Annotated in this window: 31 protein-coding genes and 1 pseudogene; 13 read left to right on the forward strand and 19 right to left on the reverse strand. The window is 70.2% G+C overall.

All coding sequences use genetic code 11. From position 1 onward, the window contains the following. Positions 1–56: 56 nt before the first annotated feature. The 10 genes and pseudogenes from ACFXI4_RS12390 to ACFXI4_RS12435 all read right to left on the reverse strand — a co-directional run bounded on the left by ACFXI4_RS12390 (position 57) and on the right by ACFXI4_RS12435 (position 17,885). The gene (locus ACFXI4_RS12390; protein ID WP_384989806.1) at positions 57–3,329 is read right to left on the reverse strand and encodes a GH92 family glycosyl hydrolase; all 3,273 of its coding nucleotides are present in this window, start codon (positions 3,327–3,329) and stop codon (positions 57–59) included. Positions 3,330–3,905: 576 nt separating this feature from the next. Further along, positions 3,906–6,839 (reverse strand): hypothetical protein, encoded by a 2,934-nt coding sequence (locus ACFXI4_RS12395; protein WP_384989807.1) that lies wholly within the window; start codon positions 6,837–6,839, stop codon positions 3,906–3,908. Positions 6,840–6,841: 2 nt separating this feature from the next. Continuing rightward, positions 6,842–8,692, reverse strand: coding sequence for an HSP90 family protein (locus ACFXI4_RS12400; protein ID WP_384989809.1), 1,851 nt, complete (start codon positions 8,690–8,692; stop codon positions 6,842–6,844). Positions 8,693–8,735: 43 nt separating this feature from the next. Continuing rightward, on the reverse strand, positions 8,736–9,722 hold the full coding sequence (locus ACFXI4_RS12405) for a hypothetical protein (protein ID WP_384989811.1): 987 nt from the start codon (positions 9,720–9,722) through the stop codon (positions 8,736–8,738). Between the two features lie 89 nt (positions 9,723–9,811). Then, positions 9,812–10,435 carry a class I SAM-dependent methyltransferase gene (locus tag ACFXI4_RS12410; RefSeq protein ID WP_384989813.1) on the reverse strand — a complete coding sequence of 208 codons (624 nt, stop codon included), beginning with the start codon at positions 10,433–10,435 and terminating at the stop codon, positions 9,812–9,814. 32 nt (positions 10,436–10,467) lie between these two features. After that, positions 10,468–10,945: pseudogene (locus ACFXI4_RS12415) on the reverse strand (discoidin domain-containing protein); the annotation flags it as partial. Between the two features lie 65 nt (positions 10,946–11,010). Beyond that, positions 11,011–14,571, reverse strand: coding sequence for a choice-of-anchor D domain-containing protein (locus tag ACFXI4_RS12420; RefSeq protein WP_384989814.1), 3,561 nt, complete (start codon positions 14,569–14,571; stop codon positions 11,011–11,013). 475 nt (positions 14,572–15,046) lie between these two features. Continuing rightward, entirely contained in the window at positions 15,047–15,916 is an 870-nt protein-coding gene (locus ACFXI4_RS12425) for a hypothetical protein (protein ID WP_384989815.1), read from the reverse strand. An 80-nt stretch (positions 15,917–15,996) separates the two neighbouring features. After that, positions 15,997–17,379, reverse strand: coding sequence for an MFS transporter (locus tag ACFXI4_RS12430; RefSeq protein ID WP_384989817.1), 1,383 nt, complete (start codon positions 17,377–17,379; stop codon positions 15,997–15,999). Positions 17,380–17,486: 107 nt separating this feature from the next. Further along, a complete protein-coding gene (locus ACFXI4_RS12435) occupies positions 17,487–17,885 on the reverse strand; it encodes a VOC family protein (RefSeq protein WP_362724177.1) in 399 nt (132 codons plus the stop codon). 94 nt (positions 17,886–17,979) lie between these two features. On the opposite strand from ACFXI4_RS12435, the gene ACFXI4_RS12440 reads away from it, so the two are divergent. Further along, the gene (locus ACFXI4_RS12440; protein ID WP_384989819.1) at positions 17,980–18,969 is read left to right on the forward strand and encodes a helix-turn-helix transcriptional regulator; all 990 of its coding nucleotides are present in this window, start codon (positions 17,980–17,982) and stop codon (positions 18,967–18,969) included. On the opposite strand, the gene ACFXI4_RS12445 is transcribed toward ACFXI4_RS12440, so the two are convergent. The 3 genes from ACFXI4_RS12445 to ACFXI4_RS12455 all read right to left on the reverse strand — a co-directional run bounded on the left by ACFXI4_RS12445 (position 18,951) and on the right by ACFXI4_RS12455 (position 21,280). Further along, positions 18,951–19,532, reverse strand: coding sequence for a TIGR03086 family metal-binding protein (locus ACFXI4_RS12445; RefSeq protein ID WP_384989820.1), 582 nt, complete (start codon positions 19,530–19,532; stop codon positions 18,951–18,953). The two genes, ACFXI4_RS12440 and ACFXI4_RS12445, sit on opposite strands and share 19 nt — an antisense overlap. 10 nt (positions 19,533–19,542) lie before the next feature. Then, positions 19,543–19,995: a RidA family protein gene (locus tag ACFXI4_RS12450; protein ID WP_384989822.1), complete on the reverse strand. Its 453-nt coding sequence runs from the start codon at positions 19,993–19,995 to the stop codon at positions 19,543–19,545. Positions 19,996–20,644: 649 nt separating this feature from the next. Further along, a complete protein-coding gene (locus ACFXI4_RS12455; protein WP_362724166.1) occupies positions 20,645–21,280 on the reverse strand; it encodes a ParA family protein in 636 nt (211 codons plus the stop codon). Between the two features lie 483 nt (positions 21,281–21,763). Here ACFXI4_RS12455 and ACFXI4_RS12460 point away from each other — a divergent pair, with 483 nt between their 5' ends. Both ACFXI4_RS12460 and ACFXI4_RS12465 read left to right on the forward strand, forming a co-directional pair. Continuing rightward, positions 21,764–22,372, forward strand: a complete 609-nt coding sequence (locus ACFXI4_RS12460; protein ID WP_384989824.1) for a hypothetical protein — start codon at positions 21,764–21,766, stop codon at positions 22,370–22,372. A 96-nt stretch (positions 22,373–22,468) separates the two neighbouring features. Further along, positions 22,469–22,759 carry a hypothetical protein gene (locus ACFXI4_RS12465; RefSeq protein ID WP_384989826.1) on the forward strand — a complete coding sequence of 97 codons (291 nt, stop codon included), beginning with the start codon at positions 22,469–22,471 and terminating at the stop codon, positions 22,757–22,759. Between the two features lie 419 nt (positions 22,760–23,178). Here the strand turns inward: ACFXI4_RS12465 and ACFXI4_RS12470 are convergent, their stop codons facing one another. Genes ACFXI4_RS12470 through ACFXI4_RS12485 form a run of 4 tightly spaced genes read right to left on the reverse strand, consistent with a single transcriptional unit; the run spans position 23,179 to position 32,388 of the window. Then, on the reverse strand, positions 23,179–24,270 hold the full coding sequence (locus tag ACFXI4_RS12470) for a DNA helicase (RefSeq protein WP_384989827.1): 1,092 nt from the start codon (positions 24,268–24,270) through the stop codon (positions 23,179–23,181). Then, complete coding sequence (gene drmB / locus ACFXI4_RS12475; protein WP_384989828.1) at positions 24,267–26,117, reverse strand: DrmB family protein; 1,851 nt, start codon at positions 26,115–26,117, stop codon at positions 24,267–24,269. Before drmB ends, ACFXI4_RS12470 begins: the two co-directional genes overlap by 4 nt. Next, on the reverse strand, positions 26,114–29,239 hold the full coding sequence (locus ACFXI4_RS12480) for a helicase-related protein (protein WP_384989829.1): 3,126 nt from the start codon (positions 29,237–29,239) through the stop codon (positions 26,114–26,116). The genes drmB and ACFXI4_RS12480 overlap by 4 nt, the downstream gene beginning before the upstream one ends. Before the next feature lie 44 nt (positions 29,240–29,283). Beyond that, positions 29,284–32,388 (reverse strand): sigma-70 family RNA polymerase sigma factor, encoded by a 3,105-nt coding sequence (locus ACFXI4_RS12485; RefSeq protein ID WP_384989830.1) that lies wholly within the window; start codon positions 32,386–32,388, stop codon positions 29,284–29,286. 111 nt (positions 32,389–32,499) lie between these two features. Here ACFXI4_RS12485 and ACFXI4_RS12490 point away from each other — a divergent pair, with 111 nt between their 5' ends. The 9 genes from ACFXI4_RS12490 (at position 32,500) to ACFXI4_RS12530 (ending at position 55,462) form a co-directional block, all read left to right on the forward strand. Further along, the gene (locus ACFXI4_RS12490) at positions 32,500–32,799 is read left to right on the forward strand and encodes a hypothetical protein (protein ID WP_384989831.1); all 300 of its coding nucleotides are present in this window, start codon (positions 32,500–32,502) and stop codon (positions 32,797–32,799) included. Positions 32,800–32,907: 108 nt separating this feature from the next. Continuing rightward, positions 32,908–39,204, forward strand: a complete 6,297-nt coding sequence (locus tag ACFXI4_RS12495; RefSeq protein ID WP_384989832.1) for a protein kinase — start codon at positions 32,908–32,910, stop codon at positions 39,202–39,204. A gap of 29 nt (positions 39,205–39,233) precedes the next feature. Further along, a complete protein-coding gene (locus ACFXI4_RS12500) occupies positions 39,234–42,212 on the forward strand; it encodes a helicase-related protein (RefSeq protein WP_384989834.1) in 2,979 nt (992 codons plus the stop codon). Continuing rightward, on the forward strand, positions 42,212–46,282 hold the full coding sequence (locus tag ACFXI4_RS12505; RefSeq protein ID WP_384989836.1) for an Eco57I restriction-modification methylase domain-containing protein: 4,071 nt from the start codon (positions 42,212–42,214) through the stop codon (positions 46,280–46,282). Before ACFXI4_RS12500 ends, ACFXI4_RS12505 begins: the two co-directional genes overlap by 1 nt. After that, positions 46,279–47,937 carry a hypothetical protein gene (locus ACFXI4_RS12510; protein WP_384989838.1) on the forward strand — a complete coding sequence of 553 codons (1,659 nt, stop codon included), beginning with the start codon at positions 46,279–46,281 and terminating at the stop codon, positions 47,935–47,937. Before ACFXI4_RS12505 ends, ACFXI4_RS12510 begins: the two co-directional genes overlap by 4 nt. A 5-nt stretch (positions 47,938–47,942) precedes the next feature. Next, complete coding sequence (locus tag ACFXI4_RS12515) at positions 47,943–48,617, forward strand: hypothetical protein (protein WP_384989840.1); 675 nt, start codon at positions 47,943–47,945, stop codon at positions 48,615–48,617. Further along, positions 48,614–50,728 (forward strand): Hsp70 family protein, encoded by a 2,115-nt coding sequence (locus tag ACFXI4_RS12520; protein WP_384989842.1) that lies wholly within the window; start codon positions 48,614–48,616, stop codon positions 50,726–50,728. The genes ACFXI4_RS12515 and ACFXI4_RS12520 overlap by 4 nt, the downstream gene beginning before the upstream one ends. Positions 50,729–50,730: 2 nt before the next feature. After that, complete coding sequence (locus ACFXI4_RS12525; RefSeq protein WP_384989844.1) at positions 50,731–53,727, forward strand: GTPase; 2,997 nt, start codon at positions 50,731–50,733, stop codon at positions 53,725–53,727. Next, entirely contained in the window at positions 53,720–55,462 is a 1,743-nt protein-coding gene (locus ACFXI4_RS12530; protein ID WP_384989845.1) for a GTPase, read from the forward strand. The genes ACFXI4_RS12525 and ACFXI4_RS12530 overlap by 8 nt, the downstream gene beginning before the upstream one ends. A gap of 60 nt (positions 55,463–55,522) precedes the next feature. Here ACFXI4_RS12530 and ACFXI4_RS12535 read toward each other — a convergent pair whose 3' ends face one another. Next, positions 55,523–55,708: a DUF397 domain-containing protein gene (locus tag ACFXI4_RS12535; RefSeq protein ID WP_384989846.1), complete on the reverse strand. Its 186-nt coding sequence runs from the start codon at positions 55,706–55,708 to the stop codon at positions 55,523–55,525. Beyond that, a complete protein-coding gene (locus tag ACFXI4_RS12540) occupies positions 55,705–56,589 on the reverse strand; it encodes a helix-turn-helix domain-containing protein (RefSeq protein WP_384989848.1) in 885 nt (294 codons plus the stop codon). Before ACFXI4_RS12540 ends, ACFXI4_RS12535 begins: the two co-directional genes overlap by 4 nt. A 274-nt stretch (positions 56,590–56,863) precedes the next feature. Between ACFXI4_RS12540 and ACFXI4_RS12545 the strand changes: the two genes are divergently transcribed. Beyond that, positions 56,864–57,517: a class I SAM-dependent DNA methyltransferase gene (locus ACFXI4_RS12545; RefSeq protein ID WP_384989850.1), complete on the forward strand. Its 654-nt coding sequence runs from the start codon at positions 56,864–56,866 to the stop codon at positions 57,515–57,517. Positions 57,518–57,671 lie beyond the last annotated feature (154 nt).

Genomic DNA, 57,671 nt, shown 5'->3' on the forward strand with positions numbered 1-57,671 from the left:
GTTCCCCTGGGCGCGCGCCCAGGGGAACCGGCCCCCTCGTCCGTGCTGGGTCAGGCCTACTGGCCGAAGCCGTAGGCGAACAGGTGGTCGGTGCCGGTCGAGCCGGTCACCGGCAGCGTCACCGACGCCACCTGCTTGCTCGCGTCCAGCAGTACCTTCGTGGCGAAGACGAACGTCTTCACGTTGTCCCGGCCGCCGCTCCCGGTGTTCCGGTAGCCCGTGCTGACGGCCGTCGTGTCACCCGGCAGCGGTTTGCTCGGCCCGCCGTTCAGCGTCCAGTCGGAGAAGCCGACCGTCGCCTGCGAGGTGGTGCCGTCGGTGTAGGTGACGGTCAGTGTGCCGGAGACCCCGCTGCCGTCGGTGGGCGCGTTGGTCGCCGAGCCCAGCAGACCCAGCGAGGCGCCCGAGGTGCCGGCCGGCATGGGGATGGTCTGGCCGGCCATCTCCAGGTTGTCGGGCTGCCCGGACTTCACCGTCGGCCAGGTGTAGGAGACACCGTCCACGGTGAGGGTGGAGCCGCTGGTGACACCGGCCGCCGACAGCGCGTTCTGCGAGTAGGCCCAGCCGCCGCCGTCGAAGCCGCCCGAGTAGCCGGTGCCGTCGGGGTAGATGCCCTCGTTGGTGTCGTACGGCCACAGGGCACCGGCCTTGGCCACGGCGACCCGGAGCGCCGCCCCGGACAGCGCCGCACCGGTGTCGTGGTCGGTCAGGGCGAACGTGACCGGGAACGTGCCTTCGTCCGGACCCGCCGTCACGTGGACCTTCGCCTCGGCACTGCCCGAGGCGGGCACGGTCAGCGAGCCGGACGCGCTGCCCAGGGTGACGCCGGCGGGCGCCGCCGCCGTCCAGTCGACCGTGACGGCCTTGTCCCCGAGGTTGGTCAGGTCCAGGGTGCTGTCGTCGCTCGCGCCCGGCTGGAGGACCAGGCCGTTGCCGGGACCGGTCGCCGCCAGCACCCGGCCGCCGCCCGTGGTGTCCGACGGCGGCACCGCCGACGGGCCGGACGCCCAGGAGGTGTTCGGCCGGGTGCCGAGCGTGTAGTCGAGCGTGCCCGCGCCCTTGAACTGCTGGTACGTGAGCCAGGAGGCGTTCCACGCCTTGCCCTTGACGTTCAGCGACTGAACGTACGGCGCGTCGGTCGCGGCCTGCGGTGCGTTGATCCGCACCGTCTTTCCGCCGCCCAGGGTCACCTGGGCCACCGGGAACACCGGGCTGCCGAGCACCAGGGTGTCCGCGCCCGGGGTCTCCGGGTACATGCCCAGCTCGGACCAGACGTACCAGGAGCTCATGGCACCGAGGTCGTCGTTGCCGAAGGAGCCGACCGGGGCGTTGAAGTACAGGTCCTGCTGGGCGTCACGGACGGCCGCCTGGGTCTTCCAGGGCTCGCCGGTGTAGTTGTACTCCCAGGGGATCTCCACGCTGGGCTCGTTGCTCAGGTCGGCGTCGGTGCTGCCGGGACGGGTGATGTCGTCGAGCAGGCTGTCCAGGTAGGACGAGTACGCCTTGGTGCCGCCCCGGGCCTGGATGAGCTGCTTCAGGTTGAAGGGGACCATGGGTGTGTACTGGGCCGAGGTGCCCTCCACGAAGCCGTTGGAGGTGCCGGGGGTGAAACCGCTCGCGAACTGGCCGTCCTTGTTCTTGGCCTGGAGGTAGCCGGACTGCGGGTTGAAGACGTTCATCCAGTCCTGGGCGCGGGTGGCGAACTTCTCGTAGACCGACGTCTTGCCGAGCGACTTGGCGAAGGCGGCGAGGGCGTAGTCGGCGGAGTCGTACTCCAGCTGGGTGGAGACCGGGCCGTAGAAGTTGCAGCAGCCGTAGCTCTCGTCGAGCGGGAGGTAGCCCTCGGCGTCCCGCACCGACTCGCCGGGGCGGTCGTTGTTCGGGACGGTGGCCTCGTGCTGGAGGGCCGCGAGGGCCTTGTCCGTGTCGAAGCCGGTCGCGCCGAAGGCGTACGCGTCGGCGATGATGCCGGCGGCCGGGTCACCGACCATCACGTAGCTCTCGCCGTTGTTCGAGGCCCACTTGGGCAGCAGGCCGGTCTGGTCGTAGCCGTTGAGCATCGAGGTGACGACGTCGCTCGCCACCTTGGGCTCGACCAGCGCCATCAGCTGGGTCTGGGAGCGGTAGGTGTCCCAGCCCGAGTAGTTGGCGTACTGGGCCTGCTGCCCCTTGGCCAGCTTGTGGACCTGGTTGTCCATGCCCATGTACTGGCCGTTGGTGTCGGAGTAGACGTTCGGGTGCAGCAGGGCGTGGTAGAGCGCGGTGTAGAACTGCGTCTGCTGGTCGGTGGATCCGCCGCCGACCTGGATGTTCTTCAGCACCGTGTTCCAGGCGTCGTGGTTGGCCTTCTCGACGGCGCCGACGTTCCAGCTGCCGATCTCGGCGCCGAGGTTGGCCGCCGCGTTCGCGTCACTCGTGTACGAGACACCGACCTTCGCGGTCACCTTGGGGTTCGCGGAGGTGTCGAAGGTGAGGTACATGCCGTTCGCGCCGGTCGTGGGCGGCTGGGCGGACGCGGCGGCGGTCTTGCCGCCGTTCTTGTGGACCGTCGGGGCCGGCTTCGCCGGGACGGTGAAGTGCTTCTCCTTCAGCGGTGCCGACGTGGACTTCTTCGGGGTCTGCACCACCTTGCCGGCCTTCAGCGACGTGGCGTCGGGGGTGATGGTGCTGCCGACCCAGGTGCCGCTCGCGGTGAACGGGCGGTCGAACTTGACGTCGAAGTGCAGCGTGTACCGGTTGGCGGCGCCGCAGAAGTGGCCGCTGTCGATCGCGCCGCTGATCTCCTTGCTGTTCACCACCTGGACGCGGGTTCCGTCCACCTGGGTGGCGCCCCCGCTGAGCTTGAACAGCAGGTTCGCCTGCCGGTCCGAGGGGAAGGTGAAGGTGCCGATGCCGGCACGGGTGGTGTCGGTCAGCTCGGTGGCGACCCCGTTCGCGTCGGTGACCTTGTAGGAGCCGACGGCGGCTTGTTCCTTGTCGTGGCCGAAGCCGACGGACGTGCCGCCGAGGTCGCCCGACAGCGCACCGGTCACCGGCAGGATCGGCAGGTCGCCCGCGACAGGGCAGCCCGGCCCCGAGACATGGGTGAGGCTGAAGCCGGAGATCTTGCTGTCGGCGTACTCGTAGCCGCCGCCGTCGGGGCGGTGCGGGGTGGTGTCGGGGCCCCACTGCACCATGCCGGCCGGCATGTCGGGGCCGGGGAAGGTGTCCACCGCACCGGAGGTGCCGATCAGGGGGTTGACGAGGGATGCGGGGTCCTTCACGAGGGGCGGTGTCGCGTTGCCCGCGGCCTGGGCGCTGCCGAGCGCCTGCAGCGGAAGGGCCGCCATGCCAAGGACGCACACGGCGACCAGGCGTCGGCGGAATCTTGCTCGGTCGGCTGGTGCAGCTGGACGTCGGGGTCTCACCATCGGTTGCCTCCGCAGCGGTTCGTGCTTCGCACATCAGGTGTCGGCGCGCCGAAAAACACCGGAATGCCGGCGACAGGCAACAGTTCGGGTCGCTCCCACGGCCTGACAACGTTGCCATGCACGAGTGTCGAGTGAAACGCCTGTGCTTGTGGCGTGTCAACGAGGCCAACAAGACTTTCTGAGCGCGAAGTTCACGGCGGGGCGGGCGCCCGGCCGCGGCCGTCGCACGGCGGCCGCGGCGTCCTCGCGGGTCGGTGCCGTGCCGGACGCGGACCCGCCCCCGCGCGGGAGGGACCGGAGGCGGCGGCGAACCGCCGGATTCCTTGCGGGTGTGACGACTCCTCAGCAAAGGCTCCCCGTCCGGCGCGGACAGGCCTCGGCAGGAAGGACGCGGTACCCCTGGAGCAGCAGGTCACGGTCGGTGCGCAGCGGGGCGGAAGGGCTGTGCGCGGCCCTCCCGCCCCTGGTCCGCGCCCCTGGCCTCGTCCCTCGTCCTCACCTCTCGTCGCGCAGCTGGGCCGCCAGGGAGGTCAGCGACTCGGTCTCCTCGGTCCTGCCCTGGGCGGTGAGGCGGCCGACCGCCGCGTCCAGGCGGGTGAGGGCGGGGGCGGGGCGTTCCAGGTAGAGGCCTTCCACGACGGACGCGAGCCGGACGCACTCGGCCCACTCTCCGGCGTGGCCGTCGTCGGGTCCCGGTTCGCCGAGCAGGGTGAGGGCCTTGTCCAGTGCGGCCAGAGAGGTCTCGTACTCGCCGGCGTAGGCGTTGACCCGGCCGTGTTCGTAGGCGAGGGCACTGTCCAGGGAGCGGTCGAGGGACTCGTACTCCGCGGCCCTGGCCTCGTCGGCGACCCTGCCCGCATCCGCGAGGAGGGCGAGGGCGTCGGCCAGTCCCTCGGCACCCTGCCGCTGGGCCTGGAGGCGGGCGATCTCACGCAGGCTGCTGCTGAGCTGCTCGTAGCGCGGGGCCAGGGAGTGCGCGGCGAGGGCCTGGTCCGCGGCCGCACGGGCCCGGCCGAACTCACCGGACTCGGCGAGGAGTACGGCGGTCTCCGCGGCGATGCCGGCGTGGCTCCCGGGATCGTCGTCCCAGCCGGCCGACTCGGCCGCGAGGGCGACGAACTCGGCAGTGGCGGCCTTGAGGTCCTCCCCCGCGTGCAACGCGCGGGCGCGGTACAGGCGCAGCTGGGCGACGAGACGGTCGTCCACCTCACCGGCGGCGACGTCCGGTTCGGCCAGGAGCGAGTCGAGCAGCGCGATGCAGTCCTCGACGCGTCCGAGTTCGAGACTGAGCCGGGCCACGTTGCCGTAGGTGCAGAGCGCCTCCGTCCGGCTGCCGTGGCGCAGCTCCCGCTCCGCGGAGCGTGTCAGGTGCCGTAGCGCCTCCTCGGGACGGCCCAGGCGCATGCAGGCCAGCGCCAGGTCACCGTGCAGGCGGGCCGTGTCGGCCGAGTCGGAGGGCCAGTCGGCGGCCAGCCGCAGGCCCTCGGTCAGGTCCGTGTGCGCGGCCTGCGCGTCCCTGAGGCCGAGCCGGAGCCGGCCGCGCAGCCCGAGCGTGCGGGGCAGGTGCCAGGCGGGGCCCTGTGCCCGCAGCCGGTCGAGGAGCGCGTCGACCTCCGTGACCGCGGCGGGGAGGTCGCCGGACAGGGCCCGCGTGGTGGCCCGCAGCAGACGGCCGCCGGAGATCTGCGAGGCGATCTCGTGCCGGGTGGCGAAGTCGAGCAGCAGGTCCACCTCGGCGAGCACCGGCGCGAGGTGTTCGTCGTTCCCCGTCGCCTGCAGCCGCAGGCCGAGCGCGCTCGCCCGCAGCCGCAGCAGCCGGGCCTCCTGGTACGGGGCGAGGGCGGTCGTCTCCTCGTTCAGCCGGACCAGGGCGTCGTGGACGGCGGTCAGCGCGACGGCCTTCGCCTCGGCTCCGTCGCCGCCCGCCGCGGGGATGTCCGCCGTGGGCAGCAGGCCGCAGGCGCGGGCGAGCGCCGCGTGACCGGGCGCGCCGGCCTCGTCGTACAGGCCGGCGGCCGCCTCCCACAGGGCGACCGCCCGGTCGAACTCGTCCTTCTGGCCCGCCCGGCCCGCCTCGTCGGCCAGCAGGTCCGCGCGCAGATGGGCGAGCGGCCGCACGTCCGGGTCGTCCGGGTGGACGTAGCCGCGGTCGGCGACGAGCGTGCGCAACCGAGCCCAGCAGGCCACCGCGTCCGGGTGTCCCCGCTCATCCAGCTCCCGTGCCCGGACGATGAGTTCGGGCAGCGACTCGGGCAGGGCGGTGGCGGCCGGGCGGACGGCGGGCGGGGCGGCCTGGGCCACGTCGTCGAGGACGCGGGTACGCAGGGTCAGTTCCAGCGCGTCCAGCAGGGGGGCACGGCCGAGCCGGGCGGCACGCCGGTCGGTGTGGGCCGTGGTGCCGTTGCGGGCGTCGAAGCGGGCGGCGAGGTCGTCGGCCCGGCGGTGCACCTCGGCGCGCAGGCCGGCCACCGTCCAGGTGCGGCCCGGGTAGCCGGCGGCGGGCAGTTCGCCGTGGCCGAGGAGTTCGACCCGCTGCAGGAGGACCTCGACGCCGGTGAGGAAGGCCAGCTGGTCCAGCGGCGAGTCGACGTCGTCGAACAGGTTCCGGTTCTCCGCGAGGAGCTCCAGGCCGCGCGCCTCGTTGCCGGTCAGCGCGCAGAACTCCAGGTGCCGGGCGACCTCGCCGGACATCGAGGGGTTGCGACGGCAGGCCCGGTACCCGACGAGGTGCAGTTCGCGGGCCTGGTCGGTACGGCCGAGGCGCAGCAGCGGAAGCAGCGCGTGGGAGACGGAGCGGGCGGGTTCCTCCTGGCAGGACTCCTTCCCGGCCAGCACGGGTTCCCAGGTGCGCAGGGCCCGTTCGTCGTCGTCCGCCGCGAGGTGGTGGAGGGCGCGGTCGCAGATCTCGCAGGCCTCGCAGTCGCTGAGCCGGGTACGGGCCCGTCCCGCCCACAGTTCGAAGGCCAGGTCGGTGTCCTCGCCGATGTGGGCGGCGAGGTGGTACGCCTGTCCGTAGTAGGGCTGGAGTCCGAGACCGGCCTTCTCGTACCGGTCGCGCATCTCGGTCAGCCACTGGCGCAGGCTGGCCAGCGGTATCTCGGGCAACGCGACAAGGGCGTTGGCGACCCACTTGAACCGCCAGAACAGCGTGTGCCGCAGCCGCTCGTCGAAGACGTCGGGCTGCTCGTCGAAGAGGGTGAGGACACGGGCGAAGACGACGGGCGACTTCCTGGGCTCGGCGCCGTAGTTGTAGGCATTCTGCAGTGCGAAGAGCGCCTGGACCAGCGGACGCGGCTCCGCGAACTGCTCGGCGGTCTCGACCAGTTCCTCGGCCCTGACGGTGCGGGAACGGCCGTGGGGGCGCCGGTCGTTCTCCTGGAGCGCCCGGTACAGCTCGTCCGTGTTCTGCGGATGGGGTGCGGTCGGCATCGTCAGCTGTCCTTGCGGAGGGCGTGGGCGAGGAGGTCGAGGAAGGAGCGGTTGATGAGGCTCGACTCGGCGGGCCTGAGCGGGCGCCGGGAGAGCATCGCGGCCTGCCCGTAGAGGGCTTCGGCGCTGGTGCGGGCCAGATCCGGTTCCTCGATGGCGACCGCGGTGCGGACCAGCGGGTTGAGCTGGTTGAGGATCAGCTGGGCCCGCGGGGCCTCCTGGCGCAGGTGGCCGAGGATGTCGCCCCACACCCCGCCCTGCTGTTCACGGGCGAGCTGGGAGCGGGTGCGTTCGTGCCGGGCCTCACGGCTGTCGAGGAGGAGCGCCGGCGCCGAGGCGGGCTGGAAGGTGCGCAGCGCGACGTCGCAGTCGAAGACGGCGAGCGCGTCGCGGGCCTGGGCGAGGTAGGCCGCGGCGGCGAGTTCCGTCTCCCGGTCGACGGGGTCGAGGTGGGCGGTGAGGGTCGCCGGGTCGAGGTCGGCGACGCTGACCTCCGGCCTGATCTCCGGCAGCCGGTGGACCAGTTCGCGGTCGTAGGTGTAGCCGCCGTTGACGACGCCGAGCCCGGCGGCCGAGGCGATCGCCGCGACCTGCCGGAACTCCTCCACACTGGAGGTGACCAGGACGGTGCGGTGGGTGCGGGCGAACTCGTCGAGCGTGGCGTGCCCGGCCGTGGTCTCGAACGGCAGCCAGGGCAGCAGCATCCGCAGGATCTCGTCGTCGTGCACGGCGAGGGACTTCACGGCCAGGTGGTGGGCCTGGAGGAAGCGGCCGAGGAGGTCGGGATCGCTGGCGGCGGTCCGGGCGATCCACGCGCGCAGCCGTTCGGCCAGCGCGTCACGGACCGCGGCGAGGGTGTCGTCCTCGTACAGGGACTCACGGGACGCGGTCGGGCGCAGGCTCTCGGCGTCGAGGACGCAGCGGACGAAGAAGGCCCACTCGGGCAGGATCTCCTCGGCCTGCTCGGACAGCAGCATGCCCTTGACGTGCACACGGTGGCCGTGGCGGCGTCCGGCCGGCACCGCGTCGGGCAGGATGCACGCGATGCCCTTGAGACCCACGGCCGGCAGGTCCAGCTCGATGGTGTCCAGCGGGGTGAACCCGAAGGTCTCCTCGCCGTAGGCGGCCAGCGCACGGGAGCGTGCCCCCGGGGTGGGGTAGGTGCGCGCCCAGGGTGCGGGTTCGGGATTGACGGGCGCGCCGGGGCCGCCGGTGCCGTCGTCGAAGGTCACCGGGTGTCGCAGCAGGGAGCCGAAGTGCCGGGCCAGCGCGTGTACCTGAACCGGCCGGGTCCACTCGCCGGTGTCGGCGCGGGGCGTCAGGGTGACGGTGGTGCCGGGCCGCGGTCGGGCGGAGGCGGGCAGGGCGCGGACGGAGTAGCTGCCGTCGCCGCGTCCCCGCCATTCCACGGCGGGGGCGTCGGGGGTGCGGGCGGACCGGCTCAGGACGAGGATCTCGTCCGCGACCAGGAAGCAGGAGAGCAGGCCGATGCCGAACTGGCCGATGAAGTCGGCCCGTTGCTCGGCGATCTTGTCGGCCCTTTTGCTGCTGCGGCCGATGGTGGCGAGGAAGGTGTGGACATCGGCCTCGGTGAGACCGACGCCGTCGTCCTCCACCCGGACCACCGAACCGTCGGCGTACAGGCGGATGCCGAACGCGCCGGCGGGGGCGCCCGGTTCGAGGCCGCGCCGCGCGGTCAGCGCGTCCACCGCGTTCTGCAGGAGTTCCCGCAGGTAGACGCGGGGGCTGGAGTAGAGGTGGTGGGAGAGGAGATCGACGAGGCCGCGCAGATCCACCTGGAAGGTGCGGTCGGCGCCGGCGGCCGGGCTCGAAGGGGTGTGGGACAGAGTCATCGGGCAGTCCGGGGTGAGATGAGCGGCGGGCGGGGTGGCGGGGTCAGGCGTTGCGCCGGGCGCGGGCGTACATCTTTTCCGGCTCCGCCATGTACCTCCAGGGCCAGGTGGTGTAGGCGCCGCCCAGCTCGCGGAAGACGTACGGCAGAGCGATCCGCTCCGATGCCAGGGACAGGGCCATGGCGAAGACGTTGAAGTCGTGCTGCCAGCCGGGGCGGCGCTCGTAGTCGGGGTGGAGGATGCTGCGCTCGGCCGCGTCCATCAACTCGTCCTGGATCTCCGGGGTGATGAGGCAGTTCTTGCGGCTGGACTCGACCCAGTCCTCGATGTGCGCGAGGGCGACCACACAGCCGAGGCGATGGCCGTCGGGCGCTCCGGCGAAGGCCGCGCGGGCGAAGGCGAGGGCCTCGCCGGGCTCGCCGCTCCACCGGGGCTGGAGGTAGGACACCCACTCGACGTGGGTCTCCAGGTTCAGCGGGTCGCGGCGCAGTGCGGCGTCGAGGCGGGTCTCGTTGACCGCGCGGCCGAGCGAGATGCCACGGCCGGAGGTGAGCAGGCGCCGCCACGGGGTGACCCACTCCGGCCGCAGCTCCGCCGCTTCCAGCAGCTGCTCCTCGGCGATGTCGAGCCGCTCCCGGAAGACCCGCCACTGCTCGGGCGTGACGTCCACGGCACTGGCCCGGGTACGGGCCTCCCAGCCCCAGCTGACGTGGCGCGCGCCGGATATCAGCAGCGCGGTCGCCCGGTGCTCCTTGTCCTCCTCCACGGCGCGGCCGATCCAGTCCTGCACACCGTCCAGGTCGGCCAGTTCACCGAGGACCCGGTCGTCGCGGCCGAGGTCGAAGGGGGCCAGCGCCGTCCTGACCGCCGTCCAGTCGCCGGCGCCGGCGGCCTCCACCAGCGCGAGCACCCGTGTGTCGCCGAGGGCGCGCAGTGTGTACATCCCGTTCATCAGCCTGCGCGGGCCGGGAAGGGCGTGCGGATCCGTCGCCGGTCTCTCCCCGCCTCTGCCGAACAGCTTGCCGAACATGCCGCGCCCTCCCCAGGATCCGCGTGATCATCGGAGTGCAGCATAGGCGGCTCCACCGACATCGATTCCACAGGGTTTTCAGCGGTGGCTCACGGCAGCCGGAGGGTTCGGCGGCGGTGCACGCTGACGGCGTAGCCGCCGCCGTCGTAGGGGTCGGCGTCCCAGGTGGCGAAGCGGTCGGTGAGGGTCAGGCCGGCCGCGGCGCAGCAGTCGTCGTACTCGGCCAGGGTGATGCCGGGCGGCACGGGCAGATGGGCCTCGTCCAGGCCGAACCCGGCGACCAGCAGGCCGCCGGGGCGCAGGGCCGAGGCCAGCCGCGTGACCACGGTGGCCTCGGTTCCCGCGGCCAGCAACGGGAAGATGTTGCCCGCCGCGACCACCAGATCGAAGTCGGCCGCGATGCCGAGCCGGCGGGGCTCGAACCCGGCCAGGTCGGCCTGGTACCAGGCCAGTCCGGGCGCCTGCTGCCGGGCCACGGCCAGCATCGACGCGTCGAGGTCCACCCCGACGCAGTCGTAGCCGAGTTCGGCGAGCCGGATCATGACCCGTCCGGTGCCGCACCCGGCGTCCAGCACCCGCGCTCCGGCGGACACCAGCGCCGCGCAGAACCGTGCCTCCCCGTGCACGTCCGTTCCGCCGCGGGCCAGTGCGGCGAACCGCGCGGCGTAGTCGTGCCCCGACGTGCCCCCGGTCAGTTCGTGCCAGCGACTCATGCGAGGAACTATAGGACGGGGTGGCCGGGGCATCAGGCGCCGAAGACCTGGAACTCCGAGACCTGCCCGGCGGGCCAGCCGTTGTTGGCGGTGATGGTGAGCCGTACGTGGCGGATGGTGACGGCGGCGGGGAGGGTGAGGGTGGCGGTGTTGCCGGTCCCGGGTCGAAGGTGCAGCCCGCCGGGGCGAGCAGTTGGGTGAAGGTGGTGCCGTCGGTGCTGCCCTGGACGGAGAGCGTCTGGGTCCGGGCGGCCCAGGCGGTCGCCGGGGGAAGGTGCAGGACGATCCGCCGGACGCCGGTGGCGGCGCCCAGGTCGACCTGGATCACTGCGGGAAGGCGTTGCCGGCGGACTCCCAGTAGGTGCCGGTGTCGCCGTCGGTCGCGTTGCCCGAGGCGTACGTCTGGGTGTGGCTGCTCTCCGAGGTGGGCCGGTGCAGGGCGAGGTCGGTGGTGCCGGACGGGGCGTCGGTGGTGACGGTGACCTGGTGGGAGGGGCGCGACACGTTGCCCTTCGGTGGTCGGTGCCGCCGGGCGCGGGCCTGTCCGGGTCCGGCGGCACCGTCAGGTCCGGCTGTCAGGTGTTCCAGACCTGGACCTCGGACAGCTGACCGGCCGGCCAGCCGTTGTTCGCCGTGATGTTCACCCGGACGTACCGCTGGGTGGTCGCGGTGAACGTGATGGTCACCGTGTTGTTGGTGGCGGGGTCGAAGGTGTAGGCGGCCGACGACTTGATGGTGGCGAAGGAGGAGCCGTCGGTGCTGCCCGACAGGGACAGCGTCTGGTTGCGCGCGCCCCAGCCCGCGGGGAGCTGCAGGACGACGCGGCTCGCACTCTGCGCGGAGCCGAGGTCCACCTGCACCCACTGGGGGAAGGCGTTGTTGGCGCTCTCCCAGTAGGTGCCCTGGTTGCCGTCCGTCACGTTCGACGACGGGTACACGTCGGTGTGGCTGGACTCCGTGGTGGCCGCGCCCGCCGCCAGGTTCCTGCTCACCGTGCCGGCGCCGGTGCCGGTCAGCGCGACCGTGGTCGTGCCGTTCGACGCGTTGCTGGCGATGCTGAGTTCGCCGGTACGGGTGCCGGACGCGGTGGGCCGGAAGGTGACGTTCACCGTGCAGGAGGCGTTCGCCGCGATCGACGTCCCGCAGGTGTTGGTCTGCGAGAAGTCACCCGTGGCGGTGATGCCGGAGACGGTGGCGGCCGCGGTTCCGGTGTTGGTCACCGTGACCGTCTGCGCGCTGCTGGAGGTGTTGAGCGCCTGGGTGGGATACGTCAGTGACGTCGGGTCGGCCGACAGGGTCGCCGGCGAGGAGCCGCCACTGCTGGGGAACACCTCGAAGTCAGACAACTGGGCTGCGTTCCAGCCGGTGTTGGCGGTGATGTTCACCCGCACGTATCTCGCCGTGGCGGCGTTGAACGTGATGGTGGCCGTGTTGTTGTTGGCGTTCGGGTCGAAGGTGTACCCGGCCGACGCCTTGATCGTGGCGAAGCTGGTGCCGTCCGTGGATCCCTGCACCGACAGGGTCTGCGTGCGGGCCGACCACGCCGTCGCCGGCGGGAGCTTGAGCACGACCTTGCCGACGCCGTAGTTCTGGCCGAGGTCGACCTGGGCCCACTGCGGGAACGAACCGTTCGTGCCCTCCCAGTACGTGGAGGCGTCCGGGTCGGTCAGGTTCGAGGCGACGTAGGGGCTGCTGCTGGAACTGGCCGTCGCGGGGCGCCCGGCGGCGATGTTCGTGGTGCTGTCGATGCCGCTGCCGGTCAGGGAGACGGTGGTCGGGCTGTTGTTGGCGTTGCTGGTGACGGTCAGGCTGCCGTTGCGGGTGCCGCCGCTGGTGGGCTTGAACCCGACGTTGACCGTGCAGGAGGCGCCGACCGCGAGGGTGGCGCAGTTGTTGGTCTGGCTGAAGTCGCCGGAGGCCGAGACTCCCGAGACGGTCGCCGACGCGGTGCCCGAGTTGGTCACCTTCACCGTCTGCGCGGTGGCCGAGGAGCCGACCACCGTGCCCTCGAAGGACAGGCTCGCCGGGTCGGTGTTCAGGACCGGGCCCGGCGCGGTGCCGGTGCCGGAGAGGCTGACCGTGTTGGTGGTCCCGCCCGCGGTGACGGTCAGGGATCCGGTACGGCTGCCGGTCGCCGTCGGCGTGAACTTCACGCTGACGGTGCACGAGCCGTTCGCCGCGATCGACGAGCCGCAGGTGTTGGTCTGGGAGTAGTCGCCGGAGGCCGAGATCGAGGAGACGGACGCGGCGCTGTTGGTCGGGTTGGAGACCGTCACGGTCTGCCCCGCGCTGGTCGAACCGGTCGCCACCGCTCCGAAGTTCAGCGCGCCGGGGGTGGCCGTCACGCCTTCGGACGGGTAGGGCGGGAAGACCGGGGCGGGCCAGCCGCCGCAGTACGGGGTGCCGCTGATGCCGGAGTTGCCGCCGCCGTCGGTGACGACGAAGTTGCCGCCGGAGCAGTTGTACACCGGGGACGAGTAACCGACGCCGGTGGCAGTGACGTTGGTGAACTTTGCGGCGCCGCCGGTCTGTTCCTGGAGAGCGAAGGTTCCGGTACCGGCGATGGTCACGTTGTTCAGGTTGACCCCGCTGATGGTGCCCTCGACCCACTGGACGGCCTCGTAGGGGCTCTGCTGGATCAGCGCGTTGGTCACGTTGATCGGGCCGTTGATCGCGCCCTGGCTGCCGTCGAACCAGAGGGCGCCCACACCGAACTGCCAGTTCGGGTCGAGGCTGCCGTCCCGGATCAGGGTGTTGTCGGAGATGGTGGTGGTGCCGACCGGCGTCGACGTGAAGCGCTGCCCCACGTGGATGCCGCCGCCCTGGGCGATGCCGGAGTCCACCACCCGGTTGCCGCTGACGGTGTTGTCGTGACCGCCGTAGATCGCGATGCCGTTGGCGAGGATCTGCAGGGAGACGGTGTTGTTGGAGACGGTGTCGTTGGCGTCGGCGCCGAGGGCGGAGTCCGCCCAGGTGGCGATGCCGTCGTCACCGGTGTTGCGGATGTCGCTGTTGGTCACCTTCGAGTTGGTGACACCGCCGTGGAAGTTGATGCCGTCGGCGGTGGTGTCCCGGATGCGCAGGCCGGTGAAGGTCAGCCCGTCCATCGGCCCGTCCATCCAGGCGCCGACCTTCATGTGGTCGATCCACAGGTTGGAGACGGTCGAATCGCTCATCGCGCCGCCGATGCCGTTGACCTGGGCGCTGTCGTCGCGCTCCTGCACGTTGCCGAAGATCGCGAAGTTCTGCAGGCGTACGCCCGTGCTGGCCGAGGGCGCGGAGTTGCCGTAGAAGCCGGGGGCCGTGCCCGTGACGGTCGAGTACCACATGCCGGCGCCGGCGATCGTGACGTTGTTGACGCTGATGTGGCCGGGGATGTTGTACGTGCCCGGCGGGATCCACACGGTGCCGCCGGGGCCGGCTGCGCTGATCGCCGCGTTGAACGCGCTGGTCGCGTCGGCCGCACCGGTCGCGTCGGCGCCCTTGCTGGTCACCGACACCGCCCCCGAGGGCGCGGTCAGGGCGGCACCGACCTGCTCGAAGTCGGCGAAGTCGATGGTGTACGAGGAGGCGGTGTCCCCCGCGTCGACCTGCAGCTTGAAGGTGGTGCCCGCCGGATAGGTGGTGGTGAAGAGCCGGTGGGCCTCGTCGTAGAAGTGGTGCGGGTTGCTGCCCGGCGTGTTGGTGAACGGGTAGCTGCCGTAGTACCAGCTGTAGGCGTTGGTCAGGGTGAAGTCGGGCTGCTTGACACCGTCGATGTACAGGGACAGCGCGGCGGTGTAGACCGAGCCGCCCGAGGTGTCCGGGATGCTGTACCGGAAGTTGATCGAGTTGGTCGCCACCGGCGTGGTGAACGTGACGTACTTGCCGGTGCCCTGGAGTGTCGTCGCCTTGCGGTACGACGCCTCGTCGGCCAGCTGGCCCTGGGTGTAACTGGGGCCGATGTTCGTGCCGTTGGTCGCGGAGTTCTCCGCCTGCACCTCGACGTACGGCAGGCTCGCGCCGCTGCCGCCGGTGGCGGTGGAGGCCGCCCAGGCCGGTTGGACGGCCAGGACGACGACGGAGACGGCGGCCACCATCGCGGTGCCGACCGCCCAGACGAGGGCTCGTCTCAGATATCGGATGGAATGGAACATTTACCACTCCTTTCACGCGGCATGCCGGACTCGGGAGCGCAGGCGATCGGCGCGGTCCGGCACACAGCGGGACACGGGGGACGCGGGGGATGGTGGGGGGTGGTGAGGGCGCAAGGGGGACCGTAATATCGCCGACATCATCGCGCAATAACTCGACAGAACTTTGCAACAATAAAAATGAAGCTCGCAAGATCCCATGTGCCGCGTTGGGTCAGGGCAGGCCGCAGCGCCGCCGGACGAGGCCCCCGGCGGCGCCCCCGTGCGGGCGGGGCCAGACGTTCCAGATCTGGAACTCGGACACCTGGCCCGCGGGCCAGGTGTCGTTGGCCGTGACGGTGACACGGAAGTGGCGCCCCAGCCCGCGGGCAGTCGCAGGACCACGCGGGAGTCGCTCCGGGCCGCGCCCAGGCCGGCCTGGACCCCCTGCGGAACGCGTTGTTCGCGCTTCCCCAGTAAGTGGACCGGTTGCCGTCCGTCACGTTCGACGAGGGATGGGCGTCGGTGTGGCCGGTCGCGCCGGTGGGCCTGCCCGCCGCGAGGTCGGTCCCGGTGGTGTCGGTGCCGGTACCGGACAGGGCCACCGTGGTGGGGCTGCCGGGCCGGTCGCCGCCAGCGTGGTGCCGCAGGTGCTGGTCCGGGCGAAGTCACCGCCGACGGGGACGCCGGTGATCGAGGCGGACGCGGTGCCGGAGCTGGTGACGGTGACGGGACGCGGGGCGCTGGCCGTGTTCGCCGTCCGGCCGGCGAAGGGCAGCGATCCGGGCGACGCGGTCGGAGTGGGCGACGGCGAGCCGGCGCCGGTGGTGAAACCGAGGTGGCCGATGTTCCACCCGCCGGTGTCCTGGTCGAGGGTGACGGTCTGCCGGCCGGCGGGCAGCGTCACCTGGGTGGTCACGGCGGTCCAGGTCTGCCCGCCGCCGGTGTCCGAGGGGTTGTCCAGGTCCACACCCTCGGCCCGGTAGGAGTCGGCGTTGCCGTTGACGCACGTGACGTGGCAGGCCATGCCCTGGCCGCCGGTGTCGCAGTCCTCCGCCTGCACCGTGCCGGGTGCGGCCGCCGGAGTGCCGCCGCAGGGACCCTCGGGGGCGGCCGGCGGCCAGTGGTTGTCGCTCAGCGCGGCCAGGAACCCGGCCAAGTTGTCGACCAAGGCGGTGGCACCGGCGCCGAGCCCGGCGACCGTGTTGCCGGTGATGGTCGCGGAGCCGGTGGGCGCGGGGCAGAACGGCGGTGAGATCACGATGCCGTTGCGGCCGGGTGTGCTGACCGTGTTGTCCTTGAGCAGGGTGTCGGTCGAGGTGGGGAAGCCGATCCCGTCGTAGAGGGAGTAAAGAAATACCTGGCGCAAGTGCCGCAATTTACCGGTCCAGATACGCAAATCACGGATGACGCACTCTCCCGTGCGAAAGCGCCCAGGGGATCCGCTTCTCAGGCCCGTTTCGGCGGCACCGGTACGCACCGCCAGGCGAGGACCGCGGCGGCCAGGTAGGCGAGCGCGCCGACGGCCATGCTGGCGCGGAGCCCGGTGCCGTAGTCGGTGGCCGTGGCCAGCAGGCTGCCGCCGAGCGCGACGCCGGTGGCGCTGCCGATCTGACGGGCGGTGTTGAACAGGGCGGAGGCGGCACCCGAGTACGCCGGGGGCACGGCGCCCATCACGGTGGCGGTCGAACCGGTGAGGGCGAAGGAGGTGCCGAATCCCGCGGCCGTCATCGGGGCGACCAGCAGCGGGTAGCCGGGGTCGGCTCCCGCCGCGGCCCAGCCGGCCAGCCCCAGGGCGGCCAGGAGCATGCCGGAGACCACCAGCGGACGGTCGCCGGTACGGCGGGTCAGCCGCCCGGACAGGACGGAGGCGAACATGGTCATCACCACCGCCGGGAACAGCGCGAGACCGGTGCCGAGGGCGCCGAGGCCGCGCTGGTGCTGGAATTCCAGGCTGGCCGTGAACAGCATGCCGTAGAAGCCGAAGTTGAACAGCAGACCGATCACGGCGCCCCCGCTCATCGCGCGGGACCGCAGCAGGCCCGGCGGCAGGACGGGAGAGCGGGCCAGCCGCTCGCGTACCGCGAACGCCGCCCCGGCCAGTACGGCCAGGCCCACCCCGCCGAGCACCGCCGGATCGGACCAGCCCCGCCGTCCGGCCTCGTTGAGCGCCGCGGTCAGCAGCGCCGCGGCCGCCACCACCGCGCACTGCGCCGGCCAGTCCAGCGCCCGGTCGGCGCGGCGGGGCGAGCGCGCCACATGACGTAACGTCAGCACCAGGCAGGCCACGCCGACGGGCAGGTTGATCAGGAACACCCAGCGCCACCCCAGCGTGGTGACGAGCAGCCCGCCCAGCAGCGGACCGGCGGCGGCCGCGATGCCCGCCATCGAACCCCACAGCCCGAAGGCCCGCGAGCGTGCGGCCGGCGCCGGGTAGGCCTGCCGGAGCAGAGCCAGGGAACCGGGCACGATCAGAGCCGCGCCGAGCCCCTCCGCCAGCCGGGCCGCGACCAGGAACGGGGCGCTCACCGCGAGCGCGCACGCGGCGGAGGACAGCGTGAACACCGCCACGCCCCAGCAGAAGACCCGGCGGTTGCCCAGCCGGTCACCCAGCGCGCCACCGGTCAGCAGGAACCCGGCGAAGACCAGGGTGTACCCGTCGGTGATCCACTGGATGCCGGTGAGCGAGGCTTTCAGCTGCCGGCCGATCACCGGCACGGCGACGTTGATGGCCGTCACGTCCAGGATCACCATGAAATACCCGGCGCACACCGCCGGCAGTGGCGCCCAGGACCATCGGCCGGACTCCGGATCCGGCTCCGCGCACGCCACGGCCCGCACTCCGTTCCGTCTGCCGACACACGACCCGAGGCACACCATAAGGGACATTTCGAAGACCCTGGGAGCACTTCGGACACGGCCCGCCGCGGCGGGTGACGTCAGCGCGCGAACTTCTCCCTGGCAGCCGGGGTGACGGGGGTGAAGAAGTTGACGAGGTTACCGTCGGGATCACGGAACAGCAGCGACCGGTTGCCCCAGGGCATGGTGGTCGGCTCGCTGACGAAGTCGGCGACGAAAGCGGTGAGGTCGCGGTGGACGCGGTCCACGTCGTCGACGAGGAACTCGGTGATCACGCTGTGGTTGTCCGCCGGGCGGGCGGAGCCGGGGGCGAACAGCGGGACCGTGCGGGTACCGGCGATCGCGAGGGTCGCGCCCGCGGTCGTGAGTTCGGCGAAGTCCTCGGTGGCCCACGTGGCCCGCACCCCCGTGGCCCGCTCGTAGAACTCGACGAGGCGCGCGACGTCGCCGGTGATGATGCGGATCGAGACGAAGTCCATGGGACATCTCCTTGGCTGTGTTCCAGAAGGGCACTGCGCAGGCTAGGAGAGATAGCGGACAGAATCGGTCCGGTATTCGCGTTAGGTTGGGACCATGTCTCGTCCCACCGGCCGCGTGCTGACCCTCCTGGAGCTGCTCCAGTCGGGCGGCACCCGCACCGTGGCCGAACTCGCCGACCGGCTCGGCGTCGAAGGACGCACCGTGCGGCGGTACGTCGGCCAGCTGACCGACCTGGACGTGCCGGTGGAATCGGTACGCGGCCGCTACGGCGGGTACCGGCTCGCCCCCGGGTACCGCCTGCCGCCGCTCATGCTCAGCGACGACGAGGCGCTGGCCGTACTGCTCGGCCTGCTCCTCGGCCGCCGGGCGGGGTTGACGACGGCGGAGCGCACGGCGAACGAGACGGCGTCGGCGAAGATCCGGCGGGTGCTGCCCAGGCACCTCACCCGTCGGCTCGACGCCCTCCTGGAGGCAGTCGCGTTCACGGAGCGGCCCGGCGACTTCGACACCCCGGACGCCGCCGTCCTGCTCACCCTCGCCGACGCGGTGCGCCACCGCCGGCCGGTCGCGCTGCGCCACACCGGCCGCGACGGACGGCGAGGCGACCGCACGCTGCACGCGTACGGGATCGTCGCCCACTCGGGCCGGTGGTACGTCACGGGCCACGACCCTGGGATCGGCGAGGACCGGACCTTCCGGCTGGACCGCATCGCGGACGCGAGGATCCTGCCCGGTTCCTTCGAGGCTCCCACGGGCCCCGGTCCGGCGCAGCGCCTGCTGTCCGGGTTCGCCACGGCCGGCTACCGGCACGAGGTGACCCTGCGCATCCACGGGACCGTCGAGCAGATCCGCGCCCGCCTCCCCGCCGGCGTCGCGGTCCTTCGGGAGGACGAGCCGGCGGCGGACCAGGAGCGGGCGGCCGAGCGCTGGCGGCGCGTCGAGGTGCGGGCGGAGCGGCTCGACTGGCTGCCTCCGGTGCTCGCCTCCCTCGACCGGCCGTTCGTGGTCGAGAGCCCGGCCGAACTCCGCCGCCTGGTCGCCGAGTTCGCCGACCGCCTCGCGTCCTACGCCCGCCAGGCCTGACGACGGCCGACGAGTCCGAGCAGCCGCTCCAGGCCGGAAGAGCCCACGGAGATCTCGACCACCGGGGCGAACGCGGTCCTCGGCCGGTCGTCGGACGGCGCACCGGCCGGGATCAGCGCCGCGACCTTGAGTGAGTGCTGGACCAGGTCGGCGTCCGGATCGTAGGCGACACCGATGGCCTGGGCGACGTCCCAGCCGTGGACCACGCAGTCGAGCACGTGCATACCGAGCGCGACCCGGCCGGGGAAGAACCCGAACTCCCTGATCCGGAGCGGTCGGTCCAGGACGTCCTCGGTGAACGCGCTCGTCATGGCGGCGGCCGAGTCGAGGAACGCCTGGTGCGGATCCTCGCCCAGGGTGCCCTGGTCCCAGGCCCGCAGGTCACCGGTGACGCCGCCCGCGGCGGCCGCGAAGCCGAGGTTCTCGCTCACCTGGTGACGGAGCAGGCCGTGCAGCGTCCAGTCGGCACACGGCGTCGGAAGACGGAGTTGATCCGGGCCGATCCGCGCGGTCACCGCTGCCATGGTGGCGAGGGCGTGGCGGTCCAGTTCTCTGATGTCCACGGCCGCGCGGCTAACCGCGCCCCTCGTTCGTGGGCCACCGGTTTTCGGAGGCGGGCGGGTCGAGCACGGCGGCGACCGCTTCGATCTCGACGAGCTGGTCGTCGTAGCCGAGCACGGTGACGCCGAACAGGGTGCTGGGGACGTCGTGATCGCCGAACCCGTCCCGGACCACCTTCCAGGCGGCCACCAGATCGTCCTGGCTGCTCGACGCGACGAGCACGCGGGTGCTGATGACGTCCTCGACCGATGCGCCGGCCTCGCTCAGCGCGGTCCGCATGTTCTCGAAGGCCTTCGCCGCCTGCCCCGCGTAGTCCCCGACCGCCGCCGTGGACCCGTCCTCGTTCAGCGGGCACGCCCCGGCGAGGAAGACCAGCCGTGCCGCGGCGGGTGCGGTGGCCGCGTACGCGTACTCGGCGACGTCGGACAAGGAGCTGGAACGAATCAGGGTGACGGCCCGGACCACAGCGATTCCCTTCGGTGCGGGTGAGATCCGGTCATGCTCCCAGGCGCCGGCCCGGCACGTCGCGTCAATTTCCGGGGGGTGGGTGCCGGGCACGGTGCGGGCGATCCCGAGGGCGCGCGAAGGCGCCGAAACGACGGACACCCGCCCTGGCCGAAGGCCGTCAGCGGGTGTTGCGATCCCCTGCGCCGGCGAAGGCGCCACGGGGCGATTCCGTTCTGTGTCCGAGGGGCGAGTTGATCGCTGCCGGTGCGCTCGTACTCGCGCAGCGGCGGCTCAAGCTCCAAGATCCGCCGGGTGCCCTCGCTGTCCCCCATGAGAACCGGCATCCGGCGGGCGCGAATGTCCGGGCCTCCGCAATCCAGCGAGATCACCCGGCGCCGGCATGCCGGTGGGCGGGCGGAGGCCGGTGCACGCCTGCGTCACCCGGCTTACGGGGCGCTTCTCGGGGGTCGCAGGGCAGCGGCGCCGGCCCGCATCATCACGGACACCGTTGACCCTGCCCATCGTACGAGGTCACGCGGCAAGCCGGAGTCGAGCTCGATGGTCACCCGCACGTACCGGGTGTGCAGCTGAGTGACTGTGACGGGACGCGGTACGACGGCGTCCGGTCCGCGCTGCAATGCGGCTCGGTAGGTGTCCTTCCGCTGATTCATGCCTTGTCCTGTCGCTTGATGAGTTCGTCTGCGAGGTCCATGTAGGCCGAGGCTTTGACTTCCACTGGACTTCCGAATGACTGGGCGTACAGGTCGAGCCGCGGAATGTGCGTGGACAACACGTCGAATCCCCGCTCGGTGAGGGCTTCGCGGGCGTCGGCATCGGGACCGGTACGCGTGGCGTCGGCACGATTCGTCCGGTTCAGCAGAACGGCAGCGCGGGCCGGCTCGACGCGCAGGGACTGTACGTCGCCCATCTCACCACCGATGGGCGCCATGCGATCCAGTTCGATGGGAGCTGGAGTCACCGGCACGATCCATTCGCTTGCGTACCTCATGATGCTGCGGGCGATGTGCGCGTGGTCCTCCAGCTGCGGAGCGTCGAACACGACGGCCTGCCGGTCGCCCAGGAAGTCGTTCACGCGCCGGTGCACATCGCCCACCGGAAGAGCGACCACAGGAAACGGAAAGCCACCTGCCAATTCGCTCCAGCGCAGCGCGGAGGAGGCGGGGTCGCTGTCGACCAGTAGCGGTGGGAAGCCCGACTCGTGAAGTGCGTGGGCCAACCAGACCGCGCTGGTCGTCTTTCCCACTCCGGGCTTCAGGTTCACAAAGGCGTAGCTCAGCGGCACATGAGTCAACGTATGGTCACGAGCGGCTGCCCGGCCGCCGACTTGGGACACACAGTGCCATCGTTCACCCTGCGGCGCCGGTGAATCATTCGTATGGGCCAGTACGGAAGTCGCAAGGACCGGAGGATGCGGGTGCCGATTGGTCATCCACCCAGGTGGTGGCCCTGATCGACCGATTCCTCAGGCCGCGCTCACCGACAACTCCGGTGTCTTCGAGCGCCCGGACGCGGACGGCATCATGATCTGTCGTGCAACAAGCCGAACCCGTCCAACGCCTCCGGGAGAGCCAACCCGGCCTCGCCCACGGCGTCGACGTCCGCAGCGACCCTCGGCGTCCACATCGACACCGCCGAGTGCTGGACACACCTGGCCGGTGCGCCAGGCACGCCACATCGCTCGGATCACAGGTACTCATCGAGAGCGACGACTGTAGTAACGGACCCCGCTCTTCAGCCTGACGCCCCCGTTCGTCACACTGACGCCGTGCCTCGCGCAGCCACCGCCGCCTCGTCCCGGCAGGTCCGCCGCCTCACCACGATGGCGTTTTTCGGTCCGCCGGTGATCATCGGGCTGTCGTTACTGTCCGCCAATCCGGACTGGAGCGGGCTCGGACTGGTGCTCGGGACCCTGACGCTGATCGCGACTCTCTCGCTGCTGATCACCGCCGCGCCGAACGGGTGGTTGATCGTCGGCGGGGTGATCGTCGGGATCGCCGCACTGTCCGGGCCGGGGCCGGTACTGCAAGCGGAGGTGATGGCGCACCAAGGACAGCGGGTGGAGGTGCGGGTCACCTCGGTGAAGACGTACCAGGGCAAGCACGGGCCGGAGTACACCTGCCTTCTGGGGCGGGTGGACGGCAAGCCGCTCGACCACGCCGAGCTGGACAACGACTCCTGCGACGGGCCGATGGAAGTCGGGCAGACCAAGGACGTGCTCGTCGACCCGCACGGCTGGACGGCGCCGGAGCCGGCCGAGACGGACTACGGCGGGATCGACATCGCCGCGTGGGCCCTGCCGGTGGTAGTGGTGCTCTTCGAGCTGCTGGTCTGGCTGTCCCGGCGGGTCGGGCTGCGTCGGTCCGAGGGCCGCTGATGGCGCCCGGTTCCCGGAAGGACGTGGCCTGGCTCCCGCACGTGGTGCGGCGGCTCGCCCGCGTGACCGGCGCCGCGCAAGATGCGGCCCGCGACGATGCGCAACACCGTCTACTACCGCTGCGAGTTCAAGGAACAGGAACAGTCCCTCCACCCCGGACCGAACCACCCCCGGACCGTCTGCCTCCGGGAGGACGTGGTCTGCCGGGCTCTGGACCGGTGGATCGCGAAAGCCTTCGCCCCCGACCGGCTCGGCGCCACCCTCACCGCCCTCACTCAGGCCAGCACGGCACCGAACGCGGCCGAGACGCTCACCCCGCAGCAGACTCGGCCCGCAAAATGGTCGAGGAGTGCGAGTCAGCGCCGACCAGATCCGGGAGATCACTGAGAGACTCGGAGACATCGCACAACGCGTACAGGCCGTCGACGCAGAGAAGAAGAGCCCGCACTACGAAGCGGGATCACCATCAGTTACGAACACGCAGGACGGCCACGACCAACAGGTCGAGGCCCTCATCTGCGTATCGCTATGGCGAGTTGCGAGTGTCCGAGGGGGGACTTGCCCACTGACGATACAGTCGTAATCACGCAGGGGACCTCCCCAAAGGGTTGCGTCCTTGCACCGTCCTCCAAACTCGGGCTCGTGCCCAGAGCGGCGACCTCAACACCAAGGTCACGTCACAGAAAATGGATGCCTACAGGCGTTTCGGGACCACCCCGATGACGCGTGGGACCACTTTGGAGGCCCGGCCTGCTCGCGGCGGACCCGACCGGCTCAGTCCGCAACGCCGTGGCGTTCCCCGCCGGTCAGCCACGCAGCAACTCGCTCGACCCTACCTGCGCCAACAGCGGCGGCTCGGATGCGCCCTCGTAGGCGAGATGCAGCTCGCGTCGGGCTCGCGTGGCCATGACGTAGTACTCCATGCGCAGCGCGGCCGAGGTCGGATCAGTGGCGGCGTCGGTGTGCGCGTCGGGGATGACGACGGTGTCGAAGCCGAGGCCCTTGGCGCTTCTCCGATGGACCAGGACGACGCCGGGACGGCCGAGGTCCAGGCGGTGGTAGCGGCCGCCTCCCTTCCAGGCGTCGGAGGTGTAGAGCTGCGGTTTGAGCCTGGGTGCCTTGTTCTGCAGTGTGCCGAGCAGCGAGAACTGCGTGTGCTTGGAGTGGGCTATCACGCCGATGGTGTCCTGCGGGCGCTGCTTGGCGAGCAGCATCACCAGGTCGGCGGCCCCGCGCTGCGGAAGGCGGTGCAGTCGTGCGGGCGGGCCGTCCCGTTCGGGGATCGGAGGCAGACCGGTTCCGGTGTGGAAGTGGGCCGCGAAGGACGCGATCTGCCGGGTGTTGCGGTGGTTGCCGTCGAGTTCGTGGCGCGCGCAGTGGCCCAGGCGCTCGGTGATCTCCGCGAGTGTGGAGTTGGTGTCGGTCAGACGCTGGCACTCGTCCGCGTACACCGTCGTGCGGGCCCCGAGCAGTCGGCACAGGCGGTAGAACTCCGGCGGCAGGTCCTGGCCTTCGTCCACGACGAGGGTGGGTCCGGGCGGCGGGTCGGCCGCCGCGGCCCGCTCGTACAGGGCGGCCCAGTCGAACCACCCGTCCGGACCGCTGGGCGGTTTCCCGCCGTACCACTCGGTGAGCCAGGCGTGCACGGTCCGCACCCGCACGCTCCGGTCCGCGGGACCCAGCGCGTGGACGGCTCCGGCCAGTGCCTGGTGCAGGAGATTGGAATAGGTCAGCAGGACCACCGGCGTTCCGGTCAGGGCGAGCATGACGGCTCGCTGGGCCGCCAGGAGGCTCTTGCCGCTTCCCGGCGGACCGCTGACGAGGTGGTTGCCGTCGAAGGGCAGATCGTCGAGGCAGGAGCGCTGCTCATCGGTAAGGTCGAGATAGGTGACGGTCACATCTCCTCCACGGCGTCGGCGGCCACGGCGCGGGCCGCGGTGACGATGGACTCCAGGTAGCCGGGCACCCGTTCACCGCCGACGACCAGGGCGCGGTCCAGGAGGGTGTTCCCGGTCTCACAGCTGGTCTCGGGGAGCAGCGCGCAGGCGTGGCAGGCCGCACGGTTGAGGTTGCCGAAGCCCTGGCCGGTGTGCTCGGCGCAGAGCGGGTCGGCCGAGCACCAGGCCGCGGCCTCCGTCATCCGGAGCAGGGTCTCGGCGAGTCGGGGCGGTTCACCCTGCCGGACGAGACCGCCGAGGGTTCCCTCCGCGTCTCCTGCGGCCGTGTAGACGAGGATGCCGTACTGATCCTGCTCAGGGCGCGCGTAGACACGTTCACGCAGGCTCGCCGTCGTGTAGCCGGATTCGAAGGAGAGCTGGCGGATCAGCAGGTGCGCGAGGGTGTGCAGGAGTACGAATCGCGGGGACAGCTCAGGACCGGTCAAGGTCTCCAGACGGTCCTTCTGGAAGGAGCGGTCGAGGTCGGCTCGCATGCCGGAGATCCGGCGTCGGACCCGGGTGTCCGCTTCCCAGGCGGCGAGTTCGCTCTTGTCCAGGGTGAGGAAGATGCCCTCTCCGAAGACCTCCACGGCGGGCAGCCATCTCAGGCGCCGCGCGGTGTCGGCGGGGACGACGGTGGCGTCCGGAGACACCCGGGTGAAGCCCGACAGGGCGCGTACCTCCCGGAGCCGGTCGGCGAGGACGATCCGGCCGAACCGGCGGCTGAGGCCCGCCCAGGGGGCCGCGGTCTCGCCGGCCAGACCGAGCGTGGTCTCGCGCAGTGCGAAGTCGCGGGTGGCCGGCGGCGTCGGAGCGGTGAAGGCCGCCCATTCCTCCCGGCTCAGGTCGGGGCGGTCGGGAGTACCGGTCCCGGTGGAGGTCGCGGAGGAAACGGGCCGGCCCGTCTCCTCCGCGAGGAGGGCGTCGAGGAGTTGGTCGTCGGCGCCGGTGTCCTCCTGGATCATCGAGCGGAAGACCCCGGCCCGCGGCGAGTCAGCCCCTCTGCACAGCGACACCCACAGATCGTGCCCGCGTACCCGTGCGGCGAGCGCCTCGTCGGTGACGGCCGGTGCGTCGGTCTCGGGGATGTCGAGCGCCGAATACACGATCGGGTAGTACAGGTTTCCCGCGGTGCGCTGCACCACCTGCACCGGCATCTCGCACTCCACGGCCTCGCTCGCCCGCTGCCAGGGGTTGCGTCCTGAGCAGCGCATGCCGTGCGTACCGAGGATGTCGAGCAGGTCCCGGGCCGCTCCGCAGCCCTTGGCGGTGCAGGCCACGGAGAGCGCTTCGAGTCCTGAGGCGCGTTCGGAGACCAGGAAGCGCAGCTTGTCGCGGTCGCCGCACTGCCGGCGCTCGCCCGCGTCCTGCCGGGAGTGGGCCCAGAACCACCAGTCGACGTCGCTGAGGTGTCCGGCCTGGCAGATCTGCACGAACCGCATGGGCGCGAGTGCCCGCCCCGGCGAGCAGGACGGGCAGCGCGGCGGACGCCCGGGCTTCTCGTCCGCGATACGCCACCTGGTCATGCGCCGACAGGAGCCGCAGAAAAGCCAGGACGGGAAGCGGATGTACGGCGCCCCGGGCGCGTCCGGCGTGTCGAACCGGTCGTTGGCCGTCGCCGGGGCGGCGTAGAAACCGGTCACCCCGAGCCGGGAGGCCAGCCGGGGCGAGTCGACCCGCTGCCTGCCGCGGCTCGGCCAGTCGCCGATTCCGGTCGCGACGAACGACTCGCCCTGGATGTCGAAGACGGCTCCGACCCCGAAGGGCACCACCGTCTGGGACTGGCGTACCCGCAGTGTGCGGCTCACAGGTCGGCTCCCTTCACCATCACCTGGCATTCCCGGTCGACGTTGCGCATCGAGTTGGCCGTCTCCCACAGGCCGTATCTCTGCTCGAAGCTCTTGATGAGGTTGGACTGGCCTTTGCCCTGACTGCGGTAGTACAGCTCGCGGCCGTCCTTGCGTGCTGTGCGCGCTGCTTCCTCCCACTCGGCGAGGAGGTCAGAAAGTTCCTTGCGGACGGCGTCGCCCGCTGCGGGTTCGCAGGCCTCGGCTCGCGCCGCCAGTTCCGCCACGAGGGCCTCCGCATCGGGCAGGTGGTGCAGGATCGCCCCCGCCTGGTTCTCCGCGGCGAGGCCGAGGCGGTGCCGGACGAGGATGACGAGAGCGGCGTGCAGGGCACGGCGCCGCGAGGGCACGGACCACGGAGTGACACTGGTCGGTTCGACATGCCGGTACAGCGAGCGGTGGTACACGTCGAAGGTCTCGTAGTGCGAACGGTCCCGCGGCCTGGTGGCGTTGAAGAAGGTGACGACGAGGCCGGGGACGGCATGCCGGCCGACACGGCTGGTGGCCTGGATGTACTCGGCCGTCGTCTTCGGCTGTCCCTGCATGAGCATCAGTGCCAGCCGCTTCACGTCGACGCCGACGGACAGCATGTTGGTGCAGGGCAGGAAGGACACCGACTCCGGATCGCCCCACGGCCTCTCCAGCCGGTCGAGCAGGACGGGTTGTTCCGCACGGGGCAGGTTGCTGGTCAGCTCCTGCACTTGGTGATCCGCCAACTTCCTCGTCCCCGTACCGGAATCAAGTCCGGCGAGCTGGGCGGGAATGTCATCGGCCGCGGCGGTGACGGTCCGGCCGAGTTCGCGCAGGCTGTGGTGGTAGGCGACGAGCGTCCAGTAGGCGTCCCGGTGTTCTTCGGGTAGCTCCCACGCGCCCTGCAGCAGGGCGGCGGCCACGGCGACGGCGGCGCGGCCCGCCGTGTGTCCCTGGGCCATGACGCCGAGGTAGCGGCGGCCGGGCCGGGAGGTGTCCGGTTCCGCGAAGTACGAGTGGCGGGCGTCGAGCCCGGCGGGCGGGAAGAGCTGGACGCCACCGCCGTAGAGGGCGCGGATCTGTTCCCCTGAGCGGCGGATGGTGGCTGTCGACGCCACGACCTTGGGTCCGATGCCGTCGGCCCTGGTGCACAGCCCCAGCACGGCGGACTCGTACAAGCCGACGGTGGTACCGAGAGGGCCGGTGAGCAGGTGCAGCTCGTCCTGGATGACGAGGGACGGCGGCAGCTGCGTGCCGCCCGCCGCGAAGAGCCGTCCGGCGCGGGGTTCCCATGCCAGTCGGGCGAACTTGTCGACGGTGCCGAGGACGAACGTGGGCGGCCGGTCGTACAGGTGCTCGTCCACCACGGCGACGGGCAGCTCGTCGTGGAAGACGCACTCCTCGCGCGGGCAGAAGAAGGCGAAGGAGTCCGCTCCGGCGCGCACGCCGTAGTCACCGATGTCGGGTGACTTGTGGGCGGGCAGGACGCGGGTGCCGCACCAGGGGCAGCGGTCGAGGATGAACACGTCGTCGGGCCGGGCGGCGGCGCGCACGTCGTCGAAGGCCGCACGGGCTCGTTCGTACGTGTTCGGGGTGGTCGTCTCGCCCACCCACAGGCCGATCGAGAAGGGCTCCTCACCGTAGACGGCAGGGTCCGCCCGGCGGAGGGTTTCGAGGGCACAGACGGTGGTGGCCGCGCGCTGGAACTGTTGCGTGGTGAGCAGGCTCAGGGTGTAGCGGCTGAGGACCGCTGTGCCGCCGCCGTCGGGTTCGCGTCTGCGCAGTGCCATGGTGAAGGCCGCGAGCAACAGGTACGCCTCGGTCTTGCCGCCGCCGGTCGGGAACCAGATCAGGTCGGTGACGGTCCGGTCCCGGTGCCGGGGGTCGGCCACTCCGTCCAGGGCCAGCAGGAAGAACGCCAGCTGGAAGGGGCGCCAGGCGGCGTCCGGAGCCGGTGCCGGGTCCGGGGGTACGGCGTCGCGGCGGGACCGGCGCGTTCCCGCCAGATCCGGGGCGGAGTGGCGCATCTGAAGCGCCATGACGTGGTTGGCGGTGCGGAAGGCGCGCAGCAGTTCGGGCCGGGACGGATCGCAGAGGGTGCGCACGCCGGACTCGATGCGGGTGACGGCGGCGGCGATACGGTCCAGGACGCGGTCTGCGGCGGCGCGTCCCCACTGGGGGATGTCAGCGTTCAACTGCCCCACGTACCAGGCACGGTAGTCGGCGGCGAACTCCCAGAGTTCCTCACGAAGCTGATCGATGGAGACGTCAGCGTCGGCAAGGTGTCCGAGGTTCAGCACCGGGGTGCCGCTGAGTCCCGCTGCCCGTACACCGGTGACTTCCGCCTCCGGCATGACGGCCGCACGCAGCGTCGTGACCTGCTCTCCCGTGTCGTCGTACCGCTCCTCGACCGCGCAACCGTGTCCGACGGCGTGGGTGCGCACGTGCCGGTACTGCAGGCGCAGTTCCTGCTCCTCCGGGTCGCGGCTGGCGAGACGGACACTCGGGTACTGGAGCACCCTGCCGTCGACGGGACGCGCCTCCAGTTCCACTTGGAACAGCATGCGGTCCCAGTGGGCGGCCTTGCCGAGGGCCGGTTCGTGCCGGGCCGCGTTGACCAGCGCCACGGTCACCAGCTGACCGGTTCCGAACGTGCGCCGCCTGATGCGGAGTTCGGCACGCGTGTCGAGGACGGTGACCTCGACGAGGTCGGGGCCGAGGGTGTGCGTCTCGGCCGGCAGCGGGATGCGCTGCCAGCTCCGGCCTCGTTCGCTCGTACCGGAGCGGGTCTCGTAGCGGGCACCGGAACAGCGGATCTCCACGGTGGTGGCGTCGGTGTAGAAGCTGAGGCCGAGCGAGGAGGGCAGCCAGGAGTTCACCTCGGGAACCGGGTCGGCGGCGGGAGCGGTGTCCTCGGCCGCCCGCTCCGTGCCGGCACCGTCCGGTTCCTCGGCGGCCAGGTCCAACTGGCGCCGCAGATCGGCGTCCTGGGGATACAGGGTGCCCATCAGGTACTGCCGGTCCGGCGGGGCGTCGAGCGTCTCCTCGGCGCCCCCCACCGGGCCGACGAGCTGTCTGTGCAGGTAGGCGACGAGTTCCTGTCTGGGATCCATGCTGTTCCTCTGGGAATGCGGGCAGGGCAGGGTGGCGGGCGAGGTCAGGACCGACGCCAGCGGTCTCTGAACGACCCCCGGCCGGCCGCGGCTTCACGCTCGGCGAGCTGCTCCTGCAGTTCGGCGATGCGGGTCAGGGCGTCGTGCTCGGCCTGGGCAATGCGCTGGGCAGCCCGCTGCTCGGCGGCGTCGACCTGCAGCGCCGTCTCTCTGCGGGCTGCCGCGAGGGCACGGCCGCGCTGGTCCAGGTCGGCTTCGACCAGGCTCAGCCGCTCTTCGAGTTCTTCCAAGCGGGCTTCGGCTTCCTCGCGGTACCTGCGCAGACGTCGGTCGCCCTCGTACCCTCGTTGCTCGGCACGGGCCGCACGCTGCTCGGCCTCGGTCAATCGCTGCTCGGCGAGGGTTGCGCGTTGCTCGGCCTCGGTCGCCCGTTGCTCGGCGAGGGTTGCGCGGCGGTCGGCCTCCACCGCCCGCTGGTCCGCTTCGGCCGCCCGCTGCTCGGCCTGGCTCGCGCGCAGGCGCGACATGGCCGCCTGTTGATCGTCGCGGGAGGTGTGCCGAGTGGCGAGGATCAGCTGCTGCTCCAGGCGTTCCGCTTGCTCGGCGGTGGACCGCTGTGCCTCGTGGTGTTCCTCTCTGAGGCGCGCGAGTCTCTCCTCGGCCTGTCCTCGAAGGTGCCGCTCCTGACGGAGCAGCGCGGTGTCCACGCGGCGCAGCAGCGTCTCCTCCAGAGCGTCCAGCTGCCGTGCGGTCTCCGCCTCGGCCGCGGCGGCCCTGTCGTCGGCCGCCTGCCGCGCCCGGCGCTCCTGGGCGAGGTGCTCCTGGTGTTCGAGCCGCACACGCTCCAGCTCGGCGTCGTGGTCACGGCGAAGCCCGGCGACGATCCGCGCGTCGCCAGTGCTCCCCTGGTCCTCTTTCTGGACGGCGACGGACGTTGCCGCCTCGCCCTGGTCTTCAGCGGGCAGCGCGGTGTCCTCTGCCGGGGAGCCTCCCGCGTCGTCCAGCGCCTCATCGTGCCCTGGTACGTGATGGCTCGCCGCCGGCTCGTCAGGACGCGCGACATGGTGGGAGACCGTCTCGACCTGCCCCCTCCCATCGGCCTGCCCGGGTGGGAGGGACCGTCCATCGCTGGACGACGCCTCCTCCGGCACCGCGGGTTCACGATCCGAGGCGCCCGCGGACTCGCCGCCCGAGTGAGCGTCGGACGCGGACGGTGGCTGTTCGGGCTCTTGTCGGCTCGGGAGGCCCGCGACGAGCTCCCGCAGTGCGTCGCGCACGGCGAGCCGGGACTCCGAATTCACCAGCGGCTTCCTGGCCAGGTATGCCGAGGGGGTCAGCCCGACCAGTGCCTCGCACGGCCGCTCGAAGAAGTCCTCGGGCCGGAGCCGGGCCCTTCTCAGCGTGTCGAAGACGCGCTGCAGGACTTCCAGAGCGGCGAGCACCTGGCGGTCCGGCATCCTGCGCTCCCGCGCGGCGCGTACGACGTCCGCTGTGGCCCGGGGACCGAGGATCAGCGCCAGCCGCTCCTGTCCCAGCGCCAGCAGCGCGTATTCAGCCAGCCAGTCGATGCCGCCCTCGAACCTCGCCCCCAGCCGCAAGGCCTTCTCCCAGTCCGAGGTGGGCGACACCGACTCAACCGGGCCGGTCTGCTCGGTCTGCTCGGGCTGTTCGGTCTCGTCGGGATCTTCCCGCTCGGCGTCCCCGACGGCCGCGGTCGGAGGCGTGGGGTCCATGGCACCGTCGTGCGTGTCCGTCCCCGCATCCCTCTGGCTGTCCTCCACCGCCGCGGCCGCCTTCTCGTCGTTCCCGTACGACGGCTCGTCGGCCTGGGGCGCGCTGTCGTCGGGTCGGGACGACGACTCGTCCACCGCGGTGACAGGCTGCGGCTTGCCAAGGGCACGTCGTTTCGTCGGCCGGGCCTGCTTTCCGTCCTCCGCGGCATCCTGCGCGGTCCCGTCCTCGTTCGTGCCGAGGACCCCGACCGTCCTCAGGCGTGCCCTGAACACCGGGAGGGCCTTGCTCTCCACCTGCCGGATGCGCTCGCGGGTCACGCCGAACTCCCGCCCCAGTTCGTCGAGCGTCGAGGGCTCGTCGCCGTCGAGGCTCAGACGACGGACCAGGATCCGGGCGTCGCGCTCGGGGAAGGTGTCCACCACCGCCATGACGGCTTCCATCAGGAGTGCGGTCACCACACCGTGCTCCACCGACGGCAGAGCCTGGCGCTCCCCGACGAAGTCGCCGAGGGTGGTGCCGTCGCCGATGACCCGGTCGAGCGAATCGGTGCGCCGACTCAGCTTTCGGATCTCCTCCACCTTCTGCACGCTCAGGTCACAGAGAACCGCCACGTCGACGGCCCCGGCAGGCCGACCCTGCGCGGCGAGCGTGCGTTCCGCGGCCGCCACCTTGCGCATCTGCTCGTGCATATGGACCGGGACGCGGATGAGGGCGCCCTCGTCCGCGATGGCCCGGCTGATCTGCTGCCGCACCCACCAGGTCGCGTACGTCGAGAACTTGTTGCCCATCGTCGGGTCGAACTTGCGGGCCGCCCGCATCAGTCCGAGCACCCCTACCTGGAACAGGTCTTCGTAGTCCAGCCCCTGCTCCAGGTAGGAACGGACGAGCGCGTGCACCAGCCGCTGGTTGTGCAGGACGAGGCAGTCCCGGGCCCGGATCCTGAGATCGCCGGGCGGCAGCGCGCACAGTTCCGCCTCCTCGGGCTCCTGTGCGACGCGGTCCGCACCGCCGCGCACGAGTACGGCCAGCCCGACCTCGGCCGCCGCGCTGAGGAGGCGACTCTCGGGCCGCGGCTGAACGCGGTCCACGCGCAGCACGAACATGGCGGCCGCCACGGCGTCGGCGAATTCGCCGGTTCCCGGCAGGACCTCCTGCTCCGCCGCTCCCGGCCCACTCTCCGCCGTTCCCGGTTCGCCCTCCGCCGCCTCCGGTTCGCCCTCCGCCGCCTCCGGTTCGCCCTCCGGCGGCGACGTGACCACCTCCGCTGTGTTGGGCTCTTCGGCCCCGGTTTCGGCATCCCTCACCCTTGCCCCGGACCGAAGCTCGTCCGCTTCACGGGCGGTCAGCCCGGCCAGCCGGATCACTCCGTCGAGCGTCTGGGACGTCACATATCCGTCGGCGTCCGCATAGCGCATCAGAAGCGCTCGCACCCGCCCGACACGGGCCGACACATTTTCTTCACGGAATCTTGCAACCTTTTCCGCATCTGGCGAGTCCGCGTCTACATGCACACCTGCGTCACGGACATGCAGACCCAGTCGGGCCAGCTCACTTCGCAGCCGGTCCTGCTCGACCTGGCCGAGCCCCAGGGGGCGCACGTGCCGTGCGAAGGCCGACTCCGGCACGACGCCGTCCACGGCCGCATGCCTCAGTCGAGCCAGCAGCTCCCCGATCGCGACCTTCAAGCCGGGCCCGCCCGCCTCACCGGCGACTCGATCCTGCACGCCACCCACCCCCGTTCGCTTCACGGCGAGATTAAGGGTGGCGTGTTGACGATGTCAACGTATGAATGCTCTGTGCAGCACAAAGTGATTCGTGTACTGTGACGGCTGTCTCACTGTCCGTTCTGACACGATGGGCCGTGCGGCAGCAGACCAGGGGGCGCGTTCCGTTCCGGAACCGCGAGAACGCGAGCAGTAGGCAGAGGAGCGGCAGTGAGCCACGAGCTCGTCGACGGCAGATTCCGCATCGGGCGCGTCATCGGCAGGGGCAACATGGGGGAGGTCCACCGGGCCGAGGACCTGCGTGCTCCCGAGGGCTCGCCCGAGCGCACCGTCGCCGTGAAGACGATCCTGCGTCGCCGCACCGGAGGCCGGATCGACACCGGCGGCGACACCAAGGCCGTGGAGCGCTTCGCCCGCGAAGTGAACATCATGCGCCTGCTGGAGCACCCCAACCTCACCCGGCTCATCGCCGGCGGCATCGCCACGGACTGCGACGACCTGCCCTATCTCGCCATGGAGTACCTGGACGGCGAGTCGCTGCGCGACCTCATCGAGGAGGAGTCACAGCTCCCGGTCGCCTGGGCCGCCGCCATCGGGGCCCAGATCGCCGCCGGCCTCGCCGCCGCGCACGCGAAGGGCGTGGTCCACCGGGACCTGAAGCCCGCCAACGTCATGCTCACGCGGGGCGGCACGGTCAAGGTGCTCGACTTCGGCATGGGCAGCATCGTCGACGACCCGGACCAGACCCGCCTGACCAGCACCGGCGTCAGCGTGGGCACCGCCCGCTACATGGCCCCTGAGCAGTGCCAGGCCAAGCAGGTGACCCAGGCCGCCGACCTGTACGCGCTGGGCTGTGTGCTGTACGAGATGCTGGTCGGTGTTCCTCCGTTCACGAGCGAGTCGGCGTACGAGCTCGCCGAGCGGCATGTCCACCAGGAGCCCAGCCCCGTCCGCGCGATCCGTGGCGACGTCCCCGCCGAACTCGCCCGCCTCGTCGACCGGCTGCTGGCCAAGGACCCGGCGAACCGCCCCGCCGACGCCGTGACCGTACGGGACGCCCTGCTCCCCCTCGCCGTACCGGCGGACGAGACCTGCCTCGTCCCCTCGTGGAGCGAGCAGGACCCGACGCTCCCCCTGCGCGAGGCCGCCCCGGCCCCGGTGACCGTTCCGCCGCGGCAGCCCGCCCCGGTGACCGGCTCCGGCGCCGGCATGGACGTCTTCGGGGTCCACCAGAATCTGATCCGCGACTACCGCTCCTTCACCGAGGGCGGCACCGTCATCCGCGACGAGCGCATCAAGGCCTACGTCGAGAAGGACCTGGATGACAAGTCCCAGTGGCCGAACCCCTGGCTGTCGCTGAACCCGTTCTTCCAGGGCGGCGGCACGGTGGTCGAGCTCGCCCAGCAGAAGGTGCTGCACCCCGAGTGCGCCCGTATCTTCCAGGCCAAGAAGACCGAGGGCGGCAGCGTCTGCGACGGCCGGCCGCTCCTCCTGCACCGGCACCAGCGCGACGCCATCGACGCCGCCGCCTCCGGGGCGTCGTACGTCCTGACGACCGGCACCGGCTCCGGGAAGTCGCTCTCCTACATCGTCCCGATCGTCGACAAGGTGCTGCACGAGCGCGACGAGGAGGGCCCGGACGCTCCGAAGCGTGTTCGGGCGATCATCGTGTATCCGATGAACGCGCTCGCCAACAGCCAGCTGCGGGAGCTGGAGAAGTACCTGCGCGACGGCTACGGCGCGGGCCGTGAGCCGGTCACCTTCGCCCGCTACACGGGTCAGGAGGACGACGAGAAACGCAAGGAGATCCGCGACAACCCGCCGGACATCCTGCTCACCAACTACGTGATGCTGGAGCTGATGCTGACCCGCCCGGCCGACCGGGCGAGCCTCATCAAGATGGCGCGGGGCCTGGAGTTCCTGGTCTTCGACGAACTGCACACCTACCGCGGCCGCCAGGGCGCCGACGTCGCCCTGCTGATCCGCCGGGTCCGCGAGGCCTGCCAGGCGGAGAACCTGCAGTGCATCGGTACGTCGGCCACCATGTCGACGGAGGGCACGCTGGAGGACCAGCGGCAGGTGGTCGCCGGTGTGGCGAGCACGCTGTTCGGCACCACGGTCCGTCCCGAGCACGTCATCGGCGAGACCCTGGTCCGGGCGACCGGCGAGCCGCCCGCCACCGTACCGGCCGAACGCCTCACCTCCCCGGCCCCGCGCGCCTACGACGACCTGGCGCGCGACCCGCTGGCCCGCTGGATCGAGGACCGCTTCGGCCTCGTCGCGGACGACGCCACGGGACGCCTCGTACGTCGGCCGCCGACCCAGATCGAGGTCGCGGCACGCGAGCTGCACGAGACCTCGGGCGTCGACGAGGAGAGGTGCGCGAAGGCGATCCGCGCCACCCTGGAGGCCGGCTCACAGGCGCTCAACCCGCGCAACGAACGGCCGCTGTTCGCGTTCCGCCTGCACCAGTTCCTCTCCAAGGGCGACACCGTCTACGTCACCCTGGAGGACAAGTCCTCCCGCCACCTGACCCGCTCCTACCAGCTCGAACAGCCCGGCAGCGGAGGCAAGTTGCTGATGCCGCTGGCCTTCTGCCGGGAGTGCGGCCAGGAGTACCTGACCGTGTGGCGCACGGAGAAGGACGGCGAGGTCCGCTACGAGGCCCGCCGCGACACCTCGGCGACCGGCGGCCGCCAGGGCGACGGCTACCTCTACGTCGACCACGAGCGCGAGTGGCCGTCCAACGTGCAGTACGCGGTGGACGACCGCCGACTGCCCGAATCCTGGCTGGAGTTGGACGACAAGGGCCAGGAGGTCGTCAAGCGCGCCTACCGCGACCGGGTGCCGAGGGCCGTCACCGTCGACACGTTCGGCCGCGAGGGTCAGGGCGAGCTGAAGGCCGCGTTCATCCCGTCGCCGTTCCTGTTCTGCCTGCACTGCGGTGTGGCGTACGAGCAGACGCGCGGCCGGGACTTCGCCAAGCTGGCGACGCTGGACCAGGAGGGCCGCTCCTCCGCGACCTCGCTGGTCTCGGCGTCGATCGTCCGCTCGCTGAAGTCGGTGCCGGAGGAGGCCCTCGACAAGAAGGCGCGCAAGCTCCTCACCTTCGTCGACAACCGGCAGGACGCCTCCCTCCAGGCGGGCCACTTCAACGACTTCGTGCAGATCACCCAGTTGCGCGGGGCCCTGTACCGGGCGGCGCTGGACGCCGGCGACGACGGCCTGCACCACGAGGAACTGGCCTCGGCGGTGACCAACGCCCTCGCCGTCGCACCCGCCGACTACACCGGCGAGGCCGACCTGCCGCCGTCGCTGGCCCGCAACGCGGCCCGCACGCTGCGGGACGTGATCGCCTTCCGGCTCTACCTGGACCTGGAGCGCGGCTGGCGCATCACCATGCCCAACCTGGAACAGACGGGTCTGCTGGAGATCGACTACGAGGACCTGGGCTGGGTCGCCGCCAAGCAGGACCGCTGGGAGGGCACGCACCAGGCGCTGCGGGACGCCGACCCGGCGCTGCGGGCCGAGGTCATGAAGGCGCTGCTCGACGAGATGCGCCGCTCCCTCGCCATCGACGTGTCGTACTTCCGCGACGACACCTTCGACTCCCTCCAGCGCGCCAGCGAGGAGCGGCTGGTGGACCCGTGGGTGCTCTCCTCCGCGGACAAGCCCCGGATCGGCACCGCCTTCCCGCACCCGTCCCGGCCCGGCACGGACCGTGCGAGCCTGTTCCTCTCGGCGCGCGGCAAGTACGGCAAGTACCTGCGGCGCACGGACCGTGCCTTCCACGGTCTGGACCAGGACGACCTCCAGCTGATCATCGCCGAGCTGCTGAAGGTGCTGACCAAGGCGGGCCTGGTGAAGGAGGTGGAGGCCGCCCCGCAGCGCACCGGCCGCTACCGCCGGACGTCGTCCGGCGCCACGACCGGCTACCGGGTGGCCGCCCAGTCGCTCGTCTGGCGTGCCGGCAAGGGCGAGTCGGGCGCGCACGACCCGCTGACCCGCACCTACCAGAGCGGTGACGGCCCGCGCATCAACACGTTCTTCCTCAAGCTGTACCGGGAGACCGCCGACGCCCTGTCCGGCCTGTACGCCCGCGAGCACACCGCCCAGGTGTCCCCGGAGGACCGCGAGGCGCGCGAGGAGGCCTTCCGCAAGGCGGAGCTGAAGCTCCTGTACTGCTCTCCCACGATGGAGCTGGGCGTCGACATCTCCGAGCTCAACGCGGTGATGATGCGCAACGTGCCGCCCACGCCCGCCAACTACGCCCAGCGTTCGGGCCGCGCGGGCCGCAGCGGCCAGCCCGCGCTGGTGACGACGTACTGCGCGACGGGCAACAGCCACGACCAGTACTACTTCCGCCAGCCCTGGCGCATGGTGGCGGGCGCGGTGGCCCCGCCCCGTCTGGACCTGGCCAACGAGGACCTGGTCCTCTCCCACCTCCAGGGCATCTGGATCGCCGAGGCCGGCCTGCGCCTGGGCCGTTCCGTCCCCGACGTGCTCGACGTGTCGTACCCGGACTCCGGCGACCGCCCGGACCCGGCCCTGCACCTGCTGCCGGACATCCGGGACGCGGCCCACGACGACGGCGCCCAGCGGCGCACGGTGAACGCGGCACTGCGCGTCCTCGGCCCGCTGTTCGGGGACTTCGCGGACACGACGTGGTGGCACGACGACTGGATCGACGACAAGGTGCGGACCGTCGCCGAGCGCTTCGACCGCGCCTTCGACCGCTGGCGCAGCCTGTTCCGGGCCGCGCTGGACGACCAGTACGTCCAGAACAAACGGCGCCTGGACTACAGCCTCACCGAGGGCGACCGCATCCGCGCCAACGCCCGCCGCCGCGAGGCCGAGACACAGCTCAACCTCCTCATGAACGAGAGTGCCGACAGCAAGTCGGTCCTCTCCGACTTCAACCCCTACCGCTACCTGGCCTCCGAGGGCTTCCTGCCCGGCTACAGCTTCCCGCGCCTGCCGCTGGCCGCGTACATCCCGACGATCGGCCGCCGCCGCGGCGACGGCGACTACCTCCAGCGCCCCCGCTTCCTCGCCATCCGCGAGTTCGGCCCCGGCGCGCTGATCTACCACGAGGGCGCCCGCTACCAGGTCACCCGCATCCAGCTGCCGCCGGACTCCTCCGGCGAACTGACCACGGGCGAGGCCCGCCGCTGCGCGCACTGCGGCTACCACCACGAGCCCAAAGAACGCGAGGACCGCTGCGGCTTCTGCAACGAGCCCCTCGGCGCCGCGACCTACGGCCTGCTGCACCTGCACACCGTGTACACCACCCGCCGGGAGCGGATCTCCTCGGACGAGGAGGAGCGGCGCCGGGCCGGTTTCCGGCTGGAGACGTCGTACCGCTTCCACGACCACGGCATCCGCAAGGGCCGCCTCAACGCGACGATCGCCGACCCGGACGGGCAGCTGGCGCAGATCGCCTACGGCGACTCCGCGACCGTCCGCATCACCAACACCGGCCGGGTGCGCGCCCGTACGGACGAGCCGCCGGGCTACTGGCTGGACCTGGCCGACGGCCGCTGGATGAAGGACAAGGACGCGGCCGAGGCGGTCGGCGACTTCAGTGAGCTGCCGCCGGTCGACGAGGACGGCAACGAGCGGCGCCGCAAGAAGCGGGTCATCCCGTTCGTGGAGGACCGCCGCAACATCCTCGTCGTCACCCTCGACGAGGCACTGCCCGAGCCGATCGCGCTCACCCTGATGTACGCGCTGGAGCGGGGCATCGAGGCCGCCTTCGAGCTGGAGGACGCCGAGTTGTCCAGCGAACTGCTGCCGCCGGACGACGGCCCCAGGCGCCGCATCCTCTTCATGGAGGCGGCGGAGGGCGGCGCCGGTGTGCTGCGCCGCCTCCAGGCCGAGGACGACGCCGTTGCCAAGGCGGCCTGCCGCGCCCTGGAGATCTGCCACTTCTCGGCGGACGGCAAGGACGAGGGCGACGAGGAACACCGCCCGGGACGGGCCTGCGCGCGCGGCTGCTACGAGTGCCTCCTCACCTACGGCAACCAGCTCGACCACGCCCAGATCGACCGGCACACGGTGGCCGCCCTGCTGGTGCGGTTCGCGTCGTCGGCGGCGGCCCGCGCGTCACGCGGGGAGTCCCGGTCGGAGCAGTACCGGCGGCTGCTGGCCGAGTCCCCCGCTGATCCCACGCCGGTCGAGGCGTCGGCGTCCGCACTGGCCGAACTGGCCGCGCAGGGCGACTTCCTGGGCTGGGCGAAGGCACGCGGCCTGCGGCTTCCGGACGAGAAGGACGTGTTCCTGACGGAGGCGAACGCGGCACCGGACTTCGTCTACCGGCTGCCGGGCGCGAACGTCGCCGTGTTCGTCGACGGCCCGGACGCCGAGGCTGACGCGATGCGAGACGCCGACGCCGAGGAACGGCTGTTCGACGCCACCTGGGACGTGGTCCGCTTCCCGCACGGCGCCGACTGGGACGCCATCGCCGCCGCCAACACCCGCTACTTCGGCTCCCCGGCCGCCAACTAGGCGCTCACCAGAAGGATTTGACGATCGTTATGGCATTCACGTTCTCTGCCGGATCCTTGGTGAAGGCCCGTGGCCGCGAGTGGGTGGTGCTCCCCGAGAGCGAGCCCGACCTGCTCGTCCTGCGCCCGCTCGGCGGCTCGGACGACGACATCGCCGCCGTGCTCCCGTTCGAGCCCGTCGAGGAGGCCCGCTTCGCGCCGCCCGAGCCGGCCGACCTCGGCGACCAGCGGGCGGCGGGACTGCTGCGTACGGCCCTGCGGGTCGGCTTCCGCTCGGGCGCGGGCCCGTTCCGCTCGCTGGCGGGCATCGCGGTGGAGCCGCGCGCGTACCAGCTGGTGCCGCTGCTGATGGCCCTGCGCCAGAAGACGGTACGCATGCTGATCTCCGACGACGTCGGTATCGGCAAGACGATCGAGGCGGGCCTGATCGCGAGCGAGATGTTGGCGCAGGGCGAGGCCAGCGGCTTGGCGGTGCTCTGCTCCCCGGCCCTGGCCGAGCAGTGGCAGCAGGAACTGCGCGGCAAGTTCGGCATCGACGCGGAGCTGGTCCTGTCCTCGACGGTGTCGCGGCTGGAGCGCGGCCTGGACCTCGGGCAGTCGTTGTTCGACAGGTACCCGAACGTGATCGTGTCGACGGACTTCATCAAGTCCACACGCCACCGCGACGACTTCGTGCGGCACTGCCCCGACCTGGTGATCGTCGACGAGGCGCACACGTGCGTGGCCGCCGACGACACCTCGGCGAGCGCGCAGAGCCAGCTGCGCTACGAGCTGCTGCGCCGGGTGGCGGCGGACGCCGAGCGCCATCTGCTCCTGGTGACGGCGACCCCGCACAGCGGCAAGGAGTCGGCGTTCCGGAACCTGCTCGGGCTGGTCAAGCCGGACCTGGCGCACGTGAACCTGGAGTCGGAGACGGGCCGGAAGCTGCTCGCCCAGCACTTCGTGGCCCGCAAGCGCGCGGACGTACGCCAGTACCTCACCAAGGAGGACGGCCTGGCCGACGACTCCCTCGCCGAGCGCACCGCGTTCCCCTCGGACCGCTTCTTCAAGGACGAGACGTACAAGCTGTCCCCCGAGTACCGGGCCCTGCTGGACGACGCCATCGCCTACGCGAGCGAACGCGTCGAGGAGGCGGGCGGCCAGGGCAGGCGCGAGGCCCGTATCGCCTGGTGGTCGGCGATCGCGCTGCTGCGCTCACTGGTGTCGTCGCCGGCCGCGGCCGCGCAGACCCTGACGACGCGCTCGGCGGCGGCGATCGCGGCGTCGGCGGAGGAGGCCGACAAGCTGGGCGCCCCGCTCAACAGCGACGCGGCGGACAGCGACGCGCTGGAGGGCATGGACGTGGCCCCGGGCGCGGAGACGGACGAGGGGGCCGGCGAGGGGGCCGACGAGGGTCCGGTGAAGTCGCGGCTGTCCGAACTGGCAGCCCTGGCAGCCAAGTTGAAGGGCCCGGAGAAGGACCTCAAGCTGAAGGCGCTCATCAAGCACCTCAAGGCGCTGCTGGCCGACGGCTACAACCCGATCGTCTTCTGCCGCTACATCCCGACGGCGAAGTACCTGGCCGAGCAGCTGGAGAACGACCCGGAGACCAAGAAGCGCGGCCCGCTGGGCGCGAAGACGGTCGTCAAGGCGGTCACCGGCGAGCTGTCCCCGCAGCAGCGCATCGAGCGGATCGAGGCACTGGCGGCGGAGGCCGGCGAGGACGCGGCGGCCCGTCGGGTCCTGATCGCGACGGACTGTCTGTCGGAGGGCGTGAACCTCCAGCACCACTTCGACGCGGTCGTCCACTACGACCTGGCCTGGAACCCGACCCGCCACGACCAGCGCGAGGGCCGCGTGGACCGCTACGGCCAGCGCCGCGACGAGGTCCGCGTCATCACCCTCTACGGCGACGACAACGGCATCGACGGCAAGGTCCTGGAGGTGCTGATCAAGAAGCACCGCCAGATCAAGAAGGACCTCGGCATCTCGGTCTCCGTCCCCGACGAGCTGTCGACGGGCGTGACGGACGCGATCGTGGAGTGGCTGCTGATGCGCGGCCGGGAGAACGAGGACGCGCTGTTCAGCGCGGACGCGTTCAAGGTCAGCAAGGAGAAGCTGGAGAGCGACTGGAACTCGGCGGCGGAACGCGAGCGGACGTCCCGTTCCCGGTTCGCGCAGCGCTCGATCCATCCGGAGGAGGTGGCCCGCGAGGTCGCCTCGATCCGGGAGGCGCTGGGCGGGGTGGGGGAGGTCCGGACGTTCGTGCGGGAGGCGCTGGGTGCGCTGGGCGCGGTGCTCCGCGGTGACGCCTGCGCCGAGGACTTCACGGCGCAGGTCGGCGGCACTCCGGCGGGTCTGCGGGACGCGCTCGCGCCGGTGGTGGGCGTGGAGGTCGTCGAGAAGGACCGCGAGATCCCGTTCCGGAGCGATCCGGCGGTGGCGCGGGGGGAGGCGGCGCTGGTCCGCACGGACCCGGTGGTGGGCGCGCTCGCGTCCCACGTCCTCAACGCCGCGCTGGACACCCAGGCGGAGGGCGCCCGCCCGGCCCGCCGCTGCGGGGTGATCACGACAGACGCGGTGACCACGAGGACGACCCTGCTCCTGGTCCGCTACCGCTTCCACCTGACCCTGCCGTCCCGCAGCGGCGAACGGCAGCTGGTGGCGGAGGACGCGCGCCTGCTGGCGTTCGAGGGTGCGCCGAAGAACGGGGCGTGGCTCGCGCCGGAGCAGGCGGCCGCCCTGCTGGAGGCGACGGCGTCGGAGAACACCGACCCGCACTTCGGGGAGCGCACGATGACGCGCATCCTCGGACAACTGCCCGACGTCAACGGCTATCTGGACACCTACGGCGACGAGCTCGCCGCCGAACTGGACGCCGCCCACCGCCGGGTGCGAACCGCCTCCGGCGAGATCGTCCGGGGCCTGTCGGTCACCGCCCAGAAGCCCGCCGACATCCTCGGCGCGTACGTCTACCTGCCCGCCGCCGCTTCTGCTTCTGCTTCTGTTCCGGTTGGAGTGTCCGCCTGATGTCCGCCACCACCCGCAACCAGGTGTTCACCGCCGTCCACACGGTCGGGGGGCTGCTGCCGGCCGACATGCTGGTGCGGATCTCCGAGGGCAAGGACGTCCCGGGTTCCAAGCCCGCCGACTACGGCCTGCCGTCGTCCCGTTCGGTGCGGGACGAGGCCGAGCGCAGCTGGGAGTACCTCAAGCCGCTGTGGCGCGAGCTGCGCAAGCGCCTGCCGGAAGACCGGGAGACGGGCGTCCCCGCGAGTGACCCCACCGGGCTCGCGGAGAACGACTGGCTGACCCCGCTCTGGCGGGAACTGGGCTTCGGCCGCCTCACGCACATCGGTGCGGCAGGCATCACCGCCGACTCCGACGCGGAGAAGAAGTTCCCGGTCTCCCACCGCTGGCACCACGCCCTCATCCACCAGGCGGCCTGGAACACCGAGCTGGACAAGCGACCGGGCGGCGCCGGCACGGTTCCGCCGCAGTCGATGCTCCAGGAGTGCCTGAACCGCACCGAGGCCCACCTGTGGGGCGTCCTGACCAACGGCCGCCAGGTCCGCCTGCTCCGCGACTCCAGCGCGCTCGCCACGGCGTCGTACGTCGAGTTCGACCTGGAAGCTATCTTCGACGGCGAGCTGTTCAGCGAGTTCGTGCTGCTGTACCGGCTGCTGCACGCCTCGCGGTTCGAGGTGGCGGAGGGGGCGGCGCCGTCGTCCTGCTGGCTGGAGAAGTGGCGCACTGAGGCCATCGCCTCGGGCACGCGCGCCCTGGACCAGCTCCGCAAGGGCGTCCAGGAGGCGATCACCGCGCTGGGCACCGGCTTCCTACGGCACCCGGAGAACACGGCGCTGCGGGAGGACGTCCGCCCGAAGCCGCTACAGGCCGCCCTGCTGCGCATGGTGTACCGCCTGCTCTTCGTCTTCGTCGCCGAGGACCGCGACGCGCTGCTGTCGCCGGGTGCGGACGGTATTGCGCGCGAGAGGTATGAGACGTACTTCTCGTCGGCGAGGCTGCGGGCGCATGCGCGGAAGCGCCGGGGCACGGCGCACGGTGACCTGTACGAGGCCCTGCGGATCGTCCTCACGGCACTCGGCGACGAGAAGGGCCACCCCGAGCTCGGCCTGCCCGGCCTCGGCGGCCTGTTCAACGACACGGAGGCGGACGCCCCGCTGCACGACCTGAAGCTCTCCAACGAGGCCCTGCTGACGGCCGTACGGCACCTCTCCCAGGTCCGCGACGGCAGCTCGGGCCGCTGGCGGGCGGTGGACTACCGGCACCTGGACGCGGAGGAACTGGGCTCGGTCTACGAGTCCCTGCTGGAGCTGGAGCCGAAGCACAGCGCAGCCGACCGCACGTTCACGCTCGTCGAGTTGGCGGGCAATACCCGTAAGACGACGGGCAGTTACTACACCCCGTCCTCGCTGATCGAATGCCTGCTGAACTCCACGCTGGACCCGGTGATCGAGGATGCCGTACGGCGTGGTGAGGAGGAGGCGGCGCGATCGGGCGCAGCCGATCCGGCCGATGCGATCGTCAAGGAGCTGCTGTCTTTGACGGTTTGCGACCCGGCGTGCGGCTCCGGGCACTTCCTGGTGGCGGCGGCCCGCCGCATCGCCAAGCAGGTCGCGGCTGTCCGGGAACGGAACCCGGAGCCCACCCTGGACGCGGTACGCCACGCCCTGCATGAGGTCGTCGCCCGCTGCATCTACGGCGTCGACCTCAACCCGATGGCCGTGGACTTGGCCAAGGTGTCCTTGTGGCTGGAGGCGCTGGAGCCGGGCAAGCCGCTGAGCTTCCTGGACGCGCACGTAAAGCACGGCAACGGCCTGATCGGCGCCACGCCCAAGCTGCTCCGCGACGGCATCCCCGACGAGGCGTTCATCGCGACGGAAGGCGACGACAAGAAGCACGCGAAGGCCCTGGAGAAGATCAACCAGCAGGAGCGGGTAGGCCAGGGCAGCCTGTTCGACCTGGGCGGGGAGGCAGTCAGCGTCACCAACACCGTGTTCGCCAGCGGCCTGCGCTCTATCACGCTGGCCCAGGCGGAGGAACTGACCGACGTCCGCCGGCAGGAGGACGCGTACGGGAAGTGGACCGGCTCGTCGGACTACCAGCGGGCGCTGCGTGTCGCCGACGCTTGGTGCGCGGCGTTCGTGTGGCTGAAGACACCGGAGGCGCCTCGGCCGGTGACGTACGCGGTGTTCAAGGCGCTGGAGGATCCGAGCGGTCAGGGTGTGGCTGCGGAGACCAAAGAGGAGATCAAGCGGCTGCGTAAGCAGTTCTCCTTCTTCCACTGGCACTTGGAGTTCCCAGAGGTGTTCTCTGTCCCGGAGGACGGCCGGGGTGTTTCGCCGGACACCGGTTGGGCGGGGGGCTTCGACTGTGTCGTGGGGAACCCGCCGTGGGACAGCGTGGAGTTCAAGGAACAGGAGTTCTTCGCGCAGCGTGCGCCCGAGATCGCGGAAGCATCCCGTACGGCCGTACGCAAGAAGATGATCGAGACACTCAAGGACTCACCGGACACTGTGTCGCTGTACGAGGAGTTCGAGGCAGGCAAGCGGAAGGTGTACGCAGAGAGCCACTTCCTGCGGCGGTCGGGCCGGGTTCCGCTCACGGGTCAGGGGAACCTCAACACGTACGCGGTTTTCACGGAGACGGACCGGATACTGCTCGGGCCGAAGGGGCGGGCCGGGGTGATCGTCCCGACCGGTATCGCCACGGACGCGCGGACGCAACATTTCTCCGGTGATCTGGTGCGGCGTGGGGCTATTTCGGTGTTGTACGACTTCGAGAATGCAGTGCCCCTCTTCCCCGGCGTGCATCGTTCGTTCAAGTTCAGCATCCTCTCACTGGTTGGTCGATCCCTTCACGTACCGGCGGCTCGATTCGCGTTCTTCTTGCAGGACCCTGCCGAATTGGACGGCACAGATAAGGTATTCCCACTGACGCCGGAAGAAATCGAACTCCTCAACCCGAACACCGGGACACTTCCAGTGTTCAGGTCTCGGCGCGATGCCAATATTGCGATCCGGATTTATCGACGCGTCCCGGTTCTCATCAAGGAGGGCACACCGAAGGGAAACCCATGGGGGCTGTCATTCTTGCGCATGTTTGACATGTCACACGAGTCTGCGCTCTTTCATAACCGGACAGAACTTGAGAGCGACGGCTGGGCTGGCCGCGGTAACACGTTTACGAAGGAATCTTCGGTCATGCTTCCTCTGTATGAGGCTAAGATGGTCGACTTTTTCAATCACCGAGCTGCAGATGTAGTGCAGAGTGGCACAGCCAAGCAGCGACAGAATCAACCACGCTACCTGACCTCAGAGGACCTTCAGGCAAGGTCGCGTGTGGTCATGCCCAGCAATTGGGTATCCAGCCGTGACGTCGCGCGGAAGGTCGAATCTCGATCCTGGAACAAGGACTGGTTTATCGGCTGGAGAGATGTGACCAGCCCAACAAATGAGCGAACAGTCATCGTCAGCATGATCCCAATGGCTGCGGCAGCAAATAGCCTACCCGTGTCTCTAATGTCAGAGGAACATACCCGTCAAGCGGGTGCCTTCATCGCCTGTCTGAGCTCATTCGTTCTAGATTTCACAGCGCGACTAAAGGTGGGCGGGCTGCATCTGAATTTCTTCATCTGCAACCAACTTCCGGTCCTCCCACCTCAGTCACTAGAGCGCCATCACTCCTTCATTCAGCAACGATTCCTTGAGCTTTGCTACACGGCTGACGACATGACGCCATTTGCTCGCGACCTGGGCGACTCAAACACACCTTTCCAGTGGGACGAAGCGCGTCGCGAGGCCATCCGAATCGAGCTCGACGCCCTCTTCTTCCACCTCTACGGAATCTCCCGTGAAGACGTCAACTACATCCTGGACACCTTCCCCATCGTCCGCCGCAAAGACGAGGCGAAGTACGGCACGTACCGCACGAAGGAACTGATCCTCGCCGAGTACGACCGCATGGCCGCCGCCGGCCTCACTCTGGATAACCCGCTCGTCGAAGGCGAGAACTACACCTCCACCCTCACTCCGCCCCCCGGCCATGGCCCCCGGCACGAAGGAGCCGGAGAGTGACGAGTCCGCCGCCAGTCGGCGGGGTGGGGCAGCCGGTGTCGGGGGCGCGGGCCGAGGCGGTTGCACGGGAGCGGGAGCGGCTGAGGGCGCTCAGGGAGCGCCGGGAGGCCCAGAGCGCTGACACGGGGGTCGACGGGTTCACCGTACGCAGGTGGCGGAAGGTGGGGGTGTTCGGAGTACAGGCGGTAATACAGGCCCACGCTCTGCTCCGACAACTGGCCTCCCTCGCAAACGACGCGACCCACGACGCCCTGGCCGACGCCCTGCGCGACGAACCGGACGAGCGGCTGCTGCCTGCCGTGCGGACCGTCCTGGAACGGGCCGACTCAGCCACCGTCGCCGCGACGCTTACCGCGGTTCACGCGGGCGGCTTCCTGTGGCTGTCCGAAGTCGGGGAGCAACGACTCACTGCCCTGACTGCGGGCGACGGCACGCTCGCCGTATCCGGGAGCGAGGACCCCTCCGGGGCCTTCGCCCTTCTCACGGCGTTCGCGACGGATGGCACGGCCACCTTCCCGCCCCGGATGCTGCCGCGTGTGCTTCCCTGGATGCCGCTGAGCATCCTCGACGACCTCATCGACGCCGGGGCGGTCGGCCCCGAGCACCAGCCCTGGCAGTACCGGGCCGAGGAGGCGGAGCATGCGTACCTCAAAGCCCGGTTGGTTCCTGATGAGGTGACCACCGAGCAGGCAACTACGCTGGAGTGGACGGCCCGGCAACGGCGGGAAACGTTCCTCGCCGGGGGCGAGCCGCTGTCCTCTGCCGGCGACGTCTACGACCTCTTGGAGCGCGTCGCCGACGGCGACGCCTCGGTGGTGAAGGAGCTCGAAAGGGAGCTGCCGCGCGAGCTGGTGCTCCGGCTGCGTCGGCTCATGGACGGGGTCGCTGTCGGCAACTGGGACCGGGACATCTGGGAAGACCGGGGTCTGTGGAGGCTCATCTTCTCCCTGTGGGAGCCCAAGGCCGCCGTCAATCCGTCGCGGTCGCCACTGCACGCGCTCATGGCCCTGCGTCAGGCCTACGACCTGCTGTGCCTGAGCGACCTCGCCCGTGCGTCGTCCCAGATAGACAAGCTGGTGTCGTTCGAGACCGCTGACCCTGCCTACCGGGCCGAGGCCCTCAACTTCCAGGCGTACACGCTGCTGCTCCGGGAGGAACTGGACGCGGCGGCCGCCCTCCTGAAGGGGATCAGCGGATCGCACGAGCTGGCCGAGGCCAACCTCCGCATGGTCGAGCGGCGTCGGGCGGTTCCCCGTAACGACAGACCGGCAGCGTCCAACCCCTATCTGGACCTCGGGCTGCCGCATGGCGCGCCGAGCTGGGAAACCCGGTACCGGGACCTTCGCCGGGAGCATGTGCACGACGTGGACGCAAGCGCGCGGCTCAACAGCGCGATGAAACGCATCAGAGACGCCCAGCGCGACGAGGACTGGTCCGGCTTCTTCGTGCTACCGCTCGACCTAGACGTGTTCGACCTTCCGGACGAGGTGCCGGTCACACTGGTCCCGCCCCTGGCGCCGCTGGCCAGACGAACGGCACCCCAGTCCTCCGAAAGCCTGGCGCTCGTGCGACAGCAGGCGGTGGCGGATCTGCTGCCGCATCTACTCAGCGGGCACCGGCGCCCCGATCGCAACGCAAGGATGCACACACAGTGACCCACGTGCCCCGCAGACTGCGGCGAACCTCCGAGGCGCCCAAGCAGGAGCCCCGCAAAGGGAACAACGGCCTCAGGCGCCGTCGGGAGAAGCAGCGGGCGGCAGACGATGCCTCCAAGGACACCCCGCTCGCCGATCGCCCCAAGGAACAGAAATCCACGGCGGCCCCCAAACGACACACTCCCAAGGACTCCCCGCGCACCTACCGCCCCGAGGAGCTACTCAGCCCTCATATGCTGCTCTCCCGTTTCACCGAGCGGGCGACCGACCTCCTGACCGCTGTCCCGGAGGAGGGGCGCCTCACGCAGGCCGCTGTGACGGCTGCCTTGCGTCAGGCCGTTCTGGACGCGTTCCGCTCTCGGGAGGAGTACGTGGCCCGCATGGTCGAGGTCGATCTGCTCGCCGGCGCGCCCAACCAGAGTGCAAGTTCGCTTCGGAAGGGCATCCGTACCGCCTTGCTGGACCAAGGTGTGCGGTGCGTGGACTCACCTGACGGCCAAAGCGAACTCTTCGTGGTGGTGGAAGGCGACGGTGAGGCGTTCGAGGTGCTGCGCCCGGCCTACGTGGACCAGGCCACCGGCAAGCTGGTGCTCTCCGGACAACTGCGCCGCCTGCCCGGGGCAGACGGAGGAGACCACTCTGCCGGGGACGACGAGGCCACGAACGGGGAGGGCATGTGACCGCCACCGGGATCGACTTCGGCACCACCAATTCCGTGGTGGCCCAGTGGCTGGGCGACGACGCCGACGTGCTGCTGCTGGACGCCCACCACATCGACGCCGACTGGCGCCATCCCGGCTTCGAGTACCTCTTCCCGTCGGTGGTGGGCATGAGTTCGCTGCGTCGGGGAGCGTTGTTCGGCTGGGAGGCCAAGCTCCGCTCCGAGGAGGCGGCCGAGGCCTGCAAGCGGCTCCTCAAGAGCGACGAGTACGTTGTGATCCACGGCCGCAGGTTCGCGGCCACGACGGTGGCCGCCGGTGTCTTCCAGGCCATGCGCAAGGGCGCTGAGCACAACCTTACCGCCATCGATCAGGCCGTGATCACCGTGCCCGCCAACGCCACGGGTGCCGCGCGCTATCGCACGCGCGCCGCCGCGCAGTTCGCGGGCATCGACGTCCTGGCGCTGCTCAATGAGCCGACGGCAGCGGCCATCTCGTACGCGTACGGGCTCAAGCATGCGCCCGAGCTGCAAGACGTTCGCACCATCCTGGTCTTCGACTGGGGTGGCGGCACGATCGACGTCACCGTGCTCGACTACCAGGACGGGTTCTTCGAGGAGCTTGCGTCACGGGGTGTGACCGAGCTGGGCGGTCTGGAGATCGATCGCCGCCTGCGTGACCTCGTCCTCGAACGAGCTCCTGCGCGATCGGCGTGGACGCCTGCACAGGAGCGGCAGTTCGGGCTGGACGTGGAGCGCAGCAAGATTCGTCTGTCCTCCGAGGAGTCCGTCACCGTCAGGACTCCGGACGGTGACACCGTCGAGGTGTGGCAGGAGGAGCTGGAGGACGCCATCACCGACCTCGTGGACCGGGCTCTCGCACCGGTCCAGCAGTGCCTCACCGACCTGCATATGGCACCTCTGGACGTGGACGCGGTGCTGATGATCGGCGGCACCAGTCAGATCCCGAGCGTCCGGATGGCGGTCGCCGAGGTCATGCAGCAGCAGCCCGTCGAAGTCGGCGTGTGCGATCCCATGACGGCGGTCGCCCGCGGTGCCTCCATCGCGGCAGCTGTGCTGTCGGGGGAGGCTGACGGCGTGATCCAGGTGGCGACAGGCCATGCCCTGGGCACGGTCGTTACAGACGACACCGGACAGCGGAAGTTCAGTCAGATCATTCCGCGCAACTCACCCCTGCCGTGGAAGGAGCGTAAGAGCTACACGCCGCGCCGGGACAACGCCCGCAGTCTCGCCGTGGAGATCTGGGAGGGTGACCCGGACCGGCCCCTGGATCACCCTGACAACGTACAGTTGACGGACCTCCGTCTCACCTATTCGGATCCCCGGGCTCGTGAGGACTCCCGCTTCCTGCTGGAGTACACGTACGACACGAACGGGCTCCTTCACGTCAAGGCGACCCTTGAACGCACCGGCGAGGAAGTGCTGAACGAGGAGATCAAGAGTTTCAGCTCTGGTGGTCCGACGCCGGCGGTACGCAAGGAACTCGATGATCTGCTCGCGGGCAACACGGTCACCAGGCCGCTGCCGACGCAGACGCGGCAGCGAGCCACGGGCTCGGCGCCTGCGGTGCTCGTGGTAGACGGTTCCAACCTGGCGTGGATCGGCAGGTCGCCAAGACAACCTGGCGTGTACGGCAACGGTGACCGACCGTCCTACGCCCAGCTGCTCTCCGCGCGCGACGCTCTGACATCGCGATTTCCCGACGCCGTACTCCACGTTGTCGTCGACGCCACTTTCAGGCACAAGGTCACGGAGGAAGAACGCGCGGCCGTGGATTCGGCGCTCAACAAAGGGACCCTCATCCAGCCTCCGGCCGGAACCGAGGGTAAGGGCGACGCGCTTGTCACAGCAATCGCGGAGGACACCGGCGGAACCGTCGTCACCAACGACAACTATGCCGAGTTGCAGAACAGATATCCCTGGTTGCGGAACAAGGAACGAGTGCTCGGGGTCACCTTGTCGCAAGGTATGTGGGTTTTCACACCGCGCACCTGCGTGCCGACTCGCCACCGGATCGTACGAGCGGAGGCGCCTCAGCAGTCCCGGGCCTTGATTCCCCCGAGCCCCGGCCCGCTCCCCGAGTTCAGATACCACCGCCCCCACGAGGAGTAGTGGTGAACGACACGGCGATAAATGACACGGCGAGTCTCAGAGCCGAGGTGCTGGCCCTCCTGCTGGAGCCATTGGGTATCGACGCCATAGCCGGGCCGGCTTCACTCGAAAGGCTCGCCAAGGACGTGGAGGCGGTTGCTAAAGCGTGCGGATGTGCCGATCTGCCACCGTCCGGGACCACTCTTCACTGGATATCCGAAGCCGTGGCGGCCTGCGTCGAGGAACAGGAACTGGTCCGTCTGGCAAGGGCTCGGAGCCGGGCTCTGACCCGGAGCGAGGCCAGAGCCCTCCAAGAGCTGATGCGGCTCGAAGGGCTACGACCTCATCTCCAGGCGCTTGAGGGCGTGACGGCGGAAGCGCTTCGGGCGGACCTTGCGGCTGTGGCGCTCGCGGAACGGGTACTGCCTGGAGTCCTTGAGCAGTGTCGTCGTGCGGATCAGGGGTGGCCCGAGGAGATCTGGCGTTCGATCTTTGAGATCGATGTCGATCGCGCGGTGACCGACTTGAGTCGTCACCGTCGAGGCAGCCGGCAGGCGGCAGGCGCACGTGAGCTCGTACTCAAACACAGTGTCTCCACAGCTCGGGACCTGCAGAACCGGGATCTGGTGACGCGGCTTGAGAAGGTGCGGGACTTCATCGTCGCGAAGGAGTCGTACGAGGCGGTTTTGTCCGCCCAACCGGAATGGTGGCGCTGGCTCGGGCCGGACGCGCGGTTCAGGTTCAGAGCGGATCGGCGTGATGCCCTGGTCTGGGCGATCGGGGCTCGCGACATCGGCGCTGTTTCGGGAAGCACATTGGAGATGCTCGCGGACAGCAACGTGAGAGCAGTGATCGAGCAAGGGATCGTGACCGTACCCGTCCGGACGACTGCTTCCCCGGCTGCGCCTGCCATGAGTTCAGCAGCACGGCTCGTCACGGGGCTGCCGGCGGTGGCCTCCCGGACCGACATCAGCGAACTGCGAGCGCTTGAGTCCTATTACGCGCAAGACGTCGAGCTGTTCGACCGTGTGGCAGCGGCAATGGATGCGCGGCGAACCGAACCGGATCTCCGCGCGGCCCTTGAGTCACTGGTCGACGAACTCACCGATTCCTTCGGGGTGGTAGACGCGAGTCGATCGGCCTACCGCGATATCCAGTCCGCCCTCTGGGTCGAAGTTGAGCCTCACCTTCAGCGAACGTCGTACTCCGCGCACGCGACGGAGAACGAGCCTCTTGTCGGGGTCATCAGCCGCATCGGGGCGCTCGAACGCGAACTGCGCGATGCATTACGGGACATGCCTGCGGTGAGAGGCAAACTGGTCGTGGCCATCGCCGGAAGAACCAAGTCCGGAAAGACTACGCTCCGGAAAGCCCTGACTCGCGACGCGGACCGAACCGGGATCGGGCGAGGCGCGCACCGGACCACACGGGAGACCTCTGCGTTCGAGCTCGGCTCCGTGACCTACCTCGACACGCCCGGCGTCGCCGCGAAGGACGACGACTTCGACGCCCAACGCGCTCGGGATGCGTGTGACAACGCCGACGCGGTCATATGGAACTACGCCGACACGCTTCGCGACGAGGAGTCCGCCGAACTGCAACGACTCCTCCTTTCGGGGAAGCCTCTGCTCGCTGTCGTCAACGTGAAGCGACGAGTCATCGAGCCGGGCCGTCTTCAACTCTTCGCTAAATGCCCAGAGAGAGAGTTCAGGTCGGCGTCGGGTCACGCTGTCCGGATCGAGCAGGTCTCCAAAGCGGTCGGAGTCGCACCACCCGTCATCCTCGCGGTCCACGCCGGTGCGGCGCACGAAGCGCTGTCCACTGCGGACAGCGAGCTCGGAGACAGGGCCTTCCGGGCAAGTAGGCTGCCCGAGCTCGAACAATCCCTCGCACAGCTCCTGGCCGAGCGCGCGATTCCGCTTCGTGCCGTTCGGCTGGCCGAGGGCGTACGAGCACCGCTCGCCGCCTTCCACGACCGGGTGATTGAGGAACTCCCTCAGGTCGGTCTCGCGCTTGGCGAACTTGAACGCTCGGCGCCGAGTCAACAGGCTGCGTTGCTCGAAGCGATCCGGATCGCAGGCCAGAACACACGCGACTGCCTCGAAGTCAGGCGCCACCATGCCAAAGAGGAGTTGTCGGGTGTGGTTCCGAGCCTGGGTGGCGTGGATCACGCGCAGCGATGGAGCGACTTCATTACCGGTCTGGAGCTGGAGGTATTCGCGTCGATCCTCGAGAGAGAGATCGAGCAGGAGATTCGGAAACGGCAGAGGGTTCTGCGCGCGTGGGAAAGCGCCGCGGAGCGGCAGGACGACGAGCGCCTGCATGTACGACAGCGTCCTGACACGACGGTTCGGCGCCGGATCGCGGTGGCTGCTGAGGGGGCGGGGACGGCCATCTTGGGTTCCTTTGCAGCCCGTGGGATCCCCAAGAAGCTCGCTGCGGATACCACCAGGGGCAAAGTTGCCATGGTGACAGTGGGCTACCTGCTGGATGTCGTGGTCGGAGTGGCGAAAGCATTCAGCCGTGAAATTGATCGTGCGGAGCAGGCGAAGCACGAGTGGACGGGCGAGACCGCGGCCGAGGCCGAGGCCAAGCTCGATGAGTTGTTCGACCGGATCGATGCACGGTTGGCACGAATCGTCGATGACACGACGGCGCGAGTCGGCGCCCAGTTCCAAGAGCAGTCCGCGGACATCAGCCGTACACGGGAGCGGTACGAACAGCTCCGTCGGCTGCAGTGGGCCGTGTGGTCCGCCCTTGATTCGATCGACCTCGTACTCGTGCGCCGACTCCTGGATCTTGCCGGTGGGGACCCGGCGGCAATCCGCTCCGTGCGCCGAACGCCAGGAGTCGAACTTCGAGTCTGGACCGAAGCGTGCCGAATCGCGGAAGTGCGGGCGTGCCTGCAGACCCAGCTCGTGAATGTCCTCACCGAGCGGATCGAGATCTGCTCGGATTCCACGAGCCCTGTCGATGCGACCGGCAGCCGCGGAGCGAGCGAAGGGAAAACAGATGGCTGACGGCAATCCGGCCGGCGTGACGGAGAGCGGCGAGGGTCTGACTGCCCACGTGCTGGCGCTGAGTGCACGGGCCGAGCATGTCCTGAGCGCCCACGCCCGTACTCGGGGACTGGTGGCTAACCTTCCCCACGCGGACGCGAGCCCGCTACGCATCGCACTCCTGGGGCCGTATAGCGCCGGGAAGTCGATGCTCATCGCGGCACTGCGCCAGCTCCCGTCGGCTGCTGTCGACGAACTCGTCGACGCGGCACCCAAGACGCATGAGCCGACGCCGCACCAGTGGAACGGCGTGACGCTCGTCGACCTGCCCGGGACGCTGTCGGGCAACGACGAGCATTCCGACGCGGCGCGTCTCGGCGTGCGTGGTGCGGACGCGCTGATGATCGTGACAACGAGCGAACTACCGGGTGAAGCGGAGACCGAGGCGATTCTGAAAGCGCTCGACAATGACGGGTTCGCTGACCGGAGCGTCGTCGTCGTCAACAAGATGAACGCCGAGAACAGTGATCGCGACGTCATCCTCGATGAGATTCGCGAGCGACTCGGCCCCTTTGCCGACCGTGTCCCGATCGTGCCGACCGACGCGCGCGACTACGTCGACGCGATCAATGATCCCGACCTCACAGCTGCCCAGCGTGAGTTGCTGTTCTCGGAGAGCGGCATCGACGCTCTTGCAGATGAGTTGCAGAGAATGGTCGCGCCTGGTGTCAGCGATGTCCGCCCAAAGGCACAGGCATTCGAACTCCTCCGGGTTCTGGCAGACGCCGAGCAGAAGTGGGTACTGGACGGCGAGGAACTCGGCGCCGCGGAGACCGCGAAGAAGGTCGAGGACTCGATCTCCCGGGCGAAAGAGGGTGTGATGAGCACCCTGGAGAGGGAGAGCGAGGCCGTCACTTCCAAGATTAAGACAGCGGGAGGTAGGGCAGCTGCGGGCGTCTCGGAGAAGGACGGTGTCGTCCCCGTCGATGTCGAACGTGCCGTCAGGGAGGACCTGATGCGCGCGAGCGCCGAGTTCGATGCCAAGTTCTCCTCGTCGGTGAGGACAGCGTTCGATGTGCTGGTCGCCGAGTACGGAACCGATGTGCCTGAGCCTGAAGCTTGGGCGAACGAACTTGACTCACCCGAGACGACGATCGACGCGTCCCCGGATGGCGAATCGCCGTTTGCACGTGCGGCCTGGGAAGCTGCAGCGGTAGCCGTGAAGACAGGCGCCAGAAAGATGCACGAGTGGATCGGGAAAGCCGCAACCGACGGTAGCGACCAGGGAAGCGCGGCCTCCAACTTCGCGACCCGGATCAACAAGAGCCGGGTGGGCCAGAAGTTGCTCGACGCCGACGGAAAGATCACCAACGGCGTGGGCAAGTTCAAGCCATGGGGTCGAGGCAAGGCAGCCGAGAAGGTCGCCAATACGGCCGGCAAGGTGCAGTGGGTGCTGACGGTCATGGAGTCATTGACCGACGTGCAAAGTGTGGTGCACGACTGGAACGAGCGTAAGAAGCTTGGCGAGCACCGGAAGACGATCAAGCGTCACTTCGACGAAGAGGCACTCAGAACGCGAAGCGCTCTCAACGACTCCGGTACGCAGCACCTCAACGAGTGGATCGTGGAGGTGGAGAAGTCGCTCAGCGGTCTCACGGACCGGGGTACGGAGATCAGCGCTGAGCGCGAAACGGCATTGGGAGCGATCAAGAGCCTCCGTGTCGAGACTGAGAAGCTTGTCAGGCCGACCGGCTGACCCAGCGGCCCGATGTCCCGGCGGTGAACGTGACCACGCGACCGCCGGGACGGACGCGGCTCAAGCCTCCGCCGCGAACCCCACGAACCGCGCCCACTCCGCACGCCCGACGGCGAAGTGCGGGCGCCTCACGTCCTTGGAGTCCCGGACGCATATGGCCTGTTCGGTGGCGGCGACCTCAACACAGCTGTCACCCGAGCTGCCGCTGTAGCTGGACTTGAACCAGGCGAGTTCCGTCGTGCTCATAATTCTCCTCGCAGTCGCTCCAGTAGGCCCCGCGAGTCCTGGGGGTTCAGGGCCTGCGAGCGCAGTGTGTCATAGCGCTGCTGGAGGGTGCGCACCTCTTTGCGGTCGGAGATCAACCGGCCGTTCTCCTGCCCTTCGGAGTACGCCAGCCGCCGCCCTTCCGGCGTCTCCAACAGCTGCACCGAACCGTCCATGCAGGCATGGAACTCGGCCTCGGTCGGCATGACTTGGAGCATCACGTTGGGCGGCGCCGTCAGCTCCAGCACGAGGTCCAACTGTCCCCGCAGCACGTAACGACCCCCCAGCCTGCGCCGGAAGACGGACTCCTCCACGATGAAGTGAAACGGCACCGTCGGCCGGTCGTGAAGCATCCGCTGCCGCTCCAGTCGCGCCTCGATCTGGGCCTCCGTCTGCTCCTCGGTCAGCAGCGGCAGCCGGTTCTCGAACAGGGCCCGCGCATACCCCTCCGACTGCAACAACCCCGGCACCAACCGGCACTCGTACGTGTACAGACTCACCGCCACCCGCTCCAGCCGAGCCCACTGCCGGAACCAAGCCGCCAGCCCCACATCCCCCCGCCCACGCGTCACGTACTGCGACGACTTCCGTAACGCCCCCGTGTTCCCCAGCAGCTCCTCGGACCGCTCCACATACGCCTCGTCCGCCAGCCGTCGCCCCAACTCCACGGACGCGACCGTGTGTTTGGAGTACCGCACCAGCTCCGCGAACTCGGCCCTGCTGTACCCCGCGTGCTCGCGCAGCGCCTGGGCCACCGCCCCGAACGTCCGCAGACTGTCCGAGGGATCGGGCTCACGATCCGGCTCACCGCCGGCCGGCTCGCCGTCGCTGTCATCGGCCATGATGTCGATACCGCCCGTCATACGCGGCCACCTCCCGTTCCGTACCTACGTCACGCACTGTCCGTCGCCCCACGCCCGACGGCACCCAGCGTGACGTAAGGCCTCGCGTACCGTCCACAGAGTGTGTGCGTACGCTGACTCACCGTACGGACCGTGCACCTGGAACGCGCCTGCTCTACGAGACAGCCGAGGCGGCCAAACCCGACCTCCACTGACCCCGGCTACAGTCGCCCCGTCCTCACGGCTCCCCGAGGGCGGGGGTTCCCGCATCCCGACGACGAGAGGAACACCAGCTGTGCCCGTACCGCACGACATCGCCGCCGAGACCGAACTGTGGGACGCCTACGCCGAGTCGGCGTTCAAGGACGACGCCGAGCCGTCGTTCTGCTGGACCCAGTACGCCGGCCACGGCCCCGGACCCGAACTCCTCGGCGGCCCGGAGACCGTGCTGGAGATCGGATGCGGCACCGGCCGTGCCCTCGCCCACCTCGTACAACAAGGCGTCAGGGCCACCGGGGTCGATCTGTCGCCGCGCATGGTGGCGCTCGCGGGCGAGAAGTGGGCGCCGCTCGGGGTGCGGATCGAGCGGGGGGAGATCCTCGACTGGCTCGCCGCAGATGAGGGACGGTACGACGCCGTGTACTCCGTCTTCGGCGCGGCCTGGTTCACCGCCCCGTCCCGCCTCTTCCCTCTCGTCCGCAGGCACCTCCTCCCGGGCGGCGTCTTCGTGTTCTCCCAGCCGCCGGCCATCCCGGGTGCCTACGGGCCGCAGGGCATGTACAAGGGCGGGTTCACGGGGAAGGCCATGTTCACGTACCGGTACAGCTACAGGCCCGCAGTGTGGGAGCGGCACCTGCTCCGAGCCGGTTTCACGTCCGCTGAGGCGCCGGTGGTGGACGCCCCGAAAGCCGGGCACATCGGCACGCTCATCGTCCAGGCCCGCACCTGACAGTCGCGGCCCGGCCCGGCCGGCATCCTCCACAGCCGACCGGGGCCGACTTCACGGCCCGCGGGATGGTCCCGCGAGTGCCACCCCCCTGAGCCGTTCAGGCCTGCGACACGAACCCCACGAACCGCGCCCACTCCGCACGCCCGACGGCGAA

This window comes from Streptomyces sp. NPDC059224, from assembly GCF_042754285.1.
GTDB lineage: Bacteria > Actinomycetota > Actinomycetes > Streptomycetales > Streptomycetaceae > Streptomyces.

Coding starts and splice junctions, on each gene's coding strand:
- ACFXI4_RS12480 (WP_384989829.1), bottom strand. CDS start 29,239: ATGGATCCCAGACAGGAACTCGTCGCCTACCTGCACAGACAGCTCGTC.
- ACFXI4_RS12395 (WP_384989807.1), bottom strand. CDS start 6,839: ATGCCGACCGCACCCCATCCGCAGAACACGGACGAGCTGTACCGGGCG.
- ACFXI4_RS12490 (WP_384989831.1), top strand. CDS start 32,500: ATGCAGACCCAGTCGGGCCAGCTCACTTCGCAGCCGGTCCTGCTCGAC.
- ACFXI4_RS12420 (WP_384989814.1), bottom strand. CDS start 14,571: ATGTTCCATTCCATCCGATATCTGAGACGAGCCCTCGTCTGGGCGGTC.
- ACFXI4_RS12505 (WP_384989836.1), top strand. CDS start 42,212: ATGTCCGCCACCACCCGCAACCAGGTGTTCACCGCCGTCCACACGGTC.
- ACFXI4_RS12440 (WP_384989819.1), top strand. CDS start 17,980: ATGTCTCGTCCCACCGGCCGCGTGCTGACCCTCCTGGAGCTGCTCCAG.
- ACFXI4_RS12400 (WP_384989809.1), bottom strand. CDS start 8,692: ATGACTCTGTCCCACACCCCTTCGAGCCCGGCCGCCGGCGCCGACCGC.
- ACFXI4_RS12540 (WP_384989848.1), bottom strand. CDS start 56,589: ATGACGGGCGGTATCGACATCATGGCCGATGACAGCGACGGCGAGCCG.
- ACFXI4_RS12410 (WP_384989813.1), bottom strand. CDS start 10,435: ATGAGTCGCTGGCACGAACTGACCGGGGGCACGTCGGGGCACGACTAC.
- ACFXI4_RS12435 (WP_362724177.1), bottom strand. CDS start 17,885: ATGGACTTCGTCTCGATCCGCATCATCACCGGCGACGTCGCGCGCCTC.
- ACFXI4_RS12405 (WP_384989811.1), bottom strand. CDS start 9,722: ATGTTCGGCAAGCTGTTCGGCAGAGGCGGGGAGAGACCGGCGACGGAT.
- ACFXI4_RS12465 (WP_384989826.1), top strand. CDS start 22,469: ATGCGCAACACCGTCTACTACCGCTGCGAGTTCAAGGAACAGGAACAG.
- ACFXI4_RS12390 (WP_384989806.1), bottom strand. CDS start 3,329: ATGGCGGCCCTTCCGCTGCAGGCGCTCGGCAGCGCCCAGGCCGCGGGC.
- ACFXI4_RS12485 (WP_384989830.1), bottom strand. CDS start 32,388: ATGCGCTATGCGGACGCCGACGGATATGTGACGTCCCAGACGCTCGAC.
- ACFXI4_RS12500 (WP_384989834.1), top strand. CDS start 39,234: ATGGCATTCACGTTCTCTGCCGGATCCTTGGTGAAGGCCCGTGGCCGC.
- ACFXI4_RS12535 (WP_384989846.1), bottom strand. CDS start 55,708: ATGAGCACGACGGAACTCGCCTGGTTCAAGTCCAGCTACAGCGGCAGC.
- ACFXI4_RS12530 (WP_384989845.1), top strand. CDS start 53,720: ATGGCTGACGGCAATCCGGCCGGCGTGACGGAGAGCGGCGAGGGTCTG.